Raw genomic sequence first — 56,970 nt, 5'->3', positions numbered from 1 at the left:
GCCCGGTGAAAAAACCGCTCTAGCGTTCGTCGTCTTCGGTCCAGGCGCCGATGACCGGCGGCGGGGTCGCCTCGTTGGCGCCGAAGGCGTCGTCCGGGTCCGGCTCGATGAGGAACGACGCGTGCGTGTGCTCCTCTTCCTGCTCGGCCTGCGCGCCGTGGGCGCCCATGCCCATGCCGCCGCCCATACCGTGCATCGGCGGCGGGGTGGCGCCACCGATGGTGCCGCTGGAGGACACGATGCCCTGCTGCGGAACGGCCTGGGACGCGGCGCTCTGCGCGGGCCCGCCCTTCTCGGTGGCGGCGGCGTCGGTGCTGTCGGTGTCCTTGGCTCCGGACTTGTTGCCCTGGCCGAGCGCCTTGGCGCCCGCGTAGCCGAGGCCACCGCCGAGCGCGGCCGCGGTGAGGGCCTGGCCGAGCCCGTTGCCGCCGCTCGCCGGGGCGTGCGGGGTCATCGGGGCACCGGCGCCGGACGCGACGCCCGCACCCGGCGCGACACCGGCGGCAGGGCTGTACCCGGCCTGCGAGAACACGCCCGAGTCCGGACCGGCGTGGACGGGAGCCCCGACGCTGCCCTGCGCGCCGCCATAACCGTGCGTACCGCCGAAGACGGGGGTGCCGGAGACCGCGCCCGAGTTGAGGCCTGCGCCGCCGATGTTGCCGACGCCGCTGAACGAAGCGCTGTTGTGCGTCGCGGTCGGCTTCATGCCGAGGGATTCGGGGCCGAAGCTCGGGGTCGAGCTGTCGACCTCGCTCATCTCCTTGGTGTAGGCCTCGAGGAACCTGGCCTGCTCCGCCCGCACTTCCTTGTCCTGGTCGGCGAGGGGCTTCTGGTCGGTGATCATGCCGATCGGGCCCGCCGCCAGCGCCTGGCCCATGGCCTTCTCGGGGCTGTAGTCGGTCGGCTTCGGCATGAGCTTGACCTTGGTGGCGGCGTCGGCCTGCTTCTGCAGCCTGTCCGACATCGTGTGCGCGGCCTCGGAGGCCTGCGAACCCGAGTTCGCGATGGCGACCAGCGAACCCTGCGCGGCCGCGGCGCCCTGCCCGATCCAGGCGGCGCCCAGTTCGGAGATCGCGTTGTAGAGGTCGTTCGACGCCTGGCTCAGCTTGCTGCCGTGCGAGCCCCACGACTGGCTGATGGCGGTCGCCGTGCTGGGGTCGTTGCCGATGTTGGCCTGGTTCCACAGGTCCTGGCTGCTCGGCGCGCTCTCCCAGTTCGGCGGGTTGGTGATGGCGCGGTCGGCACCGATGTCGAACCCGTCGGAACGGCCGCGCGCGGAGGAGACGATGCTCTCGGCGTGCGAGTTGTCGCCGAGCTGGACCGGCGTGGTGCTGCTGCTGCTTTCGCCGTAAGAGTCGGCGCTGTGCTTCGGTGGCATGGCTTTCTGACTCCCCCTCAGACGTTACGGAACGGCTCGGCCGCGGCCTGGTCGATCTCGTGGTAGCGGGCCATCGCCGTCACGATGCCGGACTCGGCGGCCTCGTACTGCTGGAAAAGGTTCTGGAGCGCGGCCGCGTACGAGTCGCCTCCGCCGTCGGCACGGTTCGCCACCTTCGCGGCGATCGCGTTGCCGACCGGGTTGTTGCCCAGCTTCGGCGCCTGCCCGAGGTCGCCGGCCCGCTGGAGGAGGGCCTCGATGGCGTCCTTGCCGGTGCGGATCTTGTTCAGGACGGTCTGGGCCGCGTCAGGGTCGATCCCGACCTGACCCTGGGCCGCGGCGTTCTTGAACGCGTTCGCGTCCGCCAAGCTGTTCCCCATCTGAGCTCTCTCCGTTTCCCCCGGGCCAGGCCACGACGGCTGCGTGGCAAAGGTCTTCGCATAGGTTAACGCACTCGATCGCAGCCTATGACGCGTTCTCGCCGCTCAGGGTTCCGTATTTCCGCACACGCGGGCAAGCGGTTCTCAGGACGTGTAAACGTGCGGATCCAAGGTGCCGATGTAGGGCAGGTCCCGGTAACGCTCCGCGTAGTCGAGGCCGTATCCGACTACGAATTCGTTGGGAATGTCGAACCCGATGTACTTGACCGGTACGTCGACCTTGACCGCCTCCGGCTTGCGCAGGAGCGAGACGACCTCGAGCGACGCGGGGTTCCGGCTCGCGAGGTTCTTCAGGAGCCAGGACAGGGTCAGCCCGGAGTCGACGATGTCCTCGACGATGAGCACGTCGCGGCCGGCGATGTCGCGATCGAGGTCCTTGAGGATCCGCACCACGCCGGACGACGACGTCGCCGAGCCGTAGGAGGAGACCGCCATGAACTCGAGCTGACAGGGAAGGGGGAGCGCCCTGGCGAAGTCGGTCATGAACATCACCGCGCCCTTGAGCACGCCGACGAGCAGGAGGTCTCCCTGCCCGGCGCCGGGGCCGTCGGCCGGGTAGTCCGCCGCGACCTTTGCCGCCAGCTCGGCGATCTTGTCGTTGATCTGCTGCTCGGTGACGAGCACGGAGGCGATCTCGCCTTCGTACACGGGACGATCCCCTCTAGGTGGTGGACTGGGGTGCTTCGAGGGAGAGCCTGCCATGCGCCCGCGCGGCCACCAAGTCGCCGGGTAGCCAGACCCCGCCCTGACCCCGCCAGTTCCCCACCAGAGCGTCGACCGAACGCAGGTGGGCGTCGGTGAGTTCGCGGACACCGGAGTCCAGCAGCCACCTGCGGAGGACGCGTCGCCGCAGCGCGGGCGGTTCGGTGGCGAGCACCGCGACGTCGAGCCCTTCGCCGGTGAAGGCACGCAGGTGGACCTCGCCCGCGAGTGTGTCCAACGCCTCCGTGTCTTCGCGCAGTTGCGCCGCCGTGCGGGCGAGCGACGCCGCGACACCGCCGGACAGCACATCCTCCAGAAGGGGCAGTACTTCGGTCCGTAACCGGACACGGGTGAACCGCGGGTCTTCGTTGTGCGGGTCCTGCCACGGGTCGACGCCGAGCGCCTGGCAAGCCCGCCGGGTGGTGGCACGGGTGACGCCGAGCAGTGGCCGTCCCCACGGCGGGTCGTGCGGGCGCATCCCGGCCAGCGAACGCGGCCCGGAGCCCCTGCCGAGGCCGAGCAGCACGGTTTCGGCCTGGTCGTCGAGGGTGTGGCCGAGCAGGACGACCCCGCGTCCGTCCGGCAGCGCCGAGCGCAAGGCGCCGTAGCGGGCCCGGCGGGCCGCCGCCTCCGGTCCGCCCGCGCCCTCGACCCGCACCTTCAGGACTTCGGCCGTGTCGGCGCCCAGCTCCCGCGCCGTGTTCGCGGCGCGGACGGCGGTTTCGGCGGAACCCTCCTGGAGGCCGTGGTCGACGACGAGTGCCCGCACCTTCAGTCCCGCGCGGCCGCCGGTGAACGCGGTCGCTTCGGCCAGCGCCAAGGAGTCCGCGCCGCCGGAGACCGCGACGCACAACTCGTCGACGGCGACTGTGCTGTCGATCGACGCGAGGAAGTCCCGCACGGCCGTCCGCACGGCCGCGATCGCCGGATCCGGTCCGCTCACCCGTGCAGGCGCCGTACCCAGGCCGCCGGATCGCTGATCTCGGCCCTGGTCGGCAGCGTGTTCGGCGACGTCCACACCGCGTTGAAGCCGTCCATGCCGACGGCGTCGACGACGTGCTTGGTGAACTTCGCGCCCTGTTCGTACTGGCGCAGCTTGGCGTCCACGCCGAGGAGGCTGCGCAGCACGCGGTCGATCAGGCCGCCGCCCTTGCGCCGGGCGGTGAACCGCGAACGGATCAGCTCGACACTCGGCACGACCTGCGGCCCGACGGCGTCCATCACGAAGTCGGCGTGCCCCTCCAGCAGCGTGGACAGGGCGAGGAGCCGGTCGAACACCGCTCGTTCGCTCGGCGACTGCAGGAGTTCGGCGAGACCGGCGCCGCCCGCCTTGCCCTTGCCGATCTGCTTGATGGTGTCCGGCAGGCGGCCGACCAGATCGCTCAGGCCGTCCGCGTCCCGGCCGGCGAGCCCGCCGATCAGGCGCTCGACCTCGTCGGCGAAGTAGTCGCGCAGCCAGGTGACGGCGGTGAACTGCAACCGGTGGGTGCACTCGTGCAGGCAGACCCACAGCCGGAAGTCATGGCCCGGCACGTCCATCGCGCGCTGGGCCGCGACCACGTTCGGCGCGACGAGCACCAGCTGCCCGGCGCGGTCCGGCCCGCCGAACGGGTCGTACTGCCCGAGCACGCGGGAAGCCAGGAAGGCGAGCACCAGACCGGTCTGAACACCGGCGCCCCCGGCCAGCACGGGCGCCAGCGGGCCGCCCTGTGCCTCCGGCAGCGCACGGCCGGTGAGCGCGTCGAGGCCGGCCGCGGCCGAACGGACCCAGCCGGGCCTGTCGACGACTTCGGCGGGCAGCAGCGGCAGGTCGAGGCCGAGACCGGTCAGCTCACGGACATGCCTCTCCGCCTCGCCGGTCAGGTCACGGAGATCGGCGACGGCCTCTTCGGCCTCTTCGCGGTCGACCACCGGGCCGCCGCGCACCAGGAGGGCACCCGTCGAGGCGGCCAGGGACCAGTCGACCATCGAACGTGTCTTGGTCGGCGTTTCCTCAGTCACTCTTATGACGCTACCCGCTGGAAGACCGGATTCCGTCCCGACTTCCTCACGCTCCGATTCCGGTCACTCACCGGCAGCCGCACTTGTGCAGCGTCGCCGCGACGACGTCGAGCGCCGCCCTGCCCTTGTTCTGGTCCGAACCGGACGACATCAGCGCGAACACCAGCATCCGGCCGTCGGTGTCCAGCACCACGCCCGCCAGGGTGTTCACCCCGGACAGCGTGCCGGTCTTGCCGCGCACCCAGCCGCGGCCCGCGGCCGACGCCGGATCGCCGTAGCGCTTCTCCAGCGTCCCGCTGCCACCCGCCACGGGGAGGCCGGCCAGCAGGGGCCGCAGTTTGGCCGTCCTCGGATCCTTGCCGTCCGGTGCCGCCGCGACCGCGAGGATCTCGCTGAGCACCTTGGCCGGGATCTTGTTCAGGTCGGACAGTCCGCTGCCGTCGTTGATCTGGACGCCGGTGAGGTCGAACCCGGCCTGCTTGAGCACGTCCATCGTCGCGGTCGCGCCGCCGGTGAACGACGCCTCGGCGCCCTTCGAGATCGCGAGCTGGCGGGCGAGGACATCGGCCATCAGGTTGTCCGAAAGCTGCATCAGCGAGTTGGCGAACTCCGCGAGCGGCTGCGACTTGACCTCGCCGAGCACCTTCGCGTCCTTCGGTGCCGTCGTCGTACCGCCGGTTTGGGCTTCGAGCTTGCCCGCGATCTTCTGGGTCAGCGCGGCAGCCGGGTTCGCGACGCGGGGCGCGTGGTCGTTCTTCGGGTCGGCGCGGCCGCCGTCGGCCATCACGGGGAGGACCGGCGCCATGTAGGTGTTCCCGGCGGCGGTGTCCTCCGGGTCCCAGCCCTTCGCGGACGTCGGCCCCTTGAACAGGCTGATGTCCAGCTGGACCTTGGAGATCTTGCCGCCCGCGGCCTTCTTGACCTGGGCGACGAGGTCGTCGACGTGGGCCGCGCCCGGGTACAGCGGCGAGTCCGTGCCCAGCGGCAGCGAGGTCAGCGACGGGTCGCCGCCCGCGACGAGGACGACCGTGCCCGGCTCGGCGCCCTGGACGATCTTCGTCGAGAACTGCGTCCCGTGGTCCATCGACAGCAGAGCGGCCGCGACGACGAGGATCTTCGTGGTCGACGCCGGGGTCAGCGGGGTGCCGGAGTTCTTGTCCCACAAGACTTCGCCGGACGCCGCGTCCACGACGGTGCCGGTGAGCGTGCCCAGGTCCGGGGAACCGGCGGGGCCCGCCAGCGCGGCCGCGAGACCTTCCTTCGTCGGCCCGGCGCCGTTGATGTCCGGCCCGTGCAGGACCCGGGTGATACCCGCGGGTTTGGGGATCTCGCCCTTCGGCGCGTTCGGCGCCCAGGGCAGGCCGAGGCGGTTCGACACCTTCGGCATCGCGGCGGCGCCACCCATCCCGGCGAGCAGCAGGACGACGACAAGGGTCGTGATCAGCAGGGCTTTGCGCTTGCGCTTCGGCTTCGGCGCGGGCGCGGCCTCGGTTGCAGGGGGTTCCTGGGACGGCGGCTCGGGCCGCTGGATCCCGACGGTCGCTTCGGAGTCGACGCGCTCTTCGGCGGGCTCGATGCGGACCGGGCGCGCGTGCATGGTCGCGGACGGGACCTGCGCGGGAGGCGGCGGCTCGACCCGGCTCTGCTCGGGACGGCGGGGCGGCTCCTGACGCGGGGGCTCCTGCCTCGGCTCGGGTCTCGGGGATTCGGCGACCCTGTCGAACTGGTCCCAGTCCGGCTCGTCGGTCTGCCGCGGCTGGACGGGCTGGACGAAAAGCGTCTTCGGCTCTTCGCGCTGTTCAGGCTCGACCGGCGTCACCGGTTCGAAGGCGGACCACTTCGGCGTCGGGGTCTCCGGAACCTCCGGTTCCTCCTCCACCTCGACGACCGGCTCGAACCAGGAGCCACTTTCGGGTGTGACCTTCGGCACTGACAGCTCTTCGGTCTTGCCGTTCGCCATCCCCGTCATGGGCAGCCAGATGGTGGCCTCGCCCTCCCCCTTGGTGCTCTTGGGCTCGGCGGATGAGGTGTCCTTGTCGTCCGACGGCCACCTCGGGGCATCGTTTTCCGGCACTCAACGCTCCTTCATCCACCGTCCGGGGAAGGGGCCAAGCTCACATACGACCACATCGATGCGACCGCCCGAGCCCCCGTGGTCCACACTAGTGAAGACAAGACGATGATTTCGGTGAGCCGTCCGCGACGGCGGGGCGTACCAAAGACGAGAGCAGCGAGGCCGGCGTGGAATTCGACGTCACTATCGAAATCCCCAAGGGGGAGCGCAACAAGTACGAGGTGGACCACAAGACCGGTCGGATCAAACTCGACCGGACGCTGTTCACCGCCACCCAGTACCCCGCCGACTACGGGTTCATCGACGACACCCTCGGCCAGGACGGCGACCCGCTCGACGTGCTGGTGCTCGTCCAGGAGCCGACCTTCCCCGGCTGCCTGATCCGCTGCCGCGCGATCGGCATGTTCCGGATGACCGACGAGAAGGGCCCGGACGACAAGGTCCTCGCGGTGCCGACGAACGACCCGCGGCTGGAGCACCTGCGCGACATCCACCACCTGAACGAGTTCCACAAGCTCGAGATCCAGCACTTCTTCGAGGTGTACAAGGACCTGGAGCCGGGCAAGAGCGTCGAGGGTTCGACCTGGGTCGGGCGCTCCGAGGCCGAGGCCGAGATCAAGCGTTCGCTCGACCGCGAGACCGACCGGCTGGCCAAGGAGGCCATCGACGGTCCGGCGGCGCACTAGTCGCAGTGCCGAAGGGGGCCCTTCACCGCATCACGTGCGGTGAAGGGCCCCCTTCGCGCTCTACCGGGTCGTGGCCGACCGTGTCATCCCACGCGCTACCTGCTTAAGCCGAGTAGCCCGGGATCGGGAACGGCGCCAGGAACTCGCGGATCTCGGCGGCGATGGTGTCCAAAGCGGACTGTTCCTCGCCCGCCGCCGCGGTGATCGTGCGGTCGATCCACTCCGCGACCCGCGTCTGGTGCTCCGGCTTGAGCCCGCGGGTGGTGATCGCGGAGGTGCCGAGCCGGATGCCGGACGGGTCGAACGGCTTGCGCGGGTCGAACGGCACGGTGTTGTAGTTCAGTTCGATACCGGCCCGGTCCAGCGCCTGCGCGGCGGGCTTGCCCGGCACGTTCTTGTTCGTCAGGTCGATCAGCAGCAGGTGGTTGTCGGTGCCACCGGACACGAGGTCGTAGCCGCGCTCCACCAGCGCCTCCGCCAGCGCACGCGCGTTCGCGACGATCGTGTGCGCGTACTGGGCGAACTCCGGCTTCTGCGCCTCGCCCAGCGCGACGGCGATCGCGGCGGTCGTGTGGTTGTGCGGGCCGCCCTGCAGCCCGGGGAACACCGCCTTGTCGACGGCCTTCGCGTGGTCGGCGTCGGAAAGGATCATCGCGCCGCGCGGACCACGCAGCGTCTTGTGCGTGGTCGTGGTGATGACCTGCGCGTGCCCGACGGGAGATGGGTGCGCGCCGCCGGCGACCAGCCCGGCGATATGCGCGATGTCGGCGACCAGGACGGCGTCGACCTCGCGGGCGATCTCCGCGAACGCCGGGAAGTCGATGGTGCGCGGGATCGCGGTGCCGCCCGCGAAGATCAGCTTCGGCCGGTGCTTCAGCGCGAGTTCGCGGACCTGGTCGAGGTCGACGCGACCGGTCTCCTTGCGGACGCCGTAGCGGACCGGGGTGAACCACTTGCCGGTCGCGGACACGCTCCAGCCGTGCGTGAGGTGGCCGCCGTCCGGCAGCGCCATGCCGAGCACGGTGTCACCCGGCTGCGCGAACGCGAGGTACACCGCGAGGTTCGCCGGGGAACCGGAGTATGGCTGCACGTTCGCGTGGTCGACACCGAAGACCGCCTTCGCGCGCTCGATGGCGAGGTTCTCGACCTGGTCGATGAGCTGCTGGCCCTCGTAGTACCGCTTGCCGGCGTAGCCCTCGGAGTACTTGTTGGTGAGGACGGTGCCCGTCGCCTCCAGTACGGCCTGGGAGACGTAGTTCTCGGACGCGATCAGTCGGATCTTGTCGTGCTGGCGTTTCGCCTCGTCCTCCACGAGCCCCGCGATCTGCGGGTCGGCGGCGGCGAGCGCGGAAAGTTCGGGCTGGTGTGTCATCGGACGTACTCCTGCCAGAGACGGCCGGACCCAGGCGCGCGGTACCGGCCTTGTCGTCGCTTCCCGGTGGTGCTCCACCTCAAATGGCGCCAGTCGCTGGTGCGGACCAGACTAGAGCACTCCGCTCGTGCCCGGCTCGGCGTGCGGACGATGCGCGGCGCACCATCGGCGGCTACATCCGGCCGTGCGATCACAGAACGTCTGTGCGCAGACGGCGCAGCGTTTGATCCGCCGCCAGCCGCCGAACACGACGAGTTCCGCCAGCCCGGAGGCGCCCGTGACCAGGTCCCCGCAGCCCGGCCACGACGCCACCTGCACCAGGCGCCAGCCGTTCCCGGCCTCGACCAGCCGGGGCGCGGCACCGTTCCCGGCGAGGACCCGGTTGAGCCGGTCGGCGGCGGCGTGCTCGTCGGGCAGCGCCGACACGACTCCGGCGAGCCACGGATTTCCTTGTGCCAGCAGCCTTTCCGCGACCTCGAGCGCCGGGTCGAGGTCGCGGAAAGGCGGGACGATCACGTGCTTGCGCGTCACGGTTCTTCGATCGCGACACCCATCGAGCGGGCCGTGCCCGCGACCGTGCGCATGGCCGCGCCGAGGTCGCCGGTGTTGAGGTCCGGCAGTTTCCGCTCCGCGATGCCGCGCAACTGTTCCTGGCTCAGCTTCCCGGCGACCTCATGCCCCGGCCGGCCGGCTCCCTTGCCACCCAAGGCTTTCTTGATGAGGAACGACGTCGGCGGGGTCTTCAGCCGGAGCTCGAAGGAGCGGTCCTCGAACACCGACACGACCACCGGGACGATGTCGCCGCGCTGCGTGGCGGTCGCCGCGTCGTAGGCCTTCTTGACCTCGACGAGGTTCACGCCGGTCTGCCCGAGCGTCTTCCCGAGGTCGACCACCGGCGCGTTGCCGGCGGTCAACTCGAGCGTCGCCTGGTGCGTTTTCTTCTTCGACTTCGGTGCCATGCACCCGAAGCTATGGTCTCCAGTTGCTGGAGAGTCAATCGATCGGCTTGACGCTTTCCGCGTGACGGCGCGCCAGCTCCTGGTAGATCGCCGCGTTGTGCTCGACCCAGCCGCGAGCGGTGCCGTCGAGCGGGACGTGCTTCTTCGCCGGGCTGCCCATGGCGACCGTCTCCGGCGGGATGACCATTCCGGGCGTCACCGTGGCACCGGCCGCGACCAGCGCCTTCGCGCCGATCTGGGCCTTGTCGAGCACCGTCGAGCCGTTCCCGATCAACGCCTGCTCACCGATCGTGCAGTCGTGCACGAGGCACTGGTGCCCGACGGTGACGTTCCTGCCGACCTCGGTCACGCCGCCGTTGACGTGGATGACCGAGTTGTCCTGGATGTTGGCGCCCTCGCGGATGAGGATCCTCCCGAAGTCGGCGCGCAGCACGGCGCCGTACCAGACGGAGGCGCCCTTCTCGACGACGACGTCGCCGATCAGGGTGGCGGTGGGGGCGATCCACGCTTCGGGATCCACCTGGGGACGGTGTCCCTCGAATTCGAACATCGGCATGCCCCGCACCCTATGCGCGAAAGTCCGTGAAGGCCTCCTTCCCTACCTCGAATCCAGGCTGCGCGCGCAGCGCGTCCGTTGAGGGCGGCGGCGGGGGCATGGATGGAGTAGGGAAGGAGGCCTTCACGGAACGTCGCTCAGCCGATGGCGGTGTTGAGGAGGAGGTCCACGGCCTTGTCGTTACGGGTGGTTTCGCGGACGATCACCTCGTCGGGCGGGTAGAAACCGGGGTTCGATCCCCGCGGGTACATCTCGAAGGTGAAGCTCAGGATCTTGTGGGTGCCCCACATCCAGTCGTCGATCGTCCCGTCCGTGATGTACAGGTCGCTCGACTGCTGCGGCGTGTAGCCGTTCGTCGCCGCCAGCTGACGGCCCACCGTCTGGAACCGCTGCGCCTCCGCGGCGGTCATGCCGGGGGCGGTGTCGTTGTAGGTGAAGCCGAACGGCCACAGCACGAGCTCCGAATAGGTGTGGAAGTCGATGCTCGCCTTGATCTGCTGGACGCCGCCGATCTTGCGCGAGTTCACGAAGTTGGACACCGCGCGGGTCTCGGGCGCGGAGAACGCCGAGGGGCCGCGGTAGGTCTCGCTGGTCGTCGAGCCCGACGAACCGCCGCAGCAGCCCCAGTTGTAGGCCCAGTTGCGGTTGGGGTCGGTGCCGTTGCCCTGCCGGTTCTTGCGCCAGTACTTGTAACTGCCGCCGGAGATGTCGTACTCCGAGCCGTCCGGGTTGACGTTCGGGATCACGTAGATCTCGACGCTGTCGACGAACCGTTTGATCGCCGGGTCGGAGGCGTAGCCCTGGGTGAACCGGTTCACGATCCGCAGGCACATCTCGGTGGTGAGGTGCTCGCGGGCGTGCTGGTTGCAGGTGAAGAGGACTTCGGGCTCGTTCTCGTCCGTGGCGACGTTGTCGCTGATCTTGAGCATGTTCAGCGCGCGGCCCTGGTACGAGTTGCCGACGCTGCTCAGCCGCGCGATCGAACCGAAATTGGCCTGCGCGTTGCGCAGTTCCGTCGTGACCTCGGCGTAGTTGTGGTAGCCGGAGTCGTACGGCGGGAAGTCGTTGATCGCGTTCGTGCCGACCTTCTCCGAGCGGTCGACGACACCGCGCTGCTCGACCTTGAAACCGAGCGCGCGGACCTTCGCCGCGTCGGACGCCTCGCCGATGAAGGTGGTCGTGCCGCCCGCGGAGCCGAGGACGTCGACACCGAGCCGGGAGATCTGGGTGCGCTGCTGCGAAGTCCCGGTGCCGAAGACCTCGTAGATCTGCACCTGCGCGTCCTCGGCCTGCTGGTCCGCGGTCGCCGGACTCGCGGCGACCGGGATGGTGAACGCCGCGACGGCCGCGATCGCCACGGCCATGCACCGTCTTATGCGCATCGTCGTCTCCTAGCTCTCAGGCAGGGAAGGGGAACCTCACCATGGCCGGAGCGGGAAGAGGAGAACAATCCGTAACGGTACGGATCTAATGCGTATTTCTACCCGTAGTTCGCGAAACAGAGAGCTTCGATGTCGCCACGCAGTGCGGCGAACGGCCGCCGCCGGACGCGCTGCTGGACGATCGCGCCGAGCAGGTAGGACAGCAGTGCCCGCGCCCGTGCCCGCGGGTCTTCGACGTCGAGCGGGGCGAGCAGCTCCGCGAGCAGTTCGGTGATCGACGTCAGCATCACGTCGATGGCCTGAGGATGCTGCGCCCGGCCCGCGGCGATCCAGTATTCGAACCAGAGGAAGGCCGCGTTCGGGCGGCCGGAGAACTCGCCGAGGAAGGCCTCGAGCGCGGCGAAGAGCCGCTCGGACGGGTGATCGTGCTTCGCCGAAATTTTGCGCAAATCGGCGATGAACGTTGTGATGTGCGCCGCCATCGCGCGGTCGATCAGGACGTCGATATCCGCGAAGTAGTAATGAATCGCACTCTTCGTGAGCGGTCCGGCGTCCGCGATCGCGCGGACGGTGCAGCCCGCGAGCCCGTCCCTGGCGAGCACGACACGCGCCGCTTCGACGATCTGCTCCTGTTTCTGCAGCTGATTGGGGGAGAGCCGCGCGCTGCGGCCGGGAACGGCGGTCACGAAGTTCCTTACACCAAGTAGTCAGGACAGGAGCCCTGAAGCTTAGGGCAACCGTCCCGGCCGATCACAGCGGGTGAAAAATCTAGGTGGCTAGCCGCCGATCCGTAGCGGACAATGCGCGGCATGGTGACCTCAGGGGACAACGGGTTCAGCCCGGCCGCGCGACGGCAGCTGGAGAAGGAACTCGCCGATCTGCGTGCGCAGCGCGACGCGATGGCGCCGCTCGTCGGTGAGCAGGAACGAACCGGCGACGCCGCCGATCAGGCGGAGGTGCTGGACCGCGCGGAGGCCGCCGCCTACCTCGACCGGCGCATCGCCGACGTCGCGGCGAAACTGGAGCACGGCGGCCGGAACAGCAAGGGTCTGCTGCCCGACGGCACCACCGTCACCCTCAGGTTCGCCGACGGCGACGAAGACGAGCTCCACATCGTCACGATCCCCGGCGAGGACGCCGACGCCTCCACGGTCACGTCGGACAGCCCGCTCGGCCTGGCGCTCGTCGGCGCCAAGGAGGGCGACGAGATCACGTACCGGACGCCGCGTGGCGAGACCAGTGCCACCGTCGTCACGCTGAAGCCGCCCGCTTGACCTCGGTCCAGGGGGTCGTGAGTGGCGATTCGGGTTCTAACCCGAATCGCCACTCACGACCAACCCGGCCCATCGCCTTCACGCACCCGGACGGCACAGCACCGGGTTCGCCAGTTCCGCGCACGGCCGGTGCCCGTGCGACCGGACGATGTCCTTGCCGACCTGATTCGTCAGGTACCGCAGGAAGCTCGCGACCAGCGAATCGGCCTTCGGCTCTCCGAACGTGTACGCGTACTCGGTCTCCCAGAACGGGTACGCCGCGTGGATCGCGCCCTCCAGGGTCGCCTGGTGGCCGTCGATCCGCACCGTCAGCACGTCCTCGCGTTTCGTGGCCGCGCCCAGTTCGCTGTAGCCCAGCGCGCCCGGCACCCGCGAAACCGCGTCGAGGACGTCGTTCGTGGACGGCTTCGCGCACCGCACCACTCCCGGCTGGGCGCCCGGCGCCGGTTTGAGGCAGTCGTCGGAGTTGTCGCCGGGTTCCCGCTTGCCCGCCAGGATCTGGGCCTCGAACGTCCGCCGCGTGCCGGAGTCGGAATGCCGGTCGACGAGCCGGACCGGCTGGTCCTTGCCGCCGATCTCCCGCCAGTTCGCGATCTTGCCGTCGTAGACGTCGCGGATCTGCGCGAGCGAAAGGTCCTGGACCCCGGCTTCCTTGTTGACCACAAGCGTGAACAGCGAGAACGCGACCGGACGCGGAAGCAGCTGCGGATAGCCCTCGCCCTTGGCACCGTCGGAAAACGCCAGCGTGCCGTCGTTCGCCGCCTGGTTCAGGCTGCCCAGCCCTTCGGCGCTCCCCCGGCTGTCGAAGGCGAACGACGCTCCCGGGCACGTCTTCGTGTACGAAGCCGTCGCTTCCTTCAGCACCGGCGCGAAGGCCGTCGACCCGGTGATCGTGAGCTTCCCGGACGCGCAGTCCAGCGGCGGCGGCTTCTCGTCGAAGAACAGCGAACGGGTCAGCTGGAAGATGCTGATCACCACGAGGAACAGGACCAGCGCCATCACCGAGCCCGTCGGCCCGGTGCGGCTCTTGGTCTCCCGGAGGCTGCCGCCCTTGATCTCGCCGACGACCTGAGGATCGTCGAAGGCGTCGGGCGAGCCGTTGGGGACGCGGTCGAGCACGGCGAGGATCTTGTAGTGCGCGCCGCGGTTCAGCGGCACCCTCGGCAGGTCGATCACCCCGGCGGGTTGCTCGGGATTCTCGTCGCGCGCGCCGAAACCGGAGTCGTCACCGAAACACTCGTGCAGATGCGGCGAACTGAGTTCGGTCACCACCATCCCGGCCACGGTGCGGCCGGGGAACTTCACGCGGATGCCGACGCGGTCGTTCTCGTTGACCGCGTAGTCGTCGGTGTCGATGTCGGTGGTGCCGTTGTTCTCGATGCGCAGCAGCACGAACGACGGGTCGACGAGCCGTTCGCCGTTCTCGTGCTGGAGCTGCGCCAGCGCGTCGGCCGTCGGCGCGAACCCGCGCCCGGACGCCGTCGGGGTGTCCATCTGCACGCGGTAGCCGAGCCGTTTGCGGCCGACGAGCACGAACTCCCACAGGAACGCGACGGCCGGGACGGCGATCCCGACCACCGCGAGCAGGACGTCCCAGGGAAAGCCTTCCAAGACCAGCCTCCAGGTTCGGGGTGTCGAACCTATGGCTCATCCCGGCGCGGGACGGCGTACTTCAGCCAGTGTTCACCGGCCGTCCGCGAAGGCGTAGTCGTCGAGGTCGAAGAACCGGCTCGTCACCATCGTTTCCAAGGTCGGCGAGGCACGGAAGGGCACGTCCCCGTTCGCGTCGAAGTAGTAGCTGTTGGCCAGTGAACAGCTGTCCTGGAAGAACACCTGGTGCTTGCGGCGGTCCAGCATGCTCCGGAAGTACCGGTCGTTGGCCTCGTTCGTGACCTCCACCCGGGTCGCGCCTGTCTTCCGGGCATTGCGCAGGCACCGGATGATGTGCGCGGTCTGCGTCTCGATCAGGTTGAAGTACGAGGAACCGTTGTAGCCGTAGGGTCCGAGAATGGTGAAGAAGTTCGGGAAGCCGGGGACGCTGACGCCCTGATAGGCCTGAAACCGGTTCTCCGCCCAGAACTTCTCCAGATCGGCGCCGCCGAAACCGCGCACGGTGAAAGCGGGCATGTTGCCCTTCTCGAACACCTTGAACCCGGTCGCCAGCACCAGGACGTCGACCGGGTGCTCGGTGCCGTCGGCGGTGCGCACCCCGGATCCGGTGATCGCGTCGATACCCGTGGTCTCCAGCGTGACGTTGTCCCGGTCGAACGTCTGGAGGTACTCGTTGGAGAAGCTCGGCCGTTTGCAGCCCAAGGCATAACGCGGCGTGAGCTTCTCGCGGGTCACGGGGTCCTTCACCGCGCGGCGCAGATGCGCGCGCCCGATCCGCTCCCCCGCGCCCGCGGTCGGCAGGAGATTGTGGAAATGCGCGGCCAGCGGGAAGGTCACCTCGACGAGTGCCTGGCTGGCCAGCCGGGACACCAGTTTCGCGCCCGGCAGCCGCCGCAGCGCGAGCCGCGCCGGCCGCGGCAGGACGGCGTCGGGTTTGGGCAGGCACCAGATCGGCGTGCGCTGGAACACCGTCAGGTGACCCGCCTCCGGCGCGATGGACGGGATGACCTGCACGGCCGAAGCCCCGGTGCCGACGACGGCGACGCGTTTCCCGCGCAGATCGACGCCGTGGTCCCAGCGCGCGGTGTGCATGACCTCGCCGCGGAAACCATCGAGCCCGTCGATGTCCGGCGGTTTCGGCTGGGTGAGCACGCCGGTGGCACCGACCACGAACCGTGCCGTCATCGACCAGCCCTCGGCGGTTTCGAGGCGCCACAAGTGCGTTTCGTCGTCGAAGGTCGCGGAGACGACCTTGCTGCCGAGGCGCGTGCGGCGGCGGATGTCGTACTTGTCGACGCAGTAGTCGGCGTACGCCTTCAGCTCGCGGCCCGGCGCGTAGACCCGCGACCAGCCGGAGATCTGCTCGAACGAGAACTGGTAGCTGAACGACGGGATGTCGACGGCGACACCCGGATAGGTGTTCCAGTGCCAGGCACCGCCGACGCCGTCGCCCTCTTCCAGCATCAGGAAGTCCTCGAAACCCGCCTTGTGAAGCAGGATCGCGGCACCGATACCGGAGAAGCCTCCGCCGATGATCGCGATCTCGTGGTCCGGCGTCATGCGGGAAGTCCTTCCTTGGCGAAGAGCGAACTGGCGCCGAGCACGACGACGTCCGCCTGATGCTCGATACCTTCGGCCGTGCGGATCCCGTCGGGTGCGAAGGCGTAGACCGGCCAGGTGATGAGCTTGCACCCGGGCCGCCGCAGCGCCCCGTAGTAGCCGAGACCCGGCGCCGTCCGCCGCGAGCCGAAGCGCCGGTCGGGCGTCAGGAGCCTGCGGATCCAGGGGTCTTTCACCTGCCAGCGCAGGAAAATCCGGGCGACGGTGATGCCGAGGACGTTCGGTCCGGGGACCGGCATCGGCACCACCCAGTCGGGTTCTTCCTGGAACACCTTCACCGAACGCGCGGTGGCCGCCACTTCGGGCACGATCTGCGCCGCCTCGCGGCCGGGCGCGACCACGGCCACCCGCTGCCCGGAGAAGTCGTGCCCGAACCACTCGGTGCCACGCAGCACCTCGCCCCGGAATTCGCCGAGGCTCACGACGCGACCGGTTCGTGGGTGATCTCCTCGGTCCACGACTGCGGCTTTCCCAGCAGCCGCGCGGGGATCAGCCGGGTCACCTTCACCATCGGGTCGGCGAGCAGCCGGTGGTAGACGTGCGAGCGGTCGACGATCATCGCCGCCTGCGCCTTGAGCACGTGGTACGCCGGGATGCGTTTGGTGAACTCGCCGCGGCCGCCGATCGTGGAGAACCGCTTCACGGCGTTGTACAGCTTCTTCTCCGGCAGGCCCATCGCGACGATGTTGTCCCGCATCTTGTTGATCAGCGGGACGAACACCACGATCAGGCCGAGGACGATCTGGGGTTTGAGCGAGCCGACGGATTCGGTGAGGAGCTTGGTCGTGGAGCCGGCTCCGATCAGTTCCAGCACCTCGAAATCGGCCGTGATGTGCCGGGCCTCGTCGGAGTTGATATGCCGGAACACCTGGTGGCACACCGGATCGGAGACCTCTTCCAGCAGGAACTTCACCAGTGCGCCGTCCAGCGCGCATTCCAGCAGCGGGATGAGCGTGGCGAGCGCCGTCAGCGGGAGCGTGTCGCCGTAGTCGTCGAGGACCTTGATGGCGAGCTTGACGTTGATGTTCGGCTCGGGCATCGAGCCGTGCTCGTCGAGCATGCCCCAGCGTTTCATCAACGCCAGTTCCGCGTTGGCGTGCTTCTGTTCCTCCGCGTGGAAGTAGCGGTAGATCTCCTGGATCACCGGGGTCGGCGCCTTCTTGGCCAGCGAGGCGAACCCGCGGGCGCCGACGTGTTCGATCCACACGAGATCGGCCATGAACGGCCGCATCTTGGCGCGCAGTTCGTCGGTCATCGTCTCGGCGCCGGGCGCGTCCCAGTCGATGTCGGCCAGCGACCATTGCTTGTCCTTGATGGTCTGGAGCATCGCGTCGAAGTCGTAGGCCATCACTTCTCCTTTTCGGCGGGCAGGAACCGGCCGAGCAGACCGGCGATCCGCGTGTACGGGACGGGCACGAACCGCTTGGCGTGCCAGAGAAGCTGAGCGTCGGGTTGCGGCACCACGTACAGGCGTCCGCGATCGTGGGCGTCGAGCGTCATCTTCGCGACGCGCTCCGGCGAGAACCCGACCACGTCGGAGACCCGCTTGGCGAGCCCGCGAGCCTCGGCGTCGATGAGTTCGCCGCCGAAGATGTTGGTGCGCACGAAGGTCGGGCACAGCACGGTGACCCCGACGCCGGTGCCGGACAGTTCGGCGGCCAGCGTTTCGGAAAGGCTGACGACGCCTGCCTTGCTCACGTTGTACGCGGCCATCCTCGGTGCGGCGGTGAAACCGGCGGCCGACGCGACGTTGATGACGCCGCCCGCCTTCGCCGCGCGCATGGCGGGGACGAAGGTGTGGCAGCCGTGGATCACGCCCCAGAGGTTCACGCCGAGGGTGCGTCGCCAATCGGACAGCGGGCTCTCCCCGACGAGCTTGCCGCCCGCGCCGATCCCGGCGTTGTTGACGACGAGGTCCGGCTCGCGGCCGAACCAGGAGCGTGCCTGGTTCGCCAAGTCCGCGACTTCGTCCACATCGGACACATCACAGGCGATGGCGACCGCGTTCTCGAGTGTTTTCGCGGTTTCCTCGGCGGCTTCGAGGTCGATGTCCGCGCAGACGACCCGGCTGCCGCGCCGGACGAGCTCGGCCGCGATCGCCCTCCCGATCCCGCTGCCCGCGCCCGTGACGACGGCGTGTGCTCCGTGGGTCCGCTTCGTCATGCCGCCCTCACGATCGCCGGTAGGTTTCCGGCGAGGAAGCGGCAAGCCCGCTCCATCGCCGGTGCCGCTTCGGGAATGAAGCGGGTCAGTGCCTGGAAGACGTGCATCTGGCCGGGGACCACTTCGAGTTCGCAGTCCGCTCCCGCGCGGCGCAGGGCCCTGGCCAGCTCGATGGCGTCCGCGGCGAGCATTTCGAGCCCGCCCGCCTGGATGATCGTCGGCGGGAAACCCTTGATGTCGTCGAAGGCGAACCGGAGCCGCGCCGAAGCGAGGTCCGCGTCCACTGTGTACAGACCGACCAGCCGCGCGGCCGCGGCGGCCGAGATCATCGGGTCCGGGCTCATGCGTTCTCTTTGGGCGGCCAACGAAAACGTCACGTCGAACAGCGGCGAGAAGAGGGCCAACGCGGCAGGCGGGTCTTTTCGTTCCCGGATCAGCTGCGCGGCGAGGTCGACCGCGAGATGCCCGCCCGCGGAGTCACCCGCGACAAGGATCCGCCGGTATCCCTGGTCGAGAAGCCGGTCGTAGGCCGCGCGGACGTCGTCAGCGGCGCTCGGGAAACGATGTCCGGGCGCGAGGCGGTATTCGCAGGCGAAGACCGGCAGCCCGGTGCCGGCGGAGACCCGTGTGGTCAGCCCGCGATGGGTGCGCGGCGAGCAGAGCGCGTAACCGCTGCCGTGGAGGTAGAGGACCACGGCGTTGCCTTCGGTCACCTCGGGCGCGCGGACCCACTCGCCGCGGATGCCCGGCTCGACGCGGCTCCCCTTCAACGGCGGCGAGGCCAGCCACAGGCTGCTCGCGATGAAGGCGCGGGAGAAGGCGACGCCCACCCGGTTGGCCGGGATCGCGTTGGCGATCGGCCGCACGAAAGCGGACGTCAGCGCGGCGGCCAAACCGGTTCGCAGGCCATTCTGCGGTCGCATGCCCTCAGAATGAATCTGAGGGCACCTGCTGTCAAGATGGAAGGGTGACCGCGTCCCGCCGCTACAGCGGCAAGACCGCCGACGAACGCCGCTCCGAACGACGGCTCGCCCTCCTCGGCGCCGCCCTCGACATCTGGCAGGAACAAGGCTGGGCGGCGGTCACCATGCGCGGCGTGTGCGCGCGGGCGAACCTGACCGACCGGTACTTCTACGAGAGCTTCGCGAACCGCGACGCATTGCTCGCCACCGCTTGGGAACAGGTCCGCGACGAGACCCTGCGGATGGTCCTCGACGCCGTCGCCGCCCACATCGAGCAACCCGCGCTGGAGCAGCTGCGTGCCGCTGTCGACGTCGTCGTGCACCACGTGCAGGAAGAGCCTGCCCGCGCGCAGATCCTGTTCGGCGACCACGCGGGCAGCGCGGTGCTGGAGCAACTGCGGCGGCAGACCGTCCAGGAGACCACCGGCCTGCTGATCGAACTCGCCCGGCCGCATCTGAAGCCGGACGTGGACGGGCTGGAGTTCCGGGTCAACGTCCTGCTGGGCATCGGCGGCTTCGTCGAGATCATGCTCGCGTGGCGCTCCGGCCTGCTCGACGCGGACGCGGACGCGCTCGTCGGCCACCTCACCGGAGTGGGCACTTCGCTGTCGCGGATGTTCCTCAAGGGTGACACCAACGGGTGAATTTCGGGGCGGCCAGCGCCGTCGGCCCCGGAAACGGCTCAGGGCCCCATCCGGAGTATCCGAATGGGGCCCTGACCTGCGGAGCCGCCTAGGGGAATCGAACCCCTGACCTATTCATTACGAGTGAATCGCTCTGGCCGACTGAGCTAAGGCGGCGAACATCGGGCTCGCACCCGATGACGGGGACAAGTGTAGCGGAGGCTTGAACGTCACCTTCCAGGGCCACCGTCGTTAAGGTCCTATGACGCCGGTCTCAGTCCCCCAAGATCGGCCCATCCCCACTGGAGGACCTGTTCATGCGGCAACGACTGCCCCGTGTGCTGGCGCTTCCGGCCGCCGCGGCCCTGCTTCTGCTGACCGCGGCCCCGGCGACCGCCCAGACGATCCCGACCACGCCGATCCCCGATCCGGCGAACCCGGGACAGCCGCCGATGTCGGCGCCGATCGGGCCGCAGCCGCTGGGCAAGGCGGTCGGTGACGCGGGGGCGGCGCTCGGCGTCCTGCGGTTGCTGCCGAACGCGGTACCGACGAGCGCCATCCTCCCCGGAGCCGGCGAGATGCTGCCGAAGCAGTCCGCGCTCGAGGCCGGGATGGGGCTTTCCAGCGCGCAGGCCAACTCCGAGGCCTACCTGAGCTACGAAAAGGCGATCGCGCAGTCGTCGCCGTTCGGCCTGTCCGCCGCGGGCAACGCGCCGCAGACGCCGGGCAGCCTCGTGCAGACGGCACTGCCGGACAACCCGAAGCCGATCAGCGGCGGCCTCAACGCGCCGAAGAACCCGCTGTTCAACCTGGGCCTGCTCAACGGTGAGGCGCACGCGCGCTGGAGCCCGACGCTCGGGCCGTGCGTCGGCACGATCGCCGATTCGAGCACGTCGATCGCGAACCTCGCGCTGCTGCCGACCATCCCGAACATCCCGGGCGCCGACCAGCTGACCCAGGCCTCCGACCAGCTCAAGGCGGGCCTGTCCGCGCTCGGCCCGCTGGCGAACCTGGGCGGGCTGCTGTCGGGCACCAGCACCAACGCCGACGGCAAGGGCGCCGTGCTGAGCCTGCCGAACACGCTGTCGTCGCGTTCGGTCGTGCGGCTGGTCGACATCCCCGGCTCGAAGAACAAGGCCGTCGAATCGACGTCGACGCTGCAGGCGGCCAATATCGAGCTGCTGAAGGGCACGCCGCTCGGCCTGACGATCAAGGTCGCCAGCCAGCCGACGCTGCGGGTCACCTCGACCGGCGACAAGAAGACGTCGAAGGTCGAGTACACCGCGCCGGTGCTGCAGATCGTCCGCGGCGACAAGGTGCTGTTCACCCTCGACGCGAACAACCCGACCAAGGACATCCCGATCGGGATCCCGCTGCCGTCGCTCAAGCAGGTCCCCGGCTTCGAGCAGCTGAAGAACGTGCCGGTCGTCGGTGGGCTCGCCGAGATGATGGACGGTGCCACCAAGCACCTTCCCGGCGGCGAGGCCGGGAACGGGCTCACCCTCGACCTCGGGGTGCTGAAGCTGTCGATCGCCGGGCTGAACCAGAAGTCGAGCGACATGACCTCGCCGTTCAAGGGCTTCCAGATGGGTGCCTCGGCGCGGCTGCTGGACCTGCAGATCCTGCCGACGACCGCGTTGCAGAAGGCGCTCCCGCCGGAGGCCGCGAAGAACCTCCCGTCGTCGCTGGCCCAGGTCTCGCTCGGCGAGCAGATCGCCCGCGCGTACGCGCCGGCCGGCGGTGTCGAGTGCGGCACGGCTCAGGCACCCCCTGCCGGTAACAACGGTGGCGCGGCGCCGAAGGGACCGGTCAAGAACCTGGCCTACACCAACGCGGCCTACGACACGGTGCCGATGTTCTGGACGGGTACGGCGATGCTGCTGATCGGTGTCGTTCTCGTGGCCGCCATGCCGGGACGGCGTCGGCTCGCGGTGGTTCCCATCGCGAAGAACTCGCCCGGGTCGCCGGGGTTCAAGCCTTCGCCGCGGCCGCGCTCGCTGGACTCGGAGGATTAGACGGGGCGAGGAGGGTGATGAACGGCCCTTTCACGCCTAGCCCCGGCGTGAGAGGTCCGTTCGTACGTGGGGCCTTCGCCGCTTTGATGCGGTGAAGGCCCCGTGCTTTGGATTTCGGCGCGGCGGATGACACACGGTCACCGGGGCAGTTCGGTGCGGGTGTGTGGAAATGGAGACGTTGAGTGTCCCTGTTTCCACACACCCCTCTCCCGATTGCCTTGCCTGATGCCCCCAATGTCGCATCAGGGACACTGAGCGTCTCAAATGCGACATTGGGGGCAATCACCGCCACCGCCCCGCGAACCCGAAGCGACTTCACTTACCCACAGCACTTGTCCACAACCATCCCCACCTGTGGACAACTCCCGCGACCAGCCCTTTTCCCCCTCCACCCCCGGTAGACTGGACTCGGGGTCGCCCCCCTGGGACGGGCGGGGGCTGGGGTGTGGCGAGCCGAGCGGGTCAGCCTTGGCGCAGGGTGGTGACCATGGCTTCGACGGCGATCCTCGGCTTCACGTTCAGGTCGATGGCCTCGCGGCATTCCAGGACGGCTTCGAGCCGCCGCAGGATCGAGTCCGGCGCCCAGGCGGAGGCGGCCTGCGCGATTTCCGAGGCGTGGTCGGGGTGGTTCAGCGTGGCGCCCGCGCCGCTCGCGGTCACGAGCACGTCCCGGTAGAACGCGGCCAGGTCCACCAGCGCGAGGTCGAGAGTGTCCCGCTGGGTTCGGGTCGCGCGGGACTTCTGGCGCTTCTCGAGCTGCTTCACGGCGGCTTCGGCGGCTCGTTTCGCCCCGGCGACGCCCTTCCCGATGCCGTCGCCGCCCATCGCGGTGCGGAGTTCGGAACGCTCGGCCTCGTCGCGGACCTTGCTCTCCTCGCCCGCGTCGGCCTCCGCGGCACTGATCAGCTGATCGGCGCAAGTGAACACATCGGACGGACGGCGCAGGCCGAGCGGGATCCGCAGCACGGTCGCCCGCCGCTGCCGGGCAGCCTCGTCGGTCGCGAGCCGCCGCGCGCGGCCGACATGTCCACTCGAGACGGACGCGGCCCACCGCGCGCGTTCGGGATCGATGCCGTCGCGCTCCATGAGCACCTGCGCGATCGCCTCCGGCGGCGGTGTCCGCAGCGTGACCAGACGGCACCGCGAGCGGATCGTCACCGACACGTCGTCCGGGTGATCCGACGGCGCGCACAGCAGGAACACCGTGCGGTCCGGCGGCTCCTCGACGGCCTTCAGCAACGCGTTCGACGCGCCTTCGGTCAGCCTGTCGGAGTCCTCGATGATCACCACCTGCCACTTCCCGGTGGTCGGGCGGCGGGCGGCGGCCTGCACCAGCGAACGCATTTCCGCGACGGAGATCGAAAGGCCTTCGGGCACGACGAGCTTGACGTCCGCGTGCGTCCCGGCCAGCACGGTGCGGCAGCCAGGGCATTCGCCGCATCCGGTGCCGGTGCTGCACTGCAACGCCGCCGCGAAGACCCGCGCGGCCGTCGAGCGCCCCGAGCCCGGCGGACCGGTGACCAGCCAGGCATGCGTCATCGCGCCGGGCGCGACAGGTTGGTTGTCGACGATCCGCGCGGCCGCGGCCGACGCCGTGGAAAGCGTGCGCGCGGCGGGCTCCTGGCCGACGAGCTGCTTCCAGACACCGATCAGCGCAGGGGCTTCCGTCATCTCACCTCGACCTTTTCCTCCGCCGGAGCGAGCCCGGCGAGCCTGCCGACGAGCACCGCGCGGATCGCCGTCCGCACCCGGTCGCTCACCTCGTCCTCGGTGCCTTCCGCGTCGACCACGACGTACCGGTCCGGGTCGGCGGCGGCCATTTCCGTGAGCAGATGCTGCACCCGCCACTGCGCGTCCAGTGATGCGGACTTCCGCATCACGGTGCCGGGATCGGCGTCGAGCAGGATGGTGATGTCGGGCCGCAGCCTGCCGGTCGCCCAGTCGGCGAGCCCTTCGAGTTCCTGGCTGTCCAGGCCGGCCACCGCGGACAGATGCGCCAGCGGCGAGTCCACGAACCGTTCCATCACCACGACGGACCCGGCGTCGAGCGCCGGCTGGATGTCCCGTTCGACGATGTCCGCCCGCACCGCGGCGGCGGCCAGCGCCTGCGCCCGCGCACCGGACAGCGAAGCACCTGAGACAAGTTTCGCGAGCCGCTGATCGTCCAGCGCCGGGTCGGCCGCCAGCACGACCGGACGCGTACCCGCGCGCAGCCATTCGGCCAGCCGCGCGGCCTGCGTCTCGGTGTTGATCGCCCGCGTGCCTTCGAGCGCGATCAGCAGCCCGTTCACCCGACGCGGGCTACGGCGCAGGGCGTTGCGGAGGTCGGCGAGGATCGGCTCGGCCCGCCGGTCGTCCATCTGCCGGTACGCGAAGATGCCGGCGAGCAGCGCGAGGATGCCGCCGCCGATCATCACCGGCCGCGTGCCGTCGATCGTGATCGTGCCGCCCCACAGCTCCACCTCGGTCGTCCGGACCGCGCTGATCAGCACCGGCACCAGCACCGTCGAGCCGAACAGCACGATCTTCATCAGCGACTGGTAGATCGCGTTGATCCGGCCGCGGATGGAGTCCTCGATCCGCGAACCGATGATCGTGACACCGGTCAGGAACGCCGTCCCCGCCCAGACACCGACCGCGGCGACCGCGACCAGCGAAACGGCGAGATGCGGCGACAGCGCCACCACGACGAGGCACAGGCCCGCGGCGACGATCGAGATCCCGAACAACCGGTCGTGCGCGAGCCGCCGCGCGAGCTTCGGGGCCACCGCCATCCCGGTGGCGAGCCCGAGGAAGACGGCGAGGACGAGCAGGTTGAACGCCGCGTCACCGGCGAGCAGGCTGGACGAGTACGGCTTGGCCGAACCGATCACCGCGCCACCGGCGGCGAACGCGCCGAAAGCACCGATCATCAGCCCGCGGACCAGCGGCGTCGTCCGCACGAACCGGGCGCCGTCGGCGATCATCTGCCGGAAGCCGAACTTCTCCTCGTCGGCGGCCTTGACCTTGGGCTTCTCGACCGCGTGGACGTTGCGCAGCGACAGCTCGGGGATCCGGGTCGCGATCACGATCGCGCTGGTCAGGTACAGCAGGCCGGTGATGACGACGGCGACCTTGGCGATGCCGAGCTGGGCGTCGCCCTGGAAGAAGTGGAACGTCGTGTTGCTACCGGTGAGCACGGCGTTCGCCCCGGCCGCGGTGATCACCGCGAGGCCGTAGGTCATCACCATGCCAAGCTGGTTGGCCGTCTCGACCTGGTCCGGACGGCGCAGCAGGTTCGGCACCGCCGCGTCCTTCGACGGGATCCACATCATCGAGCAGCAGCCGACCAGGAAGTTGCCGACGAACACCCACCACGGTGTGCCGACGAACGCGATCGACAGCAGGAACCCGCACCGGCCGAGGTCGCAGAGCACCATCACCTTGCGCCGGTCGAACCGGTCGGCGAGCAGCCCGCCGAGCGGGGCGAACAGCAGCCCCGGCAGCAGCGAGGTCAGCACGACCCCGACGAACGCGAAGTTCTGCGCGGCGTAGTTGTCGGTCAGTTTGGTGACCAGACCGGTCAACGTCAGGAGGTTCAGCCAGTCCGCGACGCTGCACAGGTAGGAGACACCCCAGATCCGGCGGAACGGCTTGATCGCCAGCACCCGCCGCACGCGGTGCATGGTGGAAGCGTCACGCCCCGCCGAATCACCCGTGCCCGCTTCGGGCACCGACTGCACGCCCTCGCTGATACGCCCACCCCACTAGTCACGCGGCGCCGAGGTGCGACCCGGGTCAACACCGGGTACCCCGACCGTACGGCCAGGGTATCCCGATGGGTGAGGTATGGACGGACGGCCCCGTCCGGCGCTATCCGCCGGACGGGTTACCCGAAGATCCCCGCGATGCTGTTGAACAGGCTGGACAGCAGCTGGATGGCGAGGACCGCGAAGACGATCATGAGGGTGATCGCGATCATGACGCCTGCCATGTTCGACGACGGTTTACCGAGCCGCGGCATCTGCATGGAGCGTTTTGCCCGCCGTACTTCGACTTCGGCCTCTTCGTCGACCTCGACCGGCTCTTCCTGCTTCACGCGCCGGGGCTGGCGGATCAGCTGGGAAGGCCTCGACGGCCAGGTGCGCTGCTGGGGCAGGATCCCGATCGGCGCAGCGCCTTGCTCACCGACCGTGCTGACGATCTTGGCGGGCGACTGCGCGGCGGTCTGCTCGGGGCCCGGGTCTTCGGCGGGCCGCTCGTCCGCGAGCATGGCCGCGTTGACCATCCTGCTGACGACTTCGGGGTCGTGCTGTACCGGTCCCGGCACCTGCACGCGGACGTCGTCGGCTCCCGCCGAGGGGGACGCCGGGGCCGTCGCGCCGGTCGTGACCAGCCCGGACAGCGGGTCGGCGAACGTGTCGCCCGGAGGATCTGCCTGAGTGCCGTCGCCTTTCACGAAGTCGGGGGCATCGAAGAAGGGGGTTTCGCCCTTCCCGCTCATGGTGACCACCTCACTACGGAATGTCCTCTGCTTCCAGGGTAACCACCTCGGCCCGCCGCACATCCGCCCAATGGGCCAGATAAATGTCACGCGCCGCGAGACTGATCTTCACATCCTCCAGCAAAGGTTCGAAGAAGGAACGCCGGTACCGGGCATCTGTCGCGGTCGATGCGGCGAAGTACAGACCGGAGAAGACGGCGAGGAAAACGGAGACGTTGACGAGCGCGGAACTCACCGGAAGGGGGACACCCAGCAGTGTTCCGGGCGCCGATTCGCGGCCGGCGAACTCGGTCACGACCTCCGGGCTGAGGATCAGCACCCCGAACACGACGAAGAAGGCGAACACCAGCACCCCGAACGCCACGATCTGCACCGCTTGGGCGAAGAACAGCACCAAGGCGATGTTCAGGCGCTCGATCTTCGTCAGCGCGCGCCGGTCCGGTGGAGGCGTGTCGTCGTCGAACGGCGTGCCGCGCAGGACGGTCGCCCCGGGTTCCACGGTCCAGGACTTCAGCTCCTTGATCTCGTCGGAGAGCATCGACGCCAGGAACACCGCGCCGATCAGGACGAGGAAGCCTGCCACCAGCCACAACCGGCCGGGGGTCAGCCGTTCCACGGCCTGCCACAGTTCGGCGGTGAAGAAGCTGAACATCACCACCAGCAGGAGCAGCGGCAACGCCCGTGACGCCAGCGAGCCGATGGCTCTGACCTGGGCGACCGCGCTCCGCGCCGCCCAGGTCAGGATCGAACCGACGCCGATCCGGACCAGCAGCATCAGCACGCCCAGCGCGGCGAGGTTGGCGAGCACCGCGATCCACAAGGGGTTGTCCCACGCCACCAGCCCGGTGAGCCGCTCGCCGAGCGGCAGTACGAACAACCAGAAGCCGATCGTCGCCGCCATGACGGCCAACCGGACCCGGGTGCGGCTCAGCACGCGGAGCAGCTTCGCCATCAGGCGACCGGCGATCACCGGGACCACGACCACGGCGAACGTCAGCGCCAGCACGCCGAGGACGTAGCCGACACCGCTGTCGCGCATCCTGGCCGCGAGCACGTCCTCGGGGACGTCGAGCAGCTTCAGCAGCCCGGCCAGCAGCAGGTCGAGCAGGCACAGGAACACCAGCCCTGGTGTGGACCGGCGCAACATCCCCGCCCCGCGCCTCCGCCGGTGGATGACCATCGGCAGCCCTCGCCGCCGGAACCACGCGTCGGCCGCGCGCCGGTCCAGGTCCATGCCTCCCCCTCGTCCTCGCTCAAGGCGGCTACGTCCGGCTCAAATCCACCGCCTCGTGCAGCCAGCCCGCCAGTGCCCGGCGGTCCATTCCACCGAACATCAGCCACCCTTCGGAAGGGGCGGCGTACAACACGAACCTCCCCAGATCGTTGTCGACGATCACGAAGCCATAGTCCGGGTACTCGGCGTTCAGTCCGCCGAAGGCGACCAGATCGAGGATCGCCGTGCCGGTCCGCGGACGGCTCAGCGTGTCCGCGACCAGGCCGACCCCTTCGTCCTGGCCGGGCAGCGGCACGCCGTGCCCGTCGATCCTGATGCGCATCGGCTCGGTCTCACCGGCGGGGACGTGCGGGAGCCCGCCGAAGACGCGGGCGCCAAGCTCGCCGAAATCGCTCAGGCTGAACGTGGTCCGCCGCCCCGTCCTCATCCGCCAGACGACCGCCTGATGCCCGTCGCCGTAGCAATCGACGCGCACCGAGCGGGGCGCGGACGCGAAGACGCCGGTGAGGACGCCTCGCACCGAACCCCGCAGCATCACGCCGTGCATCCGGACCGCCGCGGGATGGATTTCGCCGTTCTCCATCAGGCCTGCTTCTTCGAGCATCGCCGCCTTGGCCGCGTACCGCTCGGCCTGGGTGACGAGATCCGCCGGCTCGTCGTACGACGGGCACAGACGGCGGATCTCGTCGTCGGTGATCTCGGGGTCGTAGCCCAGGTACACGCTCCGCCGCTCGGGCACGGCGCGCAGCACCGGCTCGGCGGCGCGCCTCATCAGTTCCTTCACGGTCGCCGGTTCACGCATGGTTCTGCACCGCCTTCACGATCCATTGCTCGGCCGTCGACCGGCTGGCCGGGCCCCAGGTGAGCGTCCAGCGGCCGTCGCCGTCCATCGCCGCGCTGAACTGGTACCGGCCGAGGTCGTTGTCCACCAGGCCGAACGCGCCGTGCGGGTACTCGGCGAGGATGGCGTTCCGCACCGCGAGATCGACGAGGACCGTGCCGTGCCGCGGCCGCGAAGCACCCTCACGGATCACCTCGACGGCTTCCCGCGCCCGCACCGGGATCAGCCCGCCCGCGTCCGTCTCGATGCGCACGGTCTCGCCGGTGCCGGGCGGATGGTCGGGCAGCCCGTCGAACACCCAGCCCGGCAGCGCGCTGAGGAAACCGGACCGCAGCCGCGCTCGCCTGCCGAGCTTGTTCAGCACCGTGGTGTAGGCCTCGTCGCCGAAGAACCGGACCTCCCACGGCTCCGCGCGCGACGGGAACACCCCGGTCACCACGCCACGGATGAACCCGCCGCGCAGCGCGCGATACAGCCCGACGGCCTCGGGCGTGACCTCACCGCCGGGGGCCAGCCCGATGGTCGCCATCCCGCTCACGAACCGGGTGTACTGCTCCACCTCCTCGGCAAGCGTGAGCCCCGGAGTCGGCTCCTCGCCGGCGAGGACCGGCGGCACGGCGAGCTCCGGATCGTAGAACTCCATCACCGAGGGACGCTCCGGAACCTCGGCGGCCAGCGGGGCGATGACCTCGTCGATGACGTCGAAGACAGCGGTCGTTGAAGTGCTCACCTGACCATTGAACACCCTGGTACCGACAATTTTTAGAACTTTTGTTCGAACGGGTGAGGTCGTTCGGCGAACGGTCGGCGAGCGGTTTCCGGCCGACAATTTTGCTCGACTGAGCTATTTTTTGCTCATGCAAGCAAAAGCGAAGACGTTCACCGAGAGTGCGAGACGCGCACAGATCGTGGCCGCGGCCATCGAGACGATCGCCGAGCTCGGCTACGCCCGCGCGTCGTTCGCCCGGATCGCGAAACAGGCGAACCTGTCGAGCACGGGGCTCATCTCGTACCACTTCGCGAACAAGGAGGAACTCGTCCGCACGGTCCTCGAAGACGTCTTCCGCGAGATCGGCGCGTTCATGGCCGAGCGGATGAGCGAGCCCGCGTCCGCGAGCGAGGCGCTGCGGACGTACCTGGAGGCGAACCTCGAATTCGCCGCATCGCAGCCGACCCGGATGCGCGCGTTGCTGAACATCTTCCTCGGCGGCGCCCTCGACTACGACCCGGCGAACGAGCGGGCGGCGCTGGAACCGGTCGAACGCATCCTGCGCTGGGGCCAGGAGTCGGGAGAGTTCCGCGAGTTCGACGTCCACGTGATGGCGACGACGATCCGGCGTTCGGTGGAGGGCCCGGTGTTCCTGCTCGCCGGAACGCCGGAACCGGACCTCACCACCTACGCGGCCGAACTGGTGACCCTCTTCGATCTCGCGACCCGGAGGCAGTGATCCCGTGATCCGCCAGTGGGGTGTGGTGCTGCTCGAAGTCGTCGTGCCCGTCGCCGGGTACTACGTGCTTCACGGCTTCGGCGTCGGCGCGCTGCTCGCGCTCGCCCTCTGCGCCCTGCCGACGGTTCTCTTCGTTCTCTACCGGGCGATCCGATGGCGGAAGATCGACACGCTCGCGATCTTCGTGCTGGCGATCTTCGCGGTCAGCGCCGGCTTCTCCTTCATCACCGGCAGCCCGCGGTTCATGCTGGCGAAGGCGGGCTGGGTCACCGGGGTGATCGGCGCCGGATTCCTGGTTTCGCTGCTGTTCTCCAGGCCGCTCGCGTTCGGCGTGGCCCGCTCGATGGTCGCGAAGAGCCGGCTCGCGGACACCCTGCGCGCCGGCGAATGGGACGAGTTGTGGCCGCGGCACGCGTGGTTCCGGCGTGCTTGGCGGGTCGCGACCGTCCTGTGGGGCGTCGCCCTGATCGCCGACGCCGCCGGGCGGGTCCTGCTGGCGTACACGCTGCCCGTGGACTCCGTACCCGCCCTCGGCACCGCGCTGTACGGCGTCACGTTCGTCGCCGTGCAGGTACTGCAACACCTCTATTTCCGCCGCGTCGGGCTGTGGCGCCGCCTCGCGGCGTCGTGAAAGGACCTCTCATGCATCTCCTGCTGGCTATCGTCACCGGCTTTCTCGCGCTCGTCGCACCCGCGGACCCGCTCGTCGTGCGCACCGACTCCGGGCTCGTCCGCGGCATGGAAGCCGGACCGACCAGGACGTTCAACGGGATCAGGTTCGCCGCGCCACCCGTCGGCGAGGATCGCTGGAAGCCGCCGCGACCGCCCGAACCGTGGAAGGACGTCGCCGACGCGACGAAACCCGGCCCCGCGTGCACCCAGTACCTGCCGGGCAGCGCCGAGGACTGCCTCTTCCTGAACGTCACCGTGCCGCGCGACGCGGGGAGCCGTCGCCTGCCGGTGCTCGTCTGGCTGCACGGCGGCGGCTACACCATGGACGCGGGAAGCCTCTACGGCGCGCGACGGCTGGCGGATCAGGGCGACGTCGTCGTGGTGACGACGAACTACCGGCTCGGCGTCTTCGGCTACTTCGGTCTTCCCGGCCTCGCGGGTTCCGGCGATTTCGGGCTCATGGACCAGCTTTCCGCGCTGCGCTGGACCCAGCGCAACATCGCCGCGTTCAGCGGCGACCCGCGGAACGTGACGCTGGCGGGGCAGTCCGCTGGCGGGATGAGCACCTGCGCGCTGCTCACCTCGCCCGCCGCGACCGGCCTGTTCCACAAGGGCGCGATCATGTCCGGCTCCTGCCTGTTGAACTGGCCTCCAGGCGGGCTCATCCCGAATCAGCCCGCACAGACCCCGTACTCGCCGCTCGCCAAGACGGAAGCCGACGGCGCGGCGATGGCCGCGAGTCACGGCTGCGAGGGCCCGGACGCGCTCGCCTGCCTGCGTCGTCTCCCGGCCGCGGATTTGCTGAAGGATCACCAGTCCTTCGCCAATCACCTGACCTATCACACGCCGCTGCTGCCGTCCGATCCCGCGAAAGCCGTGCGACAAGGCGCTTTTCACCGTGTGCCGGTGCTCTCGGGCGGCACGCACGACGAGATGAGGTCGTTCATCGCGGGCGTCGCCCTGCACAAACCGATCACCGAGGAGCGCTATCAGGAGTTTCTGCGCAACGCTTTCGGCGAACACGCGGACGAGGTGGCGGCGAAGTATCCGTCGCGGGACTATCTTTCGCCCGCCATGGCGTGGGCGACGGTCACCACCGACCGTTCGTGGGCCTGCCCGACGGCCGAGGGGAACAGGCTGCTTTCACGGCGAACTCCGGAGCACTCCTACGAGTTCGACGACAAGAACGCCCCCAACGTGAACCGGATCGAGGCGCCCGGCCTCCCGCACGGCGCGGCGCACGCCCTCGATCTGGTCTATCTGTTCGAGCTCAGCGGGGTCGAAGACTCGCTCGATGAGGCGCAGAAACGTCTTTCGGAGCAGATGATCGGCTACTGGACCACGTTCATGCGCACGGGTGATCCGAACGGGCACGGCTCGCCGCGGTGGAACTCCGATGTCGTGCTTTCGCTCGCGCCGGACGCGATCCGCCCTGTCTCTCACGACGTCGATCACCGGTGCGGCTTCTGGGCGAGCCTTCGCTCCTGACCGGCCCTGTCCCCGCGTGCAATGAAGGGGCCTTTCATAGCAAATTTTGCTATGAAAGGCCCCTTCATTGCACTTGAGGGGAGCTACTTCGTCTTCGTGGCCGTGGAACGCGTCGAGGGCTTCTTCGCCGCCGCGGTCTTGGTCGCCGTCGACTTGGTCGCGGCGGTCTTCTTGGCCGCGGTCGCCTTGGTGGCCGTCGTCTTCGACGCCGCCGTCTTACGCGCGGGAGCCTTGCGCTTGGGCGCCGGGCCCTTCGCGCGCTTCTCCGCCAGCAGTTCGGCGGCGCGCTCGGCGGTCAGCTCCTCGATGCTGTCCGACTTCCGCAGCGTCGCGTTGTACTCGCCATCGGTCACGTACGGACCGAAACGGCCGTCCTTGACCACCATCGGCTTACCGGACACCGGGTCGTCGCCCAGTTCCTTCAGCGGCGGCTTCGCGGTCGCGGACCGGCCACGCTGCTTCGGCTCCGAGTAGATCTTCAGGGCCTCTTCGAGCGTGATCGAGAACAGCTGGTCCTCGGTCGTGAGCGAACGCGAGTCCGTGCCCTTCTTCAGGTACGGCCCATAACGCCCGTTCTGCGCGGTGATCTCGTCACCGGATTCCGGGTCCTTGCCGACCACGCGCGGCAGCGAGAGCAGCTTCAGCGCGTCTTCGAGAGTCATCGTCTCGATCGACATCGACTTGAACAGCGATCCCGTCCGCGGCTTCGGCTGCTTCGCCTTGGCGGCCTTCTTCTGCGCGGCCGTCGCGCCCTCGGGCAGCGGCTCAGGCTCGGGCAGGAGCTCGGTGACGTAGGGGCCGAAACGGCCTTCCTTCGCCACGATCTCGTGTCCGCTGACCGGGTCCTTGCCGAGTACGCGGCCTTCCTGCGGCGTCGCGAACAGCTTCTCCGCGATGTCCTTGGTCAGCTCGTCCGGCGGCAGGTCCTCGGGCAGGTTCGCCCGCTGCGACGTCCCGTCGACCTCGCGCTCGAGGTATGGGCCGTAGCGGCCGACACGCACGACGACGGTGTGACCGTCGGCGTCGGTGAACAGGGGGATCGAGTTGATCTCGCGGGCGTCGATGTCCTCGACGCCCGAGCCGACCAGCTTCTTCAGCCCGCCGAGACGGCCGACCGAACCGTCGACGCCCATGTCGCCACCGAAGTAGAACTTCGACAGCCACTGCGTGCGGTGCTCGTCACCGGCGGCGATACGGTCGAGCTCGTCCTCCATGCCGGCGGTGAAGTCGTAGTCGACCAGCCGCTCGAAGTGCCGCTCCATCAGGCCGATCACCGCGAAGGCGACCCAGGACGGCACCAGCGCGGAACCCTTCTTCCACACGTAGCCGCGGTCCTGGATGGTCTTGATGATCGACGCGTACGTCGACGGGCGGCCGATGCCCAGCTCTTCGAGCTTGCTGACCAGGCTCGGCTCCGAGTAGCGCGCCGGCGGCGACGTGGTGTGCCCGTCCGGGCTCAGCTCGGTCGCGGTCAGCGCCTGGTCCTTGACCAGCTGCGGGAGACGGCTCTGCTTGTCGTCCGCCTCGCCACCGCTTTCGGTGTCGACGGCCTCGACGTACGCCTTGAGGAACCCGGCGAAGGTGATCGTGCGGCCCGACGAGGCGAACGTGACCTCCTCGCCGCTGGTGGCGGTGCCGACGATCCGCACCGACATCGTGGTGCCCTTCGCGTCCGCCATCTGCGACGCGATCGTGCGCTGCCAGATCATCTCGTAGAGGCGGTACTCGTCGGTGTCCAGATCCTTCGCGACCTGGCCCGGCGTGCGGAAGACCTCGCCAGAGGGACGGATCGCCTCGTGGGCTTCCTGCGCGTTCTTCACCTTGCGGGTGTACTGGCGCGGCGACGGCGAGACGTATTCCTTGCCGTACAGCTGCGTCGCCTGGCTGCGCGCCGCCGAGATGGCCGACTCCGACAGCGTCGTGGAGTCGGTACGCATATAAGTGATGTACCCGTTCTCGTACAGCTTCTGCGCGATCCGCATGGTGCGCTCGGAGGTGAACCGCAGCTTGCGGCCCGCCTCCTGCTGCAGGGTCGAGGTCATGAAGGGCGCGTACGGCTTGCGCGTGTACGGCTTCTCCTCGACGCTCGCGACCTTGAATTCGCGGTTCTTCAGCGCCTCGGCCAGCCGGACCGCGTCGGCCTCGGCCAGCACGCGGATCTCGTTGTTGGAAGCCTTGAGCTGCCCGTCCGAGCCGAAGTCACGGCCGGTGGCCAGGCGTGCGCCGTCGACGGCGATCATCCTGGCGGGGAAGGTGCGCGGGGAGGCGTCGGCTCCGGCGTCCATGGTCGCCGAGATGTCCCAGTACGACGCCGAGGTGAAGCGCATGCGCTCGCGCTCCCGCTCGACCACGATCCTGGTCGCGACGGACTGCACGCGGCCGGCCGAAAGCTTCGGCATGACCTTCTTCCACAGCACGGGCGAGACCTCGTAGCCGTAGAGCCGGTCCAGGATGCGGCGGGTCTCCTGCGCGTCGACCAGGTCCCCGTCGAGCTCGCGGGTGCTGTCGGCCGCGGCGCGGATCGCCTGCTCGGTGACCTCGTGGAAGACCATCCGGCGCACCGGGACCTTCGGCTTGAGGGTCTCCAGCAGATGCCACGCGATGGCTTCGCCCTCGCGGTCGGGGTCCGTGGCGAGGTAGAGCTCGTCGACGTCCTTCAGCAGCCCCTTCAGCTCGGTGACCTTGGACTTCTTGTCCGGCGTGACGACGTAGAGCGCCTTGAAGTCGTTGTCGACGTCGACACCCAGCCGCGCCCACGACTCGCCCTTGTACTGGGCGGGGACGTCGGCCGCGCCGCGAGGGAGGTCGCGGATGTGTCCGACGGAGGACTCCACGACGTAGTTACCGCCGAGGTACGGGGCGATCTTGCGGGCCTTGGTCGGCGACTCGACGATCACCAGCCGACGACGGCCAGCGCCGTCGTCCGACGCCGCGGTCTTCTTCGTCCGTGCTCCTGCCACGCTGTCCTGCTCTCCGCTCATCTTCGGCGCCTTCGCGCCGCCTCTCGACCCGTCAGTGTGCACGCTCGCACCGCCCGGACCACGGCTAGGTGGTGCAACACGCCGCCGATCGTGTGTCCAGCGCATCGCCGCTGACCTCGTCGATGTTTCCTTTCAACACCTAGCACGTGACGTCGGACACGTCCGCCCGGGGGCCCGCGTGACGGGGCGAACACCCTCCGTTCGACGGTGGTGGCTCCCTCCCGCCAACGCTTCACTTGATGTCCACGCCGACCCGAAAGGACTCCACGTGACCCGACGACTCCTCGGCACACTGTTCGCCATGCTGACCGCGTCCGCGCTGGTCGGAACCGCGCCGGCGCAAGCGGCCACGACCACCTTCGCCGGAACCGTGGCGTTGTCGAACTGCTCCGGGTCGGTGGTCAAACCGCCCGAGGCGAGCCTCGACGACCCCGCCCTCGTCCTTTCCAACGGGCATTGCCTGCAAGAAGGTTTCCCGGACCCCGGGGAAGTAATCGTCGACAAGCCGTCCACGCGGACCTTCAGCCTGCTGTCCAAGGACGGCCGCTCTTCGCTCGGCACGCTCAAGGCGAAGAAGCTGCTCTACGCGACGATGACCGACACCGACGTCTCGCTCTACCAGCTCGACACCAGCTACGCCAAGATCAAGTCGGCCTACGGTATCGCCCCGCTGGCGCTCTCGCCGACCCGTCCGTCGGCGGGTATCGCGATGGACGTGGTGTCGGGTTACTGGAAGAAGATCTACTCCTGCAACGTCGACGGCTTCGTCCACGAGCTGCGCGAGGCGAACTGGGTCTGGAAGGACTCGATCAGGTACACCTCGGCGTGCAAGACGATCGGCGGGACCTCGGGGTCGCCGATCGTCGAGAGGTCGACCGGCAAGGTCGTCGGCGTCAACAACACCGGCAACGAAAGCGGCCAGCGGTGCACGATGAACAACCCGTGCGAGGTCGACGCGGCCGGGAAGGTGACCGTGCGGAAGGGCATCAACTACGGGCAGCAGACCTACCAGCTGACCTCCTGCCTCTCGCACAGTGAACTCGACCTGTCGAACCCGAACTGCCGGGCTCCGAAACCCTGATACCCCACCCTCGTGAGTGGTAAAGACGGTTCTAACCGTCCTTACCACTCACGAGCGTCAAACAGCACGCACCACGGGCACGAGACTGGGCCAAGCGGGCTCGGCACCCGCCGGCGCGTCTCCGATCAGCTCCAGCACATGCGCGAGCCGCCTCCGCCCGGTGACCCGGAGCAGCGCCTCTTCACCTTTCTGCGCCTTCGCCGGCACGCCCAGCTGGGCCAGCGCCGTGATCAGCCGCTCGTGCGTCTCCGGCGCCTCCGGATCGAGCGCGAGCAGATAGCCGTTGCCCTGGGGACTGCCCGCCGCGAGCGCCCACATCCTCAACATGGCCCCGTCGAGCCGGAAGCCCTCCGGCAGGACCTTCTCGTCACCACGGTTCCAGCGCTGCTCCAGTGGCAGCAGGTCGACCCGGAACGGCGTCCTCACGAGCGGCCGCCCGCATTCGGCGGCCGAGACCTGCGCCTCCGCGCCGCGACGACGGCATTCCCTGGCGAGGGCACCCGCCCGCCACGGCTCGTCGACCACGGCGGACAGCCGCGCGGCCGTCCGCCCGAAGCCCGTCATCCGCCCGGGCCCGCACAGCACACCGGCGAGATCGGCGAGCCCCGGCCCGCTCGCCTCCGCCGAGAAGAGCGAGATCGTCCCGTCCACCCGGACAGAATAGAACACAAGTTCGAGTCATGGCCAGTGATCGCGGGGTGACTCAGCGAGGTTGCTTGACCAATTCCTGGCAAATCGGAATCCGGCTGCTCGCCGCGGCGAGCTGAGGGACGTCGTTAAGGCCCCTGAGAAGGTCGAGGCGGTCTAGTTCGTCGAGGGACGTCCTCGCGTCGCGAAGCGCCGTTTTTGTCGCCTCGGGGTCGCTTGAGGAGTCGAGGCGGTGACGGACGTCGTCGGCACGGGCGCGGATGCCGGCGAGCTGGGCGACGGCGGCCGTGCGCGAGGTGTCACCGCCCGTGACCGGCGCAGGACCGAGATTCTCGAAGGCGGCGGAGGTGCGGTCCAGCCCTTCGACCACCGAGGTCATCAGCTCGCTGGAGGTACGGGAAGCCTGCTGTGGCGTGCTCGGATCGACGCTGGGCAGCGTCGCCAGCGTCCGGACGAGGCCGCCCGCCGCGCCGCAGTACCCCTCCGTCCAAGCGGAGGCGGGGTCGGCCTCCGACGCGCTGACCGTCGCGAGACCTTCTTGTCTGGCGTGGGAAGTCACCGCGGGCTGCTGCCCGCACCCGGCGAGGCCGAGTCCGATACCTGTTGCTAGCGCGGCAAGGACGGTGAACCGCGGCCGCACGAAAACACCTCCCGACCTGACGACTTCCCGGCTGGCCCCCGACGGTACCGATACCGGGGGGCAATGCAAATCAACGCGGCGGAAAGAAGGTCAGGAAGGCAGCTTCTTGCAGTTCGGGGCCTGCGCGGCCAGTGTTTTCACCGAAACGTTCGTTTCCAGCTGCTGGAACGGGTCGGGCATGTCGTTGATGTCGGATCCGATTTGCCGGAAGGAAACCGCGGCGGCCGCCACGGCGGCCTTGTCGTCCTTCGGCGCCGCGTCGAGCGCGGCCTTCGCGGCGAGCACCTTGTCCCGGATCGGCGTCAGCGCGTCGACGATGCTCCTGCGCGCCGCGTCGGCTTCCGCGCTCGGCGCCTGGCCGAGCTTCCCCAAACCGGTGACCGCGTTGTCGAAACCCGGCGCGAACACCCCGAAGGCCTCGTCCATCACCTTCCGCGCACTGGCGACGTCGTCCTGCTCGAAGTCGGGCATCGTGAAATCGCCGATCTTGGCGAAGTCGATCAGCGAACCGCAGAAACCGTCCATCCAGGAACTCCCGGCCGCGGGGGCGGGAGAAGAAGGAGAAGGGGCGGCCGTCCGTTCGGCGCCGCCACAGCCCGCCAGCAGGAGAACGGCGGCGAACAGGATGATCGAACGCCTCATGGCAGGGACTCCCCCGGGATCGGATCGGCGTGACGCGCAGACATTAGCCTGCGCCGGACAGCCGCCGGGCCCGCCACGAAAATCGTGACGGGCCCGGCGGAGGAAACTTTCCGGCGTTAAGCCTTCGCTTGCGCGGGGTTCTCGGAAAGCACCGACTCGCGGCGCTTGGAGACCACGATCGCCGCGACGATGATCGCGACGGCGACCAGCGAGATCGCGATGCGGATGCCGACGTTGGCGTCCGCGCCGATCGAGAACTGCACGACCGCCGGGGCGATCAGCACCGACACCAGGTTCATCACCTTGATCAGCGGGTTGATCGCGGGACCGGCGGTGTCCTTGAACGGGTCACCCACGGTGTCACCGATGATGGTGGCCTCGTGCGCGTCCGATCCCTTGCCGCCGTGGCTTCCGTCCTCCACGAGCTTCTTCGCGTTGTCCCAGGCACCACCGGAATTGGCGAGGAAGATCGCCATCAGGGTGCCGGAAGCGATCGCACCGGCGAGATAACCGGCGAGGGCGCCGGTGCCGAGGCCGAAGCCGACCGCGATCGGAGCGAAGACCGCGAGCAGACCGGGCGTGGTCAGCTCACGCAGCGAGTCACGCGTGACGATGTCGACGACCCGGCCGTACTCGGGACGGGTGGTGCCCTCCATGATGCCCGGGATGTCGCGGAACTGGCGGCGCACTTCGTAGACGACCGCGCCGGCGGCACGGGATACCGCGTTGACCGCGAGACCGGAGAACAGGAACACGACCGCCGCACCGATGATGACACCGACCAGGGTGTTCGGGCTGACCACTTCGTTGACGAAGAAGTTCAGCGCGGACGCGCTGGCCTGCGCCGCCTCCGGGATCGACTTCAGCGCCTTGCTGATCGCGTCCTGATAGGACCCGAACAGCGCCGTCGCCGCGAGGACCGCCGTCGCGATCGCGATGCCCTTGGTGATGGCCTTGGTGGTGTTGCCGACCGCGTCGAGCTCGGTGAGGATCTGCGCGGCGTCTTCGTCGACGTCACCCGACATCTCGGCGATGCCCTGCGCGTTGTCCGAAATCGGGCCGAAGGTGTCCATCGCGACGATGACGCCGACGGTGGTGAGCAGACCGGTACCGGCCAGCGCCACGGCGAACAGCGCGACGCCGCCACCGAGCAGGTACGCGCCGAACACGGCCGCGCTGATGACGAGCGCGGTGTACACGGCGGACTCGAACCCGACCGAGATACCGGCCAGGATCACCGTCGCCGCACCGGTTTCGGAGGACTTGCCGACCTCCTTGACCGGCTTGTGCTCGGTGCCGGTGTAGTAGCCGGTGAGCTTGAGGATGACCGCCGCGAGCACGATGCCGATGATCACCGAGATGGTCGCGATCAGCGCCGGGCTACCGGGTTCGCTGGTCGCACCGCTGGTCAGCTCGGAGAACGAACCGGGCAGGTAGACGAACGCCGCGATCGTCGAGAGCACCGCGGAAATCGCCGCGGAGATGTAGAACGAGCGGTTGATCGTGACCAGACCGCCTTCGCCCGCCTTGGCCTTGGTGATGTAGACACCGATGACCGCGGTGATCACACCGATGGCGGGCACGATGAGCGGGAAGATCAGGCCGTGCACGCCGAACGCGGTGCTACCCAGGATCAGCGCCGCGACGAGCATGACCGCGTACGACTCGAAGAGGTCCGCCGCCATCCCGGCGCAGTCGCCCACGTTGTCACCGACGTTGTCGGCGATGGTGGCCGCGTTGCGCGGGTCGTCCTCGGGGATGCCCTGTTCGACCTTGCCGACCAGGTCCGCGCCGACGTCGGCGGCCTTCGTGAAGATACCGCCGCCGACACGCATGAACATCGCGATCAGCGCGGCACCGAAACCGAAGCCCTCCAACACCTTCGGGGCCTGTCCGGTGTAGACGAGGACGACCACCGCGGCGCCGAAGAGACCGAGACCGACGGTGATCATGCCGACGACGCCACCGGTGCGGAAGGCCAGGCGCATCGCCTTCTCGCGACCGCCCGCCTCGCGCGAAGCGGCCGCGACACGCAGGTTCGCCTGTGTCGCCAGCCACATGCCGAGATAGCCGATCGCGAAGGAGAACCCAGCGCCGACCAAGAAGAAGATGGACCGGCCGATCTTCTCGTTCCAGTCATCGGCCGGCAAAGCGAAGAGCAGCACGAAAACGATCGCACCGAAGATCGCGAGGGTGTTGCGCTGCCGTTTGAGATAGGCAGCCGCGCCTTCCTGCACTGCCTTCGCGATGTCCTGCATCTTGGAGGTGCCCTGGCCCGCGGCCAAGACCTCCTTGAGCAGAACGTAGCCGATGACCAGTGCGGCAAGGGCGACCACGGCGATCACACCGACGATGGTGTAACCACCTCCGGAGAGCGTGAGTTCGCCCTCCGCGAGGAACTGCCGGGACATTCGTCCTCCTGGAGACGTCGCCGTTGGCCAACGACGATCCGCCGATGGAACCGGCGTGCCGACGCTGGCATGGGGATCTGAGCCGAACGTCACGCTAGTCGCACTGCAAGGCACGTCTCACATGACGCTCGCCACAGACGGTGTGGATTGCGGGAGTGTATTGGTAGTGGGATGGCGGGCGGCAAGGCGTCCCCGCCACCGTACGTTCCGTAATCGTGTGAGGCTGGTCACTGTATCGATCATCGGCGGCCGCTTCCAGTGCCCGTTCCGTCCGGCGGCGGACCGTTTCTGTCGGTGCGCTGTGCGAAGCTTCCGAAGGTGGACGGCACGGTGCGATCCGGCAAGGGCCGGCGGCTTCTCGACCGCGCGACGGCGGGGATCCCGGCTTCGCTGTACCCGGTCACCCATGTGGCCGAACTGCCGGCCCGTCCGGCGGATTCCGTGGACTGGCCGGAGTGGGCGGCGGGTCCGGTCGTCAAGGCGCTGAAGGCGAACGGAGTCGAGGCACCATGGCGGCATCAGGCGGAGGCCGCGTCCTTGGCCCGTGAGGGCCGGCACGTCGTGATCTCGACCGGCACCGCGTCGGGCAAGTCGCTCGCGTACCAGTTGCCGGTGCTCTCGGCACTGGTCGAGGACGAGCGGGCCACGGCGCTGTACCTGTCGCCGACCAAGGCGCTCGGCGCCGACCAGTTGCGCTCGGTGTCCTCTTTGGACATCAAGAAGGCGCGGGCGGCTTCGTTCGACGGGGACACTCCGATGGAAGAGCGGGACTGGGTCCGCGCGCACGCGAACTGGGTGTTCACGAACCCGGACATGCTGCACCGCGGGATCCTCTCGTCGCACGCGCGCTGGTCCCGGTTCTTCCGGCGGCTCTCGTTCGTCGTCGTCGACGAATGCCACAGCTATCGTGGTGTCTTCGGTTCCCACGTGGCGCTGCTGCTGCGCAGGTTGCGAAGGGTCGCTGCGTACTACGGCGCTTCGCCGGTCTTCGTCCTCGCGTCCGCGACGACCGCGGACCCGGCGGCGTTCGCGTCGAAACTCACCGGACAGGACTGTGTCCCGGTCACCGAGGACGGCTCGCCGCGCGGCGCCCGCACGGTCGCGTTGTGGGAACCCCCGCTGCTGTCGGAACTCTCTGGCGAGAACGGAGCACCGGTGCGGCGCTCGGCGGGGGCCGAGGCCTCCCGGATCCTCGCCGAACTGGTCATCGAAGGCGCTCGCTCGCTGGCGTTCGTCCGGTCGCGGCGAGGCGCGGAGCTGACCGCGCTCGGCGCCAGGCGGATTCTGTCCGAAGTGGACGGTGCACTGGCGGAATCCGTCGCCGCGTACCGCTCCGGGTATCTGCCGGAGGAGCGGCGCGCCCTCGAAGCGGCGTTGCTGTCCGGGCGGTTGCTCGGTGTCGCGACGACGAACGCGCTCGAACTCGGCGTCGACATCGCCGGGCTGGACGCGGTGGTTCTGGCAGGCTATCCGGGGACGCTCGCGTCGTTCTGGCAGCAGGCGGGACGGGCCGGGCGCGCGGGCGACGCGGCGCTGGTCGTGTTCGTGGCCCGCGACGATCCGCTGGACACCTATCTCGTGCACCATCCGGCCGCGATCCTGGACCGGCCCGTCGAGGCCGCCGTCCTCGACCCGTCGAATCCGTATGTGCTCGGGCCGCAATTGGCCTGCGCCATCGCCGAACTCCCGCTGACCGAGCCCGAGGTCGCGGCCTTCGGCGGCGACTCGGCGCGCGCCGTACTCGCCGATCTGGTCAAGGAGAAGATCGTCCGCCGCCGCACGAGCGGCTGGTACTGGACCTCGCGCGACCGGCCGCACGCCGAAGTCGGCATCCGGGGTTCCGGCGGCGAACAGATCGCGGTGGTGGAGGCCGACTCCGGCCGGATGCTCGGCACGGTCGACCCGGGCTCCGCCTGCTACGCGGTCCATCCCGGCGCGGTGTACCTGCACCAGGGCTCGTCCTACGTGGTCGACGAACTGGATCTGGAGACCGGTCTCGCCCTGGTGCACGCGGAGGATCCGGACTGGACCACGTCACCGCGCGAGGTCGTCGACATCAGCGTGCTGCGCACCGAAGAGCGGCGAGTGCACGGCGGGGTCACGGTGAACCTCGGCGAGGTTTCGGTGAGCTCGCAAGTGGTCGGCTACTTGCGGAGACGTCCGTCCGGTGAAGTGCTGGACCAGACTCCGCTGGATCTGCCGGAACAGAGCCTGCACACCCGTGCCGTCTGGTACACGATCTCGGCCGAGCTGCTCGGCGCGTCCGATGGCGTGGCGGGGACCGGGGGCCATCGGACGGGGACCGAAGTTCTGGAGCCGGTGGGGACCGGAGGCTCCAGGGTGGGGACCGAGGAACTTGGCGGAGCACCGGGGACGGGCGCCGAGTTGGATCCGGCGCGCGTCCCCGGTGCCCTGCATGCCGCCGAGCACGCGGCGATCGGCCTGCTACCGCTGTTCGCTACCTGCGACCGCTGGGACATTGGCGGGGTGTCGACCGCGTGGCACGAAGACACCGGGGAGGCGACGGTGTTCGTGCACGATGGCCATCCCGGGGGTGCGGGATTCGCCGACCGCGGATTTGCCGCGATTGTCCCTTGGCTGGCCGCGACGCGGGAGGCGATCGTTTCCTGCGAGTGCCCGGCCGGCTGCCCGTCCTGCGTCCAGTCGCCGAAGTGCGGGAACGGCAACGATCCGCTGGACAAGGCGGGGGCGGTGGCCGTTCTGGACACCGTGCTCGGGGCTTTGCGTCAGCACGGGTCCGTGTCCGGCCACGGGGTGGCTTGAAATTGTGGGTTGATCAGGCGGCGGTGCTGAGGCTCGCCACCGGGGCGACGGCCTGGTCACCGGCCAGCGCACGGACGAGCACGTCGTGCACGTCGGCGGCCTCGGGCAGCTGCCAGCCCCAGACCTCGGGCTTGACCCGCCAGTGCACGACACCATGCTGGAACGGCGACGGGGGCAGCGGGATGTAGCCGTTCGCGCCGTGCCACTGGATCGAGGCCTGGTCGGCCAGTTCCCGCGGGATGCTCGCGGCGACGGTGGTGAGGAACAGCCAGCGGCCGTTCGGCATCGCGACGATCGGGGCGGGGTGCCCGGTGGCGCGCAGCAGGCGGGCGGCGGCCTTGCCGAGCTCGTCGTCGACCTCGATGGCGTCGAGCACGGTGCCGGTGGCGACGAGGAGGCTGTGCGTGTCGTCGCCGAACCAGGTGGCGACCTCGTGCGGGTGGATCTCGGTCAGTTCACGCCAGTTGTCCTGGGCCGGGACCGGACGCCGCCAGGTGAGGTCGTCACCTTCGGCGGTGAGCGCCGCGGGCTCGGCACCCGGGAGCACCGGCCAGCCACGCCAGGCGAGACCGATCGCCTCCGCCCGCATTTCGATGCGGAAGGCGCCCCGCCAGCTGTCCGGCCAATTCGCGTCCAACATTACTGTCCCTGCCTCAGGTCAACTCTGTCCTGTGTCTGTCTCTGTCGTCGCACCGGCCTCGGCGAACTCTTCGAAGTGGCGCACATCTCAATAAACGGCAAGTTGCACATCGGGAGAAGACCTCACGCGACAACCGGCGGTTACTTAGCGATGAACGCGCGGTAGTGCGACCGGACGGACCGAACGCCGGACGTCCGGTTAACGGGCGCGCACGACCGGTACGGAGCCGTTCGTCGCAGCCGACCTGGGCTTCCCTCCTGCACGGCGGCGCTCGCGGTGAGCGGCGGGCGGCCGTTCGGGGGCGAGCTGATCATGGCTTCGACCGCTCGCCGCGCGTCAACGACCGCTGCTCGCGCCCAGCGGTTACTCGCGCGTACCACCCGCTGGTCGCCGCCCGGCGACCGTTCACCGCGCGAGCTCCGTCACGGTGACCGGTCGACCGGACCCGCCCTGGCCCGTGCCTCCGCCCGTCCGGTGACCGCCGGCCGCCCCGACGGCTCCGAACGCACTTCGACCAGGGCATCACCGCGCTCCCACCGGCAGGTCAGCAACGTGACCGACATCCGGACGGCGACCTGCCGCGCCCGTTCGCAGGCCGCGGCGGGACCGTCCGACGCGTGTGAGGCCGCCGCGAGCGCCGCCAGATCCGCGGCGGCCTCGGCGCGGTGCCGGGTCGTGACGGCGGCACCGATCCAGAAGGCGAACGCCGCCGCGCCGACCAGGACGGTGACGATCGAGGCGGTCCACACGGTCGCGACGCCGCGATCGTCCCCGGTCACGGCCCGCTCCCCGGCTCGGCGATGGCGAAGGCGCTGGAACGCAGCCGGATACCCGGCAGGAGCCCGGCGACCGGTTCGGCCTCGACGCCGGCGGTGATCGTGTCGCCTTCGCGGACGACGTCCAGCCGGGCGCCGGGCGGCGCGATCTCCCGCACCGCCTGTTCGGCACGGGCGGGCTGGCCGCGGGCGAGGAGCCTGGCGGCCTCGCGGGCCGCGTCGATGCAGCGGAGCTGGTCGAAGGCGACCCCGATCCCGGCGAGCAACAGGGCCGAGACGAAGGTCAGCGCGCCGATGCCGAGCGCGGCTTCCACGGTGACGGAGCCGCGATCCTCGCCGCGCATCAGAACTTCACCGACAGCGCCCGCTCGATGAGCGCGGTGAGCCCGGCGCGGACGGCTTCGCTGTCGATGACCAAGTAAAGGACGGCCGCCAGCGCGGCGGCGGCCAGGGTGGCGATGGCGTATTCGATCGTCGCCATGCCGTCGTCCGCACGGAAGTCGGGGACCTTGTTCATAGGGAATCGCCTTTCAATTCAGAGGACGCCGTCGAGCCGCCCGGCCAGGCCGAGCACGACGGGCAGGACGCCGAGGCAGAGGAACGCGGGGAGAAAGCACAGGCCGATCGGTGCCGCCAGCAGCACTCCCGCCCGTTCCGCGCGTTCCTCGGCTTCGGCGGAAAGCGACTCGCGCAGCCTTCGCGCGAGGTCCTTCGCATGCGTGGCGAGCGCGGTGCCCGCCCGCGCCGTCCGGACGGCGGCGACGGCCAGTTCGGTCAGGCCAGGCAGGTCACGGACCGGCGCCCACGCTTCCGCCGGCCCGATGCCCACGGCGAGATGCGACGCCACCGAACGCAGAGCCACCGCGGTCTTCGGTGAGGCGGTCGGCGCGACGGCCTCGAGCGCGACGGGCACCGGCAGCCCGCCTGCCAGGCAGGCGGCCAGCAGATCAAGGGTGGCCGCGGACCGGACGAGTTCGAAGGCGCCTTTGTCCCGGGGCGACCGTGCCCGGATCCGCGTGAGAATGAGAAGCCGACCTGGTCGTGCTACGCCTCCGGCCGCGACGTGTGGCCAACAGAAGACGGCACCGCCCAGCAGGATCAACGCCGCGCCGGTCAGCATGACGCCACCCGCCCGGTGAGGGCCCGGGACCAGGCCGTGCCCGCCCAGATCAGCCCGCTGCCCACGACGAGCAGCAGCTGACCGGCGCCGGTCCCGGTGAGGACCTGGACCGGGCCCGCCCCCATCGCCTCGCCGAGCGGCAGGCACACCAGCGGGAGGGCCGCGAGCACGGCGGCACTCGCCCGGGGACCGGCCATCTTGGCTTTGAGCCGGCGGCGGAAGCCGATCCCCGCCTCCGCGTCCCGCCTCGCGGCGTCGAGCACGTCGGCCATCGGCAGCCCGAACCGGTTCGCGAGCGTCCACGCGTTCACCAGTGCCGGTGGCGCGTCAGGGTCGGCGGCGGTCTCACCACCGAGCCGGGCGGCCGCGATGAGTCCGCGCAGCCGCTCGGACGCCGCGGGGATCGCCTCCGCGGTGGCTTCGGCCGCCGTCACCGGATGGGCGCCCGCGCGGAGTTCACCGATCATCGTCCGTAGCACGGACGCGGTGAGCTCCGCTTCGGCCAGCGCCGCGTTCGCCTGCGCCCGCGACCGGACCTCCTGGCGGACGGTCACGGTGAACACGAGTACCGCCAACGCCCAGCCGATCCCGAGGAACGGCAGGACGAACAGCGCCGGCAGAGGCCACCAACCCGTCCGAACCGCCTGGGGCAAACGCCAGGCGATCGGCGCGCGCACCATCTGCTTCGGCCAGCAGGCCAGCCCCGCGCCGCAGGCGAGCAGGAACCAGGGGTTCATGCCGCCAACTCCTCGAAAGGAGTCTCGTCGCCGATCCAGGTGCCTTTGCTCCAGACCGGGACGACTTTGGCCTCACCTCGAAAGGACCTAAGGACACCGACCTCGTCCAGCCGCCGGATCCCGCTCGGCAGACGGACCATGTGCAAGACCACCCGCACCGCCGCCGTCAGCTGGCTGTGCAGCGCGTCACGTTTCAGCCCGCCGAGCGCTGCCAACGCCTCCATGCGTGCCGGGACCTCCTCCGAGGAATTGGCGTGCAGGGTGCAGCCGCCACCCTCGTGCCCGGTGTTCATCGCATTGAGCAGCGCGATCACCTCCCGGCCACGCACCTCTCCGACGACCAGGCGGTCCGGGCGCATCCGCAACGCCTGACGCACCAGTTCGCTCAGCCCGATCTCGCCCGCGCCCTCGACGTTGGCCGGGCGGGTGAGCAGGCTGACGAACTGCGGATGGTCCGGTTGCAGCTCTCCGGCATCCTCGACGCAGACGATGCGTTCGGACGGGGGCACGGCGCCGAGCAACGCGGCGAGCAAGGTCGTCTTGCCCGACCCCGTCGCGCCGGAGACCAGGAACGCGAGCCGTCGCCGGATGACCGAGTCGAGCAGATCCGCGCCGCTGGTGCCGAACACCCCGCGCAACCGGAGTTCGGCGAGGTCATGGGTGGCGGGCCGGAGAACGCGGAGCGAGAGAGCGGTCCCGGCGGGCGCGAGCGGTGGGAGTACGGCGTGCATGCGGACCCGGCCTTGCGGCCCCACACCCGGCAGCCAGCAGTCGGCGAATGGTTGCGCGTCGTCCAGCCGCCGCCCGCCGGCGAGGGCGAGCCGCTGGGCCAGCCGGCGGACCGCTTCCTCGTCGGCGAAACGGATTTCCGTCTCCTGAGGACCTGCACCGGTGTCCACCCAGACCTTGTCGGGAGCGGTGACGAGAATGTCGGTGACGCCGGGCTTTTCGAGAAGCGGCGCGAGCGGGCCGGCGCCGACGAACTCGTCGCGGGCCAGCCTGACCGCTCCGAGGACGGCGTCCTGACCGAGCGAACCGCCTGCTTCGGCGCGCACCGCCCGCGCGACGCTCACCGGATCCGCCGGGGCGGCCGATCCGGCCAGCCGCCGCCGGACCCGCTCGACCAGATCTTCGGTCATCGCGAGGCACCGGCCAGGTTTCCGCGCGCCGCCACGAGGACTTCGGTGGCCGCGGTGGCCAGGTGCCCGCGATGCCTCGGGACGAATTCGCCGCGGTCGAGGGCCGCCGAGAGGGATCGCTCGCGACCCATCGACGTGATGAGCGGGACGCCGACGGCGTCGGCGATCTCCTGCGGGATCAGCCCGGCGGGCGACGGCCCACGGACCGCGACACCGATCCTCGTCGCGTGAGGTTCGAGCCTGGCGAGGACCTGTTTCGCCGCCGCACAGGCACGGAGTTCCGCGGGGACCACGACCACGACGAGATCGGCCAGCCCGATCACGGTGCCCGTCTCGGCGCCGAAATACCTCGGCAGATCGCAGACGACCGTCCGCCCCGCCCGCCGTCCGGCGTTCAGCACGCCCTCGATCGCGTCGGGCCCGGGACCGCGTCCTTCCCTGCCATAGGACACAAAGGACAGTGAGCCGGTCGAGTATTTCTTTCGCGGCAGGGCTTCGCTCAACGCGGCCATGGACACCCTGCCGCCGAGATCGAGCTCCGGCCACCGGGGCCCGCGATCGCGCTCGGCGGCGAGGAGGACGTCGACCCCGCCACCGAGCGGATCGCAGTCGACCAGCAGCCCGCCGGTGCCGGACTTCTCCGCTTGGTACGCGACGGCGGCCGCCAGCACGGAAGCCCCGGCACCGCCCCGCCCGCCGATGATCCCGATGACGACGCCGTCGTCACGCGCCGGCCCGTCGACGACGTCGGCGAACTCGCCGATGAGGTCGCCTTCCTCGTCCGGGAGCGAAAGGACCTTCTCCGAACCGGTGTTGAAAGCACGCTCCCACGTCACCGGCGTCGGCGCGCCCTTGCAGACCAACAGGACCTTGTTCCGCCGCAGCAGGCGGTCCGGCGCGCTCGCGGCTTCCTCGTCGAGCACCACGAGCGGCGCGCGGGCCCACCTGCCGCGTGCGGCGGCCAGATCGGGTGCGCGTTCGACCTCGCAGCCCGCGGCCGCGGCCACGCGCAGGATCTCGTCGAGCAGGATGTCGTCGCCGGCGACGACGAGCGGATGTTCCGCGGTCATGGCTCCCCCAGTGATTCGGTCGGACTCGGGTGATGACTCCACGGTCGCGCCGGTCCCCGCCGCGCACAACGCCATTCCGTACCGCCTGTGGACAACCGGGGTGTTGTGGACAACTCCGCCATGGGAAACCGGTTTCCCACGGTTTTGTCGGTCCTTCCCATCACGAACCCACGGCCCATTTTCTACAGGGTGCCGAGCACGAAAACAGTTGAGGGAAAAGAAAGTCAACGAACTCCGGGCGGTTCCAGCCTTGCCCGGGCGCGGTTTTCGCGGCCGACGAGGTCTGAACCACTGAAACCACAAGGGATAAAGGAGGCGACCCTCGCCAGGGGGGAGGGACGAGGGCCGCCCGGGGTTCAGCCCCGGGGGGTCGGACTGAACCTGGGCCCGGTGCGACACCGGACAATCTCACTGTAACTCCGATACCGGCCCGTTGCGGGCGACCTCCGTACCCACAATTCGGTAACGGCACGACGCGCCCGATCGGGGGCGCGGTCGTGAATTTTCCACCGCGGTATCCCGATCGTGGTCGACCAACGGGCGCGCGCCGGTCCGGCTCTCCTATCCTTGGCGAGTGGACCGACCCAGCACGACGCCCAGCCAGGTCGCGGCGTTCTTCGATCTCGACAAGACGATCATCGCGTCATCGAGCGCGTTGGCCTTCAGCAAGCCGCTTTTGCGCGAAGGCCTCATCAACCGCCGAGCCGCGCTTCGCAGCGCGTACGCCCAACTCGTCTTCTCTCTCGCGGGCGCGGACGCGGCGAAGACCGAGCGGATGCGGGCCGAGGTTTCCGCGCTGTGCGCCGGATGGGACGTCGCGCAGGTCTCCGCGATCGTCCGCGAGACGCTGCACGACGTCGTCGACCCGCTCGTCTACGCGGAGGCGGCGGAACTGATCTCCTCGCATCGCGCGGACGGGCACGACGTCGTGGTCCTGTCGGCGACCGGCGAGGAAGTCGTCGCGCCGGTCGCCGAAATGCTCGGCGCGACGCGCAGCGTCGCCACGCGAATGCAGATTGTGGACGGTCGCTACTCGGGCGAAGTCGATTTCTACTGCTACGGCGAGAACAAGGCCGTCGCGGCGAAGCAGCTCGCGGCGACCTACGGCTACGACCTCACCCAGTGCCACGCGTACACCGACTCGAGCACCGACATCCCGCTCCTCGAGGTCGTCGGACGGCCGCACGCGGTCAACCCCGACCGCGCACTGCGCAAGCACGCGACGGAACAAGGCTGGGAGATCCTCGCCTTCGAGCACCCGATGTCGCTGCGGACCCGGATCCCGGCGCGCTCGGCCGGACTGGTCGCGCTCGGCGCCGTCGCGGCGGGAGCCACCTGGTACGGCTACAACCGGCGCAAACGCACCCGCTGAGCACACGCCCACACGGCGGTACCGGGCCGGTTTTCTTAGTCAGGGCCGCGAATTGTCCGTCGCGGAGGGTGCCCGTGTCACTAGATCGAGCCTCTGTACCGGTGCACCCGTCTGCGCACTTGAAGTGACCCGGCTCACGGCGTAGAAAGTAGGTGCGGACGTTCGGTCGGCCAGGGAACAGGTAGAAGAGAAGCCTGTTCCACCCCGGCGAATCTCCGTGTGCGGACACCGGGTACCCACGCGCAGCGCGCCGCGGGAGGCTCGTCGTCTAGGGACTGCGTACCGGGACGCCGGACGCCGAGTCCATGAAGGTACGACCAGAGTTGCACGCTTGGTCGCCCGAGTCGCCCGCACTGACTGGCGGCGCCCGCCGGCTTCTTGCCGACGGGCGCCGCCAGTGTTTTGCCCCCGTTTTCAAGCGTGACAGGCCCCTTCGCGTCCCTTTGTGTATGAACGGACCGTTCGTGCGGGTGGCCGATGGACAAGCAAAGTGCTCGTGGGTAGCTTCCGGATATCAGTGCTTCCAGGTGGACTTCTTTCCATCTGAGAGTCAGGCACGAATCTGGGAGGCTTGAGGTGACGACCCGAACCGCGCACGCCCGTCATCGGAGGATCCATGCGCTCGCCCTGCCCCTCGCGGGCCTGCTCACCCTGGGTGTCGCGGGCGTCCCGGCGACCGCGCAGCCGGTGACGGCGGACGTGGAGGCGCAGCGGACGCTGCGCGGGCTGACCCTGGAGCAGAAGGTCGGGCAGCTGTTCGTCACGTGGGTGAACGGGAAGTCCGCCGACGAGGTCAACGCCAAGAACAAGGCCGACTTCGGCGTCGACACCCCCGCGCAGGTGATCGAGAAGTACCACCTGGGCGGCGTCATCTACTTCAACAACGACAGCCGCGACAACTTCGACGACCCGGTGCAGGTCGCCAAGCTGTCGAACGGGCTCCAGCGGGCCGCGCTCCGCAGCGGAGCCCGTATCCCGTTGCAGATCGCGACCGACCAGGAAGGCGGCACAGTCACCCGGATGGGTGCCCCCGCCACCGAGCTGCCGAACGCGATGGCGATCTCGGCGGGCCGTGACACCAAGGCCGCGCAGGAGGCCGCCCGCATCCTCGGGCACGAGCTGCGCGCAGTCGGTATCAACCAGGACTTCGCCCCCGACGCCGACGTGAACTCGAACCCGGCGAACCCGGTGATCGGCGTCCGTTCCTTCTCCGGCCGCCCGGAGCTGGCGAGCCAGTTCGTCGAAGCCCAGGTCAGGGGCTTCCAGAACTCCGGACGGCGCTCGGAGACGGTGTCCGCCGCCGCGAAGCATTTCCCCGGCCACGGCGACGCGGCCACCGACAGTCACCACGAGCTGCCCAGGATCGACCGCAGTGAGGACAGCTGGCGCGCGACGGACGTGCCGCCGTTCAAGGCCGCCATCAAGGCGGGTATCGACTCGATCATGAGCGCCCACATCCAGTTCCCCAGCCTCGACCCCTCGGGCGAGCCGGCCACGCTGTCGAAGCCGATCCTCACCGGCAAGCTGCGCGAGGAACTCGGCTACCGCGGCGTCGTCGTCACCGACTCGCTGTCGATGGACGCCGTGCGCGAAATGCACACCGACGCGGAGATCCCGGTGCTGGCCCTCAAGGCGGGTATCGACCAGCTGCTCATGCCGGTCAACCTCGAACTCGCCATCAACTCCGTGCTCGACGCCGTCCGCAAGGGTGAGCTGACCGAGCGGCGCATCGACGAGAGCGTCCTGCGGGTGCTCAAGCTCAAGCTGAACCGGGGCATCCTGACCTCGCCGTTCGTCGACCCGGCCAAGGTGATGTCGAAGGTCGGCACCCCGGCCAACCTCGCGACCGCGCAGGGCATCGCCGACCGGTCGGTCACCGCGATCCGCAACGACGGCGGCGTCCTGCCGCTCAAGCAACAGCCCGCGAAGACGCTCGTGACCGGCTGGGGCGTGAGCACGACGACGTCGCTGGCCGCGAAGCTCACCGCACACGGCACGCAGGCGACCGCGTTGCAGACGGGTCAGACGCCGACCGACGCCCAGATCTCCCAGGCCGTCGCGGCGGCCAAGAACGTCGACCTCGTCGTCGTGCTGACCAACAACGTCGGTACGTATCCGTTGCAGGGCAAGCTGTTGCAGGCGCTGGCCGACACCGGGAAACCCGTCGTCGCGGTCGCCGCCCAGATCCCGTACGACGCCGGTTACGAGAACCCGATCAAGACGTGGCTCGCCACGTACGGCTACATCTCGCCTTCGCTCGAAGCGTTGGCGAAGGTGATCCTCGGGAAGGTGAAGCCGCAGGGCAAGCTGCCGGTGGACGTTCCCGCGGGCAAGGACGTCGGCACGGTGAAGTACCCCTTCGGCCACGGGCTGACCTGGTGAACCTCAACCGCCGCCACTTCCTCGCCACCGGTGCGCTCGCGGTCCCCGCACTGACGGCCGGGTCCTCGGTCGCGGGGGCCCAGCCGGAAAGCGAGAGCAAAGGTCCCCCGCTCACCCGCACCGGAGCGGACGTGCTCGCCGCCAAGGACTGGGCGCCGCTGTCCGGCCGCAAGCTCGGCGTCCTGTCGAATCCGACGGGCGTACTGGCGAGCGGCGACCACATCGTCGACTCGATGGTCGCCGCCGGGGTCCGGCCGCTCGCCGCGTTCGGCCCGGAGCACGGTTTCCGCGGCAGCGCGCAAGCGGGCGGCTCCGAAGGCGACTACACCGATCCACGCACCGGCGTGCCCGTCTACGACGCGTACGGCGCCGACGCGACGAAGCTCGCCGGGATGTTCACGAAGGCGGGCGTCGACACCGTCGTCTTCGACATCGCCGACGTCGGCGCGCGGTTCTACACCTACATCTGGTCGCTGTACACGGCGATGGTCGCGGCGGCGAAGGCCGGCGCGTCGGTCGTCGTGCTGGACCGGCCGAACCCGTTGGGCGGCAAGGCCGCCGGGCCGATGCTGAACCCGGCGTTCGCCTCGGGTGTCGGCCGGAAGCCGATCGTGCAGCAGCACGGCATGACCGTCGGCGAGCTCGCGCGGTTCTTCGCCGCCGAGTTCCTGCCTGCCGAGGGGGTCACGCCGGGCAAGCTCGAGATCGTCGAAGTGCGGGACTGGCGACGTGATCAGCTCTTCGCGCGCACCGGGCTGACGTGGGTCCCGCCGAGCCCGAACATGCCGACGCCGGACACCGCGCTCGTCTATCCCGGCACCGGGATGTTCGAGGGCACCGTGTTCTCCGAAGGCCGGGGCACCACCAGGCCGTTCGAGATCATCGGTGCGCCGGGCCTCGACTGGCGCTGGCGCGAGAAGCTCGGCGAGCTACGGCTTCCCGGGGTGAAGTTCCGTGAGGCGTACTTCGTGCCGACGTTCGGCAAGTTCGTCAACGAGCCCTGCGGCGGCGTACAGGTGACCGTCACGGACCCGCGGGCGTTCGACGCCATCCGCACCGCGGTCACCATGTTCGTCACCGCGAAGCAGGTGCACCCGGACAAGTTCAAGTGGCGGCCCGACAACTTCCTCGACAAGCTCTCCGGCTCCGACAGGTTGCGCACGATGATCGACAAAGGCGCCGGAGTGGACGAGATCGTCGGGTCCTGGCAGGCCGAACTGGCCGAGTTCGACCGGAAACGCCGTCGCCATCTCATCTATCGCTGAGGGGAACGACCTTGCGTGTTAGGAAGATCCTGATCGCGGCCGTCTCCGTACTGGTCGCGGCGACCACGCTGTCGACGGCGGGAGCACAGGCGATTCCAGGGAGCGAGCAGCAGCGCGACCGCGCGGCGGGCCGGTTCGACAAGCCGCGTGAGGGCTTCGCGCCCGCGTCCACCGTCCTGCGTGACGGCGCGCCGTCCGAAGTCGGTCTCGACCCGGAGCCGATCAAAGCGGCCGAGCGGTTCATCGAGAGCTGGACGAAGCCGGACGCCACCGGGCATCCGCATTTCTCCGGAGCGGTCGGCCTGCTCGCGCACGACGGCGTGGTGGTCGAGCGCCAGGCCGTCGGTGGCGCTGTCCGCTACGCCGACGCCAAGGGCACCGAACTGCCGCCCGAGCAGCAGGTGCCGATGCGCGCGGACACGATCTTCGACATGGCCTCGATCTCGAAGCTGTTCACCTCCATCGCGGTGATGCAACTGGCCGAGACGGGCAAGCTGGACATCTCGGCGCCGGTGGTGCGGTATCTGCCGGAGTTCGGGGTGAACGGCAAGGAGGCCGTCACCGTCCAGCAGCTGCTCACCCACGTCTCGGGCTTCGCCGCGACACCGCTCCCGTCGCTGTGGGAGGGCTACCCGGACATCTCGTCACGCCGCAAGGCCGTCCTCGACAGCCCGCTGAAGAACGCGCCGGGCAGCACCTACCTCTACTCCGACATCAACCTGCTGACGCTCGGCTTCCTGGCCGAGAAGGTGGCCGGGGCACCGCTGGACAAGATGGTCCAGGACCGCATCGCCACCCCGCTGGGCCTGGCCGACACCGGGTACAACCCGCCCGGGTCGAAACTGGCCAGGGTCGCGGCGACCGAGTACGCCACGAAGCCGCCTCGGGGGCTCGTACGCGGCGAGGTCCACGACGAGAACGCCTGGTCGCTGGGCGGCGTCGCCGGGCACGCGGGCGTGTTCTCCACGGCCGCCGACATGGCGGTGCTGGCGCAGACGCTCCTCAACGGCGGCGCGTACCGAGGCCACCGGATCCTGCGCGAGGAGACCGTGCGGGCGATGCTGACGAACTACAACCACAAGTTCCCCGACAACGCGCACGGCCTCGGCTTCGAGCTCGACCAGCCTTGGTACATGGGCGCGCTGTCGGCGCCCTCGACGGCCGGGCACACCGGGTTCACCGGGACGTCGCTGGTGATCGACCCGCTGTCGCGGTCGTTCGCGATCCTGCTCACCAACCGCGTGCACCCGACACGGAACTGGGGCTCGATCAACATCGCCCGGGAGACCTGGGCGAGCTCGCTGGCGAAGGCGATGGCCGTCAGCCCGGCGCGCGGCCACGACGCGTGGTTCAGCGGCGCCGGGGACGTCTCCACGGCCACTCTCACGACTCCGCCGTTACAGACGCGCGGCGGGCCGTTGAAGGTCACCTTCGACACCTTCGTGGACACCGAAGGCCCCTCGGACTCGCTGTTCCTGGAAACAAGTACCGACGGCGGAGCCACCTGGAAAACGATTACTCTGCGTGCAAACGGACCAGGCGCTCCCGCCGGGGACCAACCCGGTCTCGGCGGGCACGGTCATCGGGCTTGGTGGCGCGCTGCGGCCGAGGTGTCGCAAAGCTCACAAATCACCCTCCGCTGGCGTTACACGACCGATGCCCGTTACACCGGACGAGGAATTTCCTTGGACGGTGTGAAAGTCACTGAACGCGGCCACATACTGCTGGACAGTGAGCATAATCCGCCTACTTTCGTCGCTACCGGCTGGAAGTTGAGCACTAGGTAACCGGCCAGCTCCGATGCGCTGACCAGACCGCCCCGTTGACCGGGACACGACCCCTTGCGTCGCGACACTAAGTTGCCAAGTCGTTAGCTCGACCTCGTTAACGACCTCGACCTGGTTAGCGACTTTCTGGTCAACGATTAATCGCAAATCGAATCCGCAGACACGGATAGGTTGCGATCTTCCCGAAGGGTGTGGGTAGCCTTGTCGCAGATGCCAACGGTTAGTAACTTTCCCACGGTGGGCGATACCGAATCCGTAATCGCGGCCGCACCGTCCGAGGCCGTGCCGGCGCAGCCGACACGGGACGCCGACGCGAGCCCGCTCGTCCGGATTCGCTCTCTCCTGCCCGGGCTCGCCCGGGCAGAGCAGCGCGTCGCGAAGGTCGTCCTCGACGACCCCGCGCAGGTCGCGCGGCGCAGCATCACCGAGGTCGCACTGGCTGCGAACACCAGCGAAACCACCGTCACGCGGTTCTGCAAGGCGGTCGGCGTCGGCGGGTATCCGCAGCTCAGGATCGCCTTGGCGGCCGACACCGCCCGGTCCGAGGCACGGTCGTCCCGCAACCTCGGCGGCGAGATCGGGCCGGAGGACGACCTGGCCGCGGTCATCGGCAAGGTCAGCTTCGCGGACGCCCGCGCCGTGGAGGAGACCGCCGACCAGCTCGACGTCCCGTCGCTACAGCGCGTGATCGACATCGTGGCCGGCGCGGGGCGCGTGGACGTCTACGGCGTGGGCGCGAGCGCGTTCGTCGCCGCGGACCTGCAGCAGAAGCTGCACCGCATCGGGCGGGTCAGCTTCGCCTGGTCGGACACGCACATCATGCTGACCTCGGCCGCCGTGCTGAGCCCCGGCGACGTCGCGATCGGCATCTCCCACACGGGCGCGACCACGGACACCGTCGAGGCGCTGCGGGTGGCCCGTGAGCACGGCGCGATCACCGTCGCCGTGACGAACTTCCCGCGTTCGCCGATCACCGAGGTCGCCGACCACGTGCTGACCACGGCCGCGCGGGAGACGACGTTCCGCTCGGGTGCGACCGCCAGTCGCATCGCGCAGCTGACCGTCATCGACTGCCTGTTCATCGGTGTCGCGCAGCGGCACATGGACGCGTCGGTCAACGCGCTCGACGCGACCAGGGACGCGGTTGGCTCGCACCGTCTGGGCGTCCGGCCCGACGGCAGGCGGCGGCCGCGGGAAACCGGCAAATGAGCGAAAAAGTGAGGCGCATGATGACCGTCCCACGCCAGGTGGTGCACGTCGATTCGCCAACCGAACAGCGCAATCCACGGACGACCGACATCGACCTGATGTCGACCATGGGCATCCTCGGCGCCATCAACGCCGAGGACCGCCGGGTCCCCGAAGCCGTCGCCGCGGTGCTGCCGCAGGTGGCGCGGGCGGTCGACTTCGCCGTGGAAGCGCTGCGATCGGGGCACCGCGTGCACTACTTCGGGGCCGGCACGTCCGGCAGGCTGGCGACGTTGGACGCGGCGGAGCTCGTGCCGACGTTC

General features: G+C 69.4%; 52 protein-coding genes and 1 tRNA gene (1 of these 53 running past the window's edge). 15 read left to right on the top strand and 38 right to left on the bottom strand.

The window, feature by feature from the left end; all coding sequences use genetic code 11:
* Window positions 1–19: 19 nt before the first annotated feature.
* The 6 genes from AC0685_RS05535 to dacB all read right to left on the bottom strand — a co-directional run bounded on the left by AC0685_RS05535 (window position 20) and on the right by dacB (window position 6,595).
* The gene (locus AC0685_RS05535; RefSeq protein ID WP_478224418.1) at window positions 20–1,378 is read right to left on the bottom strand and encodes a WXG100 family type VII secretion target; all 1,359 of its coding nucleotides are present in this window, start codon (window positions 1,376–1,378) and stop codon (window positions 20–22) included.
* A 17-nt stretch (window positions 1,379–1,395) separates the two neighbouring features.
* A complete protein-coding gene (locus AC0685_RS05530; protein ID WP_125683481.1) occupies window positions 1,396–1,758 on the bottom strand; it encodes a hypothetical protein in 363 nt (120 codons plus the stop codon).
* 144 nt (window positions 1,759–1,902) lie between these two features.
* A complete protein-coding gene (gene hpt / locus AC0685_RS05525; protein ID WP_034310045.1) occupies window positions 1,903–2,466 on the bottom strand; it encodes a hypoxanthine phosphoribosyltransferase in 564 nt (187 codons plus the stop codon).
* 13 nt (window positions 2,467–2,479) lie between these two features.
* Window positions 2,480–3,463: a tRNA lysidine(34) synthetase TilS gene (gene tilS, locus AC0685_RS05520; protein WP_478224417.1), complete on the bottom strand. Its 984-nt coding sequence runs from the start codon at window positions 3,461–3,463 to the stop codon at window positions 2,480–2,482.
* Complete coding sequence (locus tag AC0685_RS05515) at window positions 3,460–4,488, bottom strand: zinc-dependent metalloprotease (protein ID WP_478224471.1); 1,029 nt, start codon at window positions 4,486–4,488, stop codon at window positions 3,460–3,462. The genes tilS and AC0685_RS05515 overlap by 4 nt, the downstream gene beginning before the upstream one ends.
* Window positions 4,489–4,588: 100 nt before the next feature.
* Window positions 4,589–6,595 carry a D-alanyl-D-alanine carboxypeptidase/D-alanyl-D-alanine endopeptidase gene (gene dacB, locus AC0685_RS05510; RefSeq protein WP_478224416.1) on the bottom strand — a complete coding sequence of 669 codons (2,007 nt, stop codon included), beginning with the start codon at window positions 6,593–6,595 and terminating at the stop codon, window positions 4,589–4,591.
* Between the two features lie 167 nt (window positions 6,596–6,762).
* Between dacB and AC0685_RS05505 the strand changes: the two genes are divergently transcribed.
* Window positions 6,763–7,281 (top strand): inorganic diphosphatase, encoded by a 519-nt coding sequence (locus tag AC0685_RS05505; RefSeq protein WP_016337787.1) that lies wholly within the window; start codon window positions 6,763–6,765, stop codon window positions 7,279–7,281.
* Between the two features lie 103 nt (window positions 7,282–7,384).
* Here the strand turns inward: AC0685_RS05505 and AC0685_RS05500 are convergent, their stop codons facing one another.
* The 6 genes from AC0685_RS05500 to AC0685_RS05475 all read right to left on the bottom strand — a co-directional run bounded on the left by AC0685_RS05500 (window position 7,385) and on the right by AC0685_RS05475 (window position 12,236).
* On the bottom strand, window positions 7,385–8,653 hold the full coding sequence (locus AC0685_RS05500) for a serine hydroxymethyltransferase (protein ID WP_478224415.1): 1,269 nt from the start codon (window positions 8,651–8,653) through the stop codon (window positions 7,385–7,387).
* 111 nt (window positions 8,654–8,764) lie between these two features.
* Entirely contained in the window at window positions 8,765–9,184 is a 420-nt protein-coding gene (locus AC0685_RS05495) for a CGNR zinc finger domain-containing protein (protein ID WP_478224414.1), read from the bottom strand.
* Window positions 9,181–9,612: an uL11 family ribosomal protein gene (locus AC0685_RS05490; RefSeq protein ID WP_478224413.1), complete on the bottom strand. Its 432-nt coding sequence runs from the start codon at window positions 9,610–9,612 to the stop codon at window positions 9,181–9,183. The genes AC0685_RS05495 and AC0685_RS05490 overlap by 4 nt, the downstream gene beginning before the upstream one ends.
* A 34-nt stretch (window positions 9,613–9,646) precedes the next feature.
* Entirely contained in the window at window positions 9,647–10,168 is a 522-nt protein-coding gene (locus AC0685_RS05485; RefSeq protein WP_478224412.1) for a gamma carbonic anhydrase family protein, read from the bottom strand.
* A gap of 137 nt (window positions 10,169–10,305) precedes the next feature.
* Window positions 10,306–11,532: a M14 family metallopeptidase gene (locus AC0685_RS05480; RefSeq protein WP_478224470.1), complete on the bottom strand. Its 1,227-nt coding sequence runs from the start codon at window positions 11,530–11,532 to the stop codon at window positions 10,306–10,308.
* 116 nt (window positions 11,533–11,648) lie between these two features.
* Window positions 11,649–12,236, bottom strand: coding sequence for a TetR/AcrR family transcriptional regulator (locus AC0685_RS05475; RefSeq protein ID WP_034310021.1), 588 nt, complete (start codon window positions 12,234–12,236; stop codon window positions 11,649–11,651).
* Window positions 12,237–12,359: 123 nt separating this feature from the next.
* Here AC0685_RS05475 and AC0685_RS05470 point away from each other — a divergent pair, with 123 nt between their 5' ends.
* Window positions 12,360–12,824, top strand: coding sequence for a GreA/GreB family elongation factor (locus tag AC0685_RS05470; RefSeq protein ID WP_034310019.1), 465 nt, complete (start codon window positions 12,360–12,362; stop codon window positions 12,822–12,824).
* A gap of 78 nt (window positions 12,825–12,902) precedes the next feature.
* On the opposite strand, the gene AC0685_RS05465 is transcribed toward AC0685_RS05470, so the two are convergent.
* The 6 genes from AC0685_RS05465 to AC0685_RS05440 form a co-directional block, all read right to left on the bottom strand.
* Window positions 12,903–14,435 carry a PstS family phosphate ABC transporter substrate-binding protein gene (locus AC0685_RS05465; protein ID WP_478224411.1) on the bottom strand — a complete coding sequence of 511 codons (1,533 nt, stop codon included), beginning with the start codon at window positions 14,433–14,435 and terminating at the stop codon, window positions 12,903–12,905.
* A 72-nt stretch (window positions 14,436–14,507) separates the two neighbouring features.
* On the bottom strand, window positions 14,508–15,995 hold the full coding sequence (locus AC0685_RS05460; RefSeq protein WP_478224410.1) for a flavin-containing monooxygenase: 1,488 nt from the start codon (window positions 15,993–15,995) through the stop codon (window positions 14,508–14,510).
* A complete protein-coding gene (locus tag AC0685_RS05455) occupies window positions 15,992–16,477 on the bottom strand; it encodes an NAD(P)/FAD-dependent oxidoreductase (protein WP_478224409.1) in 486 nt (161 codons plus the stop codon). The genes AC0685_RS05460 and AC0685_RS05455 overlap by 4 nt, the downstream gene beginning before the upstream one ends.
* Window positions 16,474–17,403 carry a ferritin-like domain-containing protein gene (locus AC0685_RS05450; protein WP_478224408.1) on the bottom strand — a complete coding sequence of 310 codons (930 nt, stop codon included), beginning with the start codon at window positions 17,401–17,403 and terminating at the stop codon, window positions 16,474–16,476. Before AC0685_RS05450 ends, AC0685_RS05455 begins: the two co-directional genes overlap by 4 nt.
* Complete coding sequence (locus AC0685_RS05445; protein ID WP_478224407.1) at window positions 17,403–18,218, bottom strand: SDR family NAD(P)-dependent oxidoreductase; 816 nt, start codon at window positions 18,216–18,218, stop codon at window positions 17,403–17,405. The genes AC0685_RS05450 and AC0685_RS05445 overlap by 1 nt, the downstream gene beginning before the upstream one ends.
* Complete coding sequence (locus tag AC0685_RS05440) at window positions 18,215–19,141, bottom strand: alpha/beta hydrolase (RefSeq protein ID WP_478224406.1); 927 nt, start codon at window positions 19,139–19,141, stop codon at window positions 18,215–18,217. Before AC0685_RS05440 ends, AC0685_RS05445 begins: the two co-directional genes overlap by 4 nt.
* A 44-nt stretch (window positions 19,142–19,185) precedes the next feature.
* Here AC0685_RS05440 and AC0685_RS05435 point away from each other — a divergent pair, with 44 nt between their 5' ends.
* Window positions 19,186–19,824 carry a TetR/AcrR family transcriptional regulator gene (locus AC0685_RS05435; RefSeq protein WP_478224405.1) on the top strand — a complete coding sequence of 213 codons (639 nt, stop codon included), beginning with the start codon at window positions 19,186–19,188 and terminating at the stop codon, window positions 19,822–19,824.
* An 82-nt stretch (window positions 19,825–19,906) separates the two neighbouring features.
* On the opposite strand, the gene AC0685_RS05430 is transcribed toward AC0685_RS05435, so the two are convergent.
* A tRNA-Thr gene (locus AC0685_RS05430) sits at window positions 19,907–19,980 on the bottom strand.
* Window positions 19,981–20,120: 140 nt separating this feature from the next.
* Here AC0685_RS05430 and AC0685_RS05425 point away from each other — a divergent pair.
* A complete protein-coding gene (locus AC0685_RS05425) occupies window positions 20,121–21,818 on the top strand; it encodes a hypothetical protein (RefSeq protein ID WP_478224404.1) in 1,698 nt (565 codons plus the stop codon).
* 462 nt (window positions 21,819–22,280) lie between these two features.
* Here the strand turns inward: AC0685_RS05425 and AC0685_RS05420 are convergent, their stop codons facing one another.
* From AC0685_RS05420 to AC0685_RS05395, 6 genes are all read right to left on the bottom strand, one after another.
* Window positions 22,281–23,489 (bottom strand): DNA polymerase III subunit delta', encoded by a 1,209-nt coding sequence (locus AC0685_RS05420; protein ID WP_478224403.1) that lies wholly within the window; start codon window positions 23,487–23,489, stop codon window positions 22,281–22,283.
* Complete coding sequence (locus AC0685_RS05415; RefSeq protein ID WP_478224402.1) at window positions 23,486–25,540, bottom strand: bifunctional MFS transporter/dTMP kinase; 2,055 nt, start codon at window positions 25,538–25,540, stop codon at window positions 23,486–23,488. The genes AC0685_RS05420 and AC0685_RS05415 overlap by 4 nt, the downstream gene beginning before the upstream one ends.
* 146 nt (window positions 25,541–25,686) lie before the next feature.
* Window positions 25,687–26,301: a hypothetical protein gene (locus AC0685_RS05410; RefSeq protein WP_478224401.1), complete on the bottom strand. Its 615-nt coding sequence runs from the start codon at window positions 26,299–26,301 to the stop codon at window positions 25,687–25,689.
* Between the two features lie 13 nt (window positions 26,302–26,314).
* Window positions 26,315–27,535 carry a hypothetical protein gene (locus AC0685_RS05405; RefSeq protein WP_478224400.1) on the bottom strand — a complete coding sequence of 407 codons (1,221 nt, stop codon included), beginning with the start codon at window positions 27,533–27,535 and terminating at the stop codon, window positions 26,315–26,317.
* A gap of 28 nt (window positions 27,536–27,563) precedes the next feature.
* Window positions 27,564–28,337 (bottom strand): ESX secretion-associated protein EspG, encoded by a 774-nt coding sequence (locus AC0685_RS05400; protein ID WP_478224399.1) that lies wholly within the window; start codon window positions 28,335–28,337, stop codon window positions 27,564–27,566.
* On the bottom strand, window positions 28,330–29,121 hold the full coding sequence (locus tag AC0685_RS05395) for an ESX secretion-associated protein EspG (protein ID WP_478224398.1): 792 nt from the start codon (window positions 29,119–29,121) through the stop codon (window positions 28,330–28,332). Before AC0685_RS05395 ends, AC0685_RS05400 begins: the two co-directional genes overlap by 8 nt.
* Before the next feature lie 112 nt (window positions 29,122–29,233).
* Here AC0685_RS05395 and AC0685_RS05390 point away from each other — a divergent pair, with 112 nt between their 5' ends.
* From AC0685_RS05390 to AC0685_RS05380, 3 genes are read left to right on the top strand one after another with little or no spacing between them, the layout of a single operon-like run.
* The gene (locus tag AC0685_RS05390; protein WP_478224397.1) at window positions 29,234–29,824 is read left to right on the top strand and encodes a TetR/AcrR family transcriptional regulator; all 591 of its coding nucleotides are present in this window, start codon (window positions 29,234–29,236) and stop codon (window positions 29,822–29,824) included.
* Window positions 29,825–29,828: 4 nt separating this feature from the next.
* A complete protein-coding gene (locus AC0685_RS05385; protein ID WP_478224396.1) occupies window positions 29,829–30,455 on the top strand; it encodes a VC0807 family protein in 627 nt (208 codons plus the stop codon).
* A gap of 11 nt (window positions 30,456–30,466) precedes the next feature.
* Window positions 30,467–31,984: a carboxylesterase/lipase family protein gene (locus AC0685_RS05380; protein WP_478224395.1), complete on the top strand. Its 1,518-nt coding sequence runs from the start codon at window positions 30,467–30,469 to the stop codon at window positions 31,982–31,984.
* An 83-nt stretch (window positions 31,985–32,067) separates the two neighbouring features.
* On the opposite strand, the gene topA is transcribed toward AC0685_RS05380, so the two are convergent.
* A complete protein-coding gene (gene topA / locus AC0685_RS05375; RefSeq protein WP_478224394.1) occupies window positions 32,068–34,965 on the bottom strand; it encodes a type I DNA topoisomerase in 2,898 nt (965 codons plus the stop codon).
* 268 nt (window positions 34,966–35,233) lie between these two features.
* On the opposite strand from topA, the gene AC0685_RS05370 reads away from it, so the two are divergent.
* A complete protein-coding gene (locus AC0685_RS05370; RefSeq protein WP_478224393.1) occupies window positions 35,234–36,046 on the top strand; it encodes a S1 family peptidase in 813 nt (270 codons plus the stop codon).
* A 57-nt stretch (window positions 36,047–36,103) separates the two neighbouring features.
* On the opposite strand, the gene AC0685_RS05365 is transcribed toward AC0685_RS05370, so the two are convergent.
* The 4 genes from AC0685_RS05365 to AC0685_RS05350 form a co-directional block, all read right to left on the bottom strand.
* Window positions 36,104–36,715: a hypothetical protein gene (locus AC0685_RS05365; RefSeq protein WP_478224392.1), complete on the bottom strand. Its 612-nt coding sequence runs from the start codon at window positions 36,713–36,715 to the stop codon at window positions 36,104–36,106.
* 34 nt (window positions 36,716–36,749) lie between these two features.
* Window positions 36,750–37,334 (bottom strand): hypothetical protein, encoded by a 585-nt coding sequence (locus AC0685_RS05360; protein WP_478224391.1) that lies wholly within the window; start codon window positions 37,332–37,334, stop codon window positions 36,750–36,752.
* 90 nt (window positions 37,335–37,424) lie between these two features.
* Window positions 37,425–37,976 carry a hypothetical protein gene (locus AC0685_RS05355; protein WP_478224390.1) on the bottom strand — a complete coding sequence of 184 codons (552 nt, stop codon included), beginning with the start codon at window positions 37,974–37,976 and terminating at the stop codon, window positions 37,425–37,427.
* A gap of 116 nt (window positions 37,977–38,092) precedes the next feature.
* Window positions 38,093–40,387, bottom strand: a complete 2,295-nt coding sequence (locus AC0685_RS05350; RefSeq protein ID WP_340685326.1) for a sodium-translocating pyrophosphatase — start codon at window positions 40,385–40,387, stop codon at window positions 38,093–38,095.
* 318 nt (window positions 40,388–40,705) lie between these two features.
* Here AC0685_RS05350 and AC0685_RS05345 point away from each other — a divergent pair, with 318 nt between their 5' ends.
* Window positions 40,706–43,171 carry a DEAD/DEAH box helicase gene (locus AC0685_RS05345; protein ID WP_478224389.1) on the top strand — a complete coding sequence of 822 codons (2,466 nt, stop codon included), beginning with the start codon at window positions 40,706–40,708 and terminating at the stop codon, window positions 43,169–43,171.
* Between the two features lie 13 nt (window positions 43,172–43,184).
* On the opposite strand, the gene AC0685_RS05340 is transcribed toward AC0685_RS05345, so the two are convergent.
* The 8 genes from AC0685_RS05340 to ssd all read right to left on the bottom strand — a co-directional run bounded on the left by AC0685_RS05340 (window position 43,185) and on the right by ssd (window position 48,653).
* Complete coding sequence (locus tag AC0685_RS05340; protein WP_478224388.1) at window positions 43,185–43,811, bottom strand: bifunctional DNA primase/polymerase; 627 nt, start codon at window positions 43,809–43,811, stop codon at window positions 43,185–43,187.
* 422 nt (window positions 43,812–44,233) lie between these two features.
* Window positions 44,234–44,590: an Rv3654c family TadE-like protein gene (locus AC0685_RS05335; RefSeq protein ID WP_478224387.1), complete on the bottom strand. Its 357-nt coding sequence runs from the start codon at window positions 44,588–44,590 to the stop codon at window positions 44,234–44,236.
* A complete protein-coding gene (locus AC0685_RS05330; protein WP_478224386.1) occupies window positions 44,587–44,931 on the bottom strand; it encodes a TadE family type IV pilus minor pilin in 345 nt (114 codons plus the stop codon). The genes AC0685_RS05335 and AC0685_RS05330 overlap by 4 nt, the downstream gene beginning before the upstream one ends.
* Entirely contained in the window at window positions 44,931–45,104 is a 174-nt protein-coding gene (locus AC0685_RS05325) for a DUF4244 domain-containing protein (protein WP_340685321.1), read from the bottom strand. Before AC0685_RS05325 ends, AC0685_RS05330 begins: the two co-directional genes overlap by 1 nt.
* Before the next feature lie 18 nt (window positions 45,105–45,122).
* Window positions 45,123–45,707: a type II secretion system F family protein gene (locus tag AC0685_RS05320; RefSeq protein ID WP_478224385.1), complete on the bottom strand. Its 585-nt coding sequence runs from the start codon at window positions 45,705–45,707 to the stop codon at window positions 45,123–45,125.
* Window positions 45,701–46,444, bottom strand: coding sequence for a type II secretion system F family protein (locus AC0685_RS05315; RefSeq protein WP_478224384.1), 744 nt, complete (start codon window positions 46,442–46,444; stop codon window positions 45,701–45,703). Before AC0685_RS05315 ends, AC0685_RS05320 begins: the two co-directional genes overlap by 7 nt.
* A complete protein-coding gene (locus AC0685_RS05310; protein WP_478224383.1) occupies window positions 46,441–47,583 on the bottom strand; it encodes a TadA family conjugal transfer-associated ATPase in 1,143 nt (380 codons plus the stop codon). Before AC0685_RS05310 ends, AC0685_RS05315 begins: the two co-directional genes overlap by 4 nt.
* On the bottom strand, window positions 47,580–48,653 hold the full coding sequence (ssd, locus tag AC0685_RS05305; protein ID WP_478224382.1) for a septum site-determining protein Ssd: 1,074 nt from the start codon (window positions 48,651–48,653) through the stop codon (window positions 47,580–47,582). Before ssd ends, AC0685_RS05310 begins: the two co-directional genes overlap by 4 nt.
* A 574-nt stretch (window positions 48,654–49,227) precedes the next feature.
* On the opposite strand from ssd, the gene AC0685_RS05300 reads away from it, so the two are divergent.
* The 6 genes from AC0685_RS05300 to AC0685_RS05275 form a co-directional block, all read left to right on the top strand.
* The gene (locus tag AC0685_RS05300; protein ID WP_478224381.1) at window positions 49,228–50,025 is read left to right on the top strand and encodes an HAD family hydrolase; all 798 of its coding nucleotides are present in this window, start codon (window positions 49,228–49,230) and stop codon (window positions 50,023–50,025) included.
* 576 nt (window positions 50,026–50,601) lie between these two features.
* Window positions 50,602–52,407, top strand: a complete 1,806-nt coding sequence (locus tag AC0685_RS05295) for a glycoside hydrolase family 3 protein (RefSeq protein ID WP_478224380.1) — start codon at window positions 50,602–50,604, stop codon at window positions 52,405–52,407.
* Window positions 52,404–53,672 carry an exo-beta-N-acetylmuramidase NamZ family protein gene (locus AC0685_RS05290; RefSeq protein WP_478224379.1) on the top strand — a complete coding sequence of 423 codons (1,269 nt, stop codon included), beginning with the start codon at window positions 52,404–52,406 and terminating at the stop codon, window positions 53,670–53,672. The genes AC0685_RS05295 and AC0685_RS05290 overlap by 4 nt, the downstream gene beginning before the upstream one ends.
* An 11-nt stretch (window positions 53,673–53,683) precedes the next feature.
* The gene (locus AC0685_RS05285; RefSeq protein WP_478224378.1) at window positions 53,684–55,459 is read left to right on the top strand and encodes a serine hydrolase domain-containing protein; all 1,776 of its coding nucleotides are present in this window, start codon (window positions 53,684–53,686) and stop codon (window positions 55,457–55,459) included.
* Window positions 55,460–55,669: 210 nt separating this feature from the next.
* Window positions 55,670–56,668 (top strand): MurR/RpiR family transcriptional regulator, encoded by a 999-nt coding sequence (locus AC0685_RS05280; protein ID WP_026467087.1) that lies wholly within the window; start codon window positions 55,670–55,672, stop codon window positions 56,666–56,668.
* A gap of 17 nt (window positions 56,669–56,685) precedes the next feature.
* Window positions 56,686–56,970 carry the 5' portion of an N-acetylmuramic acid 6-phosphate etherase gene (locus tag AC0685_RS05275; protein ID WP_465435033.1) on the top strand. Its footprint extends 645 nt past the window's final position, so only the first 285 of its 930 coding nucleotides appear in the window; the start codon lies at window positions 56,686–56,688; its stop codon lies beyond the right edge, outside the window.

Source organism: Amycolatopsis sp. NPDC043889 (assembly GCF_056435645.1).
Note: the sequence above shows the minus strand (reverse complement) of the source record. Positions and strands in the feature narration are given on the sequence as shown.

What these genes read in the sequence shown, in the direction of transcription:
- AC0685_RS05535 (WP_478224418.1), bottom strand. Translation starts at nt 1,378, where the DNA reads ATGCCACCGAAGCACAGCGCCGACTCTTACGGCGAAAGCAGCAGCAGC.
- AC0685_RS05530 (WP_125683481.1), bottom strand. Translation starts at nt 1,758, where the DNA reads ATGGGGAACAGCTTGGCGGACGCGAACGCGTTCAAGAACGCCGCGGCC.
- AC0685_RS05515 (WP_478224471.1), bottom strand. Translation starts at nt 4,488, where the DNA reads ATGGTCGACTGGTCCCTGGCCGCCTCGACGGGTGCCCTCCTGGTGCGC.
- AC0685_RS05500 (WP_478224415.1), bottom strand. Translation starts at nt 8,653, where the DNA reads ATGACACACCAGCCCGAACTTTCCGCGCTCGCCGCCGCCGACCCGCAG.
- AC0685_RS05490 (WP_478224413.1), bottom strand. Translation starts at nt 9,612, where the DNA reads ATGGCACCGAAGTCGAAGAAGAAAACGCACCAGGCGACGCTCGAGTTG.
- AC0685_RS05485 (WP_478224412.1), bottom strand. Translation starts at nt 10,168, where the DNA reads ATGCCGATGTTCGAATTCGAGGGACACCGTCCCCAGGTGGATCCCGAA.
- AC0685_RS05480 (WP_478224470.1), bottom strand. Translation starts at nt 11,532, where the DNA reads ATGGCCGTGGCGATCGCGGCCGTCGCGGCGTTCACCATCCCGGTCGCC.
- AC0685_RS05470 (WP_034310019.1), top strand. Translation starts at nt 12,360, where the DNA reads ATGGTGACCTCAGGGGACAACGGGTTCAGCCCGGCCGCGCGACGGCAG.
- AC0685_RS05460 (WP_478224410.1), bottom strand. Translation starts at nt 15,995, where the DNA reads ATGACGCCGGACCACGAGATCGCGATCATCGGCGGAGGCTTCTCCGGT.
- AC0685_RS05450 (WP_478224408.1), bottom strand. Translation starts at nt 17,403, where the DNA reads ATGGCCTACGACTTCGACGCGATGCTCCAGACCATCAAGGACAAGCAA.
- AC0685_RS05445 (WP_478224407.1), bottom strand. Translation starts at nt 18,218, where the DNA reads ATGACGAAGCGGACCCACGGAGCACACGCCGTCGTCACGGGCGCGGGC.
- AC0685_RS05440 (WP_478224406.1), bottom strand. Translation starts at nt 19,141, where the DNA reads ATGCGACCGCAGAATGGCCTGCGAACCGGTTTGGCCGCCGCGCTGACG.
- AC0685_RS05425 (WP_478224404.1), top strand. Translation starts at nt 20,121, where the DNA reads ATGCGGCAACGACTGCCCCGTGTGCTGGCGCTTCCGGCCGCCGCGGCC.
- AC0685_RS05420 (WP_478224403.1), bottom strand. Translation starts at nt 23,489, where the DNA reads ATGACGGAAGCCCCTGCGCTGATCGGTGTCTGGAAGCAGCTCGTCGGC.
- AC0685_RS05410 (WP_478224401.1), bottom strand. Translation starts at nt 26,301, where the DNA reads ATGAGCGGGAAGGGCGAAACCCCCTTCTTCGATGCCCCCGACTTCGTG.
- AC0685_RS05405 (WP_478224400.1), bottom strand. Translation starts at nt 27,535, where the DNA reads ATGGACCTGGACCGGCGCGCGGCCGACGCGTGGTTCCGGCGGCGAGGG.
- AC0685_RS05400 (WP_478224399.1), bottom strand. Translation starts at nt 28,337, where the DNA reads ATGCGTGAACCGGCGACCGTGAAGGAACTGATGAGGCGCGCCGCCGAG.
- AC0685_RS05390 (WP_478224397.1), top strand. Translation starts at nt 29,234, where the DNA reads ATGCAAGCAAAAGCGAAGACGTTCACCGAGAGTGCGAGACGCGCACAG.
- AC0685_RS05380 (WP_478224395.1), top strand. Translation starts at nt 30,467, where the DNA reads ATGCATCTCCTGCTGGCTATCGTCACCGGCTTTCTCGCGCTCGTCGCA.
- topA (WP_478224394.1), bottom strand. Translation starts at nt 34,965, where the DNA reads ATGAGCGGAGAGCAGGACAGCGTGGCAGGAGCACGGACGAAGAAGACC.
- AC0685_RS05355 (WP_478224390.1), bottom strand. Translation starts at nt 37,976, where the DNA reads ATGAGGCGTTCGATCATCCTGTTCGCCGCCGTTCTCCTGCTGGCGGGC.
- AC0685_RS05350 (WP_340685326.1), bottom strand. Translation starts at nt 40,387, where the DNA reads ATGTCCCGGCAGTTCCTCGCGGAGGGCGAACTCACGCTCTCCGGAGGT.
- AC0685_RS05340 (WP_478224388.1), bottom strand. Translation starts at nt 43,811, where the DNA reads ATGTTGGACGCGAATTGGCCGGACAGCTGGCGGGGCGCCTTCCGCATC.
- AC0685_RS05330 (WP_478224386.1), bottom strand. Translation starts at nt 44,931, where the DNA reads ATGCGCGGCGAGGATCGCGGCTCCGTCACCGTGGAAGCCGCGCTCGGC.
- AC0685_RS05325 (WP_340685321.1), bottom strand. Translation starts at nt 45,104, where the DNA reads ATGAACAAGGTCCCCGACTTCCGTGCGGACGACGGCATGGCGACGATC.
- AC0685_RS05320 (WP_478224385.1), bottom strand. Translation starts at nt 45,707, where the DNA reads ATGCTGACCGGCGCGGCGTTGATCCTGCTGGGCGGTGCCGTCTTCTGT.
- AC0685_RS05315 (WP_478224384.1), bottom strand. Translation starts at nt 46,444, where the DNA reads ATGAACCCCTGGTTCCTGCTCGCCTGCGGCGCGGGGCTGGCCTGCTGG.
- AC0685_RS05310 (WP_478224383.1), bottom strand. Translation starts at nt 47,583, where the DNA reads ATGACCGAAGATCTGGTCGAGCGGGTCCGGCGGCGGCTGGCCGGATCG.
- ssd (WP_478224382.1), bottom strand. Translation starts at nt 48,653, where the DNA reads ATGACCGCGGAACATCCGCTCGTCGTCGCCGGCGACGACATCCTGCTC.
- AC0685_RS05280 (WP_026467087.1), top strand. Translation starts at nt 55,670, where the DNA reads ATGCCAACGGTTAGTAACTTTCCCACGGTGGGCGATACCGAATCCGTA.